The organism is Streptomyces sp. NPDC059850, from assembly GCF_042731515.1.
Lineage (GTDB): Bacteria > Actinomycetota > Actinomycetes > Streptomycetales > Streptomycetaceae > Streptomyces.
The window spans coordinates 1-56531 of sequence record NZ_JBHWJI010000021.1; the positions used below are offsets into that span (position 1 = coordinate 1).

A 56531-nucleotide genomic window follows, 5' to 3' on the forward strand; every position below is an offset into this window, starting at 1 on the left:
GTGCCGGACCGCTTGTCCATCGGTCCGGCACCCCCCTTCGTCGGAACAGGCCCCATGCGATCAGGAGGACCGCGTGCTCATACCACGATGGCGAGGGGCCGCGGTCGCCGCGGTAGCCATATCGGCATCCCTCGCCGCCATCGCCACCGGGCCCGCCGCGGCCCGCCCCTCCGCCACGCCCTCGGTCACCGTGTCCGATGGCCGTACCCAGCCGGTGTTCTCCTACCAGGACGCCGTCCGGGAACACGTCATGGTCCAGACCCCCGTCGACAGCGACGGCGACGGCGCCAAGGACCGTGTGGCCGTGGACATCATCCGGCCCCGGGAGACGGAGCAGGGTCTCAAGGTCCCGGCCATCATGCTGGCCAGCCCGTACAACGACACCGTCGGCCGGGGCTTCGAGGCGGAGAAGAAGGCCTACGACGACGCTGGCGACCCGACCCCGATCAAGTTTCCCCTCTTCTACGACAACTACTTCGTGCCCCGCGGCTACGCCGTCGTCGACGTCGACGTGACCGGCACCGGGAGATCCGACGGCTGCCCGACCATCGGCGGCAAGGCCGATGTCGCCGCCGCCACCTCGGCGATCGACTGGCTGAACGGCCGGGCCACCGCCTACCGGGCCGATGGCAGCGAGGCGAAGGCCACGTGGGCGAGCGGCAAGACCGGAATGATCGGCCACTCCTATGAGGGGACGATGGCGAACGCCGTGGCGGGCACCGGGGTGAAGGGGCTGGAGACGATCGTCCCGATCTCCGGCATCAGCTCCTGGTACGAGTTCGCCCGGACGAACGGCGCCAAGCACTGGAACGGGTTCGGCCCCTGGCTGGCCGGTTCGCTGGACTCCGACCCGCCCGCCACATGCCAGGCGGTGCGCGACGGCCTGGGCGCGGGCGAGGACGACGCCACCGGCAACTACAACGCCCACTGGAAGGAGCGCGACTACCTCGCGCCACCGGCTCCCCAGGTGAACAAGGTGCGGGCGAGCGTCTTCGCCGTCCACGACCTCAGCGACCCCAACGTGCGGATCGACCAGTTCGCCGACTGGTGGGCCCCGCTGGCCGAGCGCGACGTACCGCGCAAGCTGTGGCTCGGACGCTACGGCCACACCGACCCGTTCGACTGGCCCGGGCGGCGCGCCCGCTGGGTCGACACCGTGCACCGCTGGTTCGACCACTGGCTGCACGGCATCCGCAACGGCATCATGACCGAGCCCCGGGTCGACCTGCAGACCGGTCCGGACACCTGGACCACCCAGGCCGACTGGCCCGCCCGCACCTCCGCGGCGTCCCTGCACCCGGTGGCCGACGGCTCGCTGACGCTCCGTCCCGCCGCCGGCACCGGCACCTTCACCGATCTCAAGCTGAGCGAGGCGGACCTCACCGCCGACCCGGCCACCGCCCGGCCCGGCCGGCTCGCGTTCCTCACCGAGCCGCTGCGCCCCGGCGTACGGATCTCGGGCACCCCCACCGTGGATCTGAAGGTCACGCTCGACAAGCCGACGTCGAACCTCACCGCGCTGCTGGTCGACTACGGCGAGGACGAACGCATCGACTGGGCGCGCAACGATCCCCTGAACGGTATCCACGACGGACTGCGCGGGCTCACCGAGGAGTCCTGCCACGGCGAGAGCACCGACGCGGACGACGCGTGCTACAAGAAGACGGCCAATGTGACGGTGCGCGCCCCCTCCGAGGTGATCGCCCGTGGCTGGATGGACGCGCAGAACCGCCACTCGCTGACCACACCAGAACCGCTGACCCCGGGTACGTCCTACCGCGTCACCTGGCAGACGCTGCCAGGCGACTACCAGGTCAAGCCCGGCCACCGGCTCGGCCTCGTCCTCGCGGGCACCGACGCCGACTTCCTCTACTTCGAGGACCCCACCGGGGCGAAGGTGACCGTCGATCTGGCCGCCAGCCGGGTCACCGTGCCGATGGCCGCACTGCGTGGATGAGATGCGCGCCCACCCCCGCTGACGGATCCCCCGCGCCACCCCCGTACCGGGCGGCCAGCTCGCCGTAGCGGATGTCCTCCGCGACGGTCAGCCCCAGGCCGCCCGCCAGGGTGGCGATCTCACCGGGCGTGAAGTGGCTGAGAAAGGGCTCGCCCGCCTCGGCGGCCCAGGCGGCGCGGGCCTCGTGGATGGCGCGCTGCTCCGGTGGCAGCGCGCTCGGCGGCTCCCCGTAGTCGAACACCACTCCGGAGCCGCCGGGCAGGGAAGCGACGAAGCCGAGGGTGTCGAGCACCGCCGCCCGGGTCAGATACGGGACGACACCGAGCCAGCTGACGAACGCCGGGCGGCCCGGGTCGAACCCCGCCGCCGCCAGGCCGTCGGCCAGGCCCTGGCGTTCGAAGTCGACCGGGGCGAAGGTCAGCGAGGGCGGTACGGCGATCCCGGCGGCGGCCAGCCGGTCGCGCTTCCACTCCTGGGTGGCGGGGTGGTCCACCTCGAACACCCGTAATCCTGCGGCCCGTTGGGGTGCGCGGCAGCCGTAGGTGTCCAGCCCGGCTCCCAGCATCACCACCTGTCGTACGCCGCGTCCGACCGCGGCCGCCACCGCGTCCTCGGCGAAGCGCGCCCGGGCGGCCACGCCCAGCCGGATCGCCTCCCGCCCGGGGTCGAACGCCGCCGCGAGGACCGGATGGTCGGCGTCCGGGCCGAGGATGCGCAGGGCCAGCGGATCTCTGAACACTCTGCCGCCCTCCAGCCGCTGGTGTGCCGCGCGGAACGCGGCGGCGGCGCGGGCGGTGATACTGGGCTCGCCGACCTGCATGGAGCGTCCCTCCCCAGGATTCCGCCGCGGCGCGCACGGGACGCGCTCCGCCGCACGGGGACCCATCGTCCCACCGCGGACGCCTCCGGGACGAGTGCGCCCGCCCCGCGATGTCACGTCGATCTCATGTCCGTACCGCAAGGGTTCGAGAGGGCTCATCGGGTACTTCCGGTCTGCCGTTCCGGTGAAGCTCGGCACCGCTCCGCTGGGTGATCTTTTGTCGTGCATATAAATACGACAATCCACCCATTTGCCCCTCGTGAGTGCGGAGTGCAACGTGTTCCCTCCCCGACGTCACCGAACGGCGATATTCGCGGCCATCCTGCTCGCCACCGCCGCCGCAACCGCATGCGGCAGTGGTGACGGCCCCGCCACCACCGGCCACGCCGAGCAGAAGCCCTCCGAGACAGCGGGTGCGGCCCGCGCCGAGCCGCAGAAGAAGTTCACCCTGGTGGCCACCGGTGATCTCCTCGCCCACGCCTCCGTCATCCGCCAGGCCCGCGCGGACTCGGGCGGTGAGGGCTACGACTTCCATCGCATGCTGGTCGGTGCGGCGCCCGTGGTCGCCCGGGCCGATCTGGCGATCTGCCACATGGAGACCGTGTACGGCGCGTCCGGCGGACCGTTCACCGGGTACCCGACGTTCAAGACCCCGCCCCAGATCGCCGACGCGATCAGGAAGCTCGGTTACGACTCCTGCTCCACGGCCTCCAACCACACGCTGGACGCCGGGACGGACGGCGTGACCCGCACCCTCGACGCCCTGGACAAGGCCGGTGTCCAGCACACCGGATCGGGCCGGTCCGCCCGGGAGAGCGCCACCCCGGCCCTCATGGACGCCGGTGGCGCCAAGGTGGCCCAGCTCGCCTACGCGTACGGCACCAATGGCATCCCGGTCCCCGAGGGGAAGCCCTGGCTCGTCAACCTCATCGACGCCGAGCGCATCATCAAGGACGCCCGGGCCGCCCGCCGTGCCGGGGCAGATGTGGTCGTGGTGTCCACGCACTGGGGCACCGAGTGGCAGCAGGCGCCGGACAAGCTCCAGCTGTCCCTGGCCAAGAAGCTCACCGCGTCCCGGAGCCACGGCCGCCGCGACATCGACCTCATCATCGGCACCCACGCCCATGTGCCCCAGGCGTACGAGAAGGTCAACGGCACCTGGGTGGTCTACGGCATGGGTGACCAGGTCGCGGGCATCATGCCGGACGAGCGCGGGCAGATGGGCTCGGCGGCCCGCTTCACGTTCACCCCGCCCACAGCCGAGGGCAAGCCGTGGGAGGTGGCGAAGGCGGAGTTCGTTCCGCACGCCGTGGACAATGATCCGATCTCCGTGGTCAATCTCCCCCGGGCGCTGGAGAAGAGCCCCGGAAACAGCCACTACACCCACGCCCTGTCCACCATCCGGGAAGCGGTCCTCAGCCGGGGCGCGCGGAAGGACGGCCTGACCATGGGGCGCTGACCCTCAGGACCACCTGACGGTCACGTGGCCGCGGGCTCCTGCTCGATGTGGAACGCCAACGCGTCGTTCTCCACGTCGACTTCGACCGGGCTGTGCGGCCGCAGTTCGCCGCCGAGCAGCATCCGGGAGAGCGGGTTGTCGACCTCACGCTGGATCGTACGGCGCAACGGGCGGGCGCCGTACTCCGGCTGATGCCCGTGGCGGGCCAGCCAGTCGACCGCGGCGGGGGTGAAGTCGAGGGGGATGTCCTGGGCGCGCATCCGGCGGCGGGTCTCCTCCAGCAGCACATCGGTGATCTGGCGCAGCTGTTCGTCGGCGAGCCTGCGGAAGATCACGATCTCGTCGATGCGGTTCAAGAACTCGGGCCGGAAGTGTTCCCGCAGCGGGCGCAGCACCCGCTCGCGGCGGGCGGCCTCGTCGGTCTCGGCGTCGCCACCGCCGAAGCCGAGGACGGCGCCGCGCCCGGTGATGGCCTCGGAGCCGAGGTTGCTGGTCATGACGATGACGGTGTTCTTGAAGTCGATGGTGCGGCCCTGGGCGTCGGTCAGCCTGCCGTCGTCGAGCACCTGGAGCAGGATGTTGAACACGTCCGCGTGGGCCTTTTCCACCTCGTCCATGAGCAGCAGCGCGTACGGCTGTCTGCGCACCGCCTCGGTCAGCTGTCCGGCCTCCTCGTGGCCGACGTATCCGGGTGGCGCGCCGACGAGGCGGCTGACGGTGTGCTTCTCCTGGTATTCGCTCATGTCGAGCCGGACCATCCGGTCCTCGCTGCCGAAGAGCGCTTCGGCCAGGGCGCGGGCGAGTTCGGTCTTGCCGACGCCGGTGGGGCCGAGGAAGAGGAAGCTGCCGCTGGGGCGGTGGGGGTCGGACAGTCCGGCCCGGGAGCGCAGTACGGCGTCGGAGACGGCGGCGACGGCCTCCTCCTGGCCGATGACCCGCTTGTGGAGGTGTTCTTCGAGACCGAGCAGCCGCTCGCGCTCCTCCTGGGTGAGGCTGCTGACGGGGATGCCGGTCTGCCGGGAGACGATGTCGGCGATGTCCTCGACGGTGACCTCGGAGACCCGGGAGCCGTGGAACTGGGCGCCGGAGCCCTCGGTGATACGGGCGCCGAGTTCGGCGATGCGGTCGCGCAGCGAGGTGGCGCGCTCGTACTGCTCGGCGGCGACGGCCTGGTCCTTGTCGCGGGTCAGCTGTTCGACCTCGCGCTCCAGGGCGCGCAGATCGGTGCCACGGGCGCTGGAGCGCAGCCGTACCCGGGCCCCGGCCTGGTCCATCAGGTCGATGGCCTTGTCCGGGAGGAAGCGGTCGGTGAGGTAGCGGTCGGCGAGTTCGACGGCCGCGAACAGCGCCTCGTCGGTGTAGCGGACCTGGTGGTGTGCCTCGTGGCGGTCGCGGAGCCCGTGCAGGATGGAGACGGCGGCCGCGGGGGTGGGTTCGGGGACCATGATGGGCTGGAAGCGGCGGGCGAGGGCCGCGTCCTTCTCGATGTACTGGCGGTACTCCTGGAGTGTGCTGGCGCCGATGACATGCAGCTCACCACGGGCGAGGGCGGGCTTGAGCAGGTTTCCGGCGTCCATGGTGCCGCCCTCGGAGCCGCCGCCCGCGCCGACGACGGTGTGCAGTTCGTCGATGAAGACGATGAGTTCGTCGGAGTGGGCGCGGATCTCGTCGATGATGGCGGTGAGGCGCTGTTCGAAGTCGCCTCGGTAGCGGGTCCCGGCCACGACGCCCGCGAAGTCGAGCTGGATGACGCGGCGGCCGAGGAGGATGTCCGGCACGTCGGCGTCGGCGATGCGCTGGGCCAGCCCCTCGACGACGGCGGTCTTGCCGACGCCCGCCTCGCCGATCAGGACGGGGTTGTTCTTGCCGCGCCGGGCCAGGATCTCGATGCTCTGCTCGATCTCCTCGTCGCGCCCGATCACCGGGTCGACGCGGCCCTCCCGGGCCAGGTCGGTCAGATCGCGGCCGTACCGGTCGAGGGTCGGGGTGCCACGGCGGTCCGCCACCGGCCGCTGGTCGGCGCCGGGGACCGGGGCGGGACGGCCCGCCGGGGGCCCGCTGCGGGGTTCGAAGTGGGCGGCGTGGAGGATCTGCCCGGCGGTGGAGTCCCGGTTGGCGGCGAGGGCGATCAGTACGTGTTCGGGGCCGATGTACGAGGAGCCGCGGGCCCGGGCGATCTCGTGGGCGTCGAGCAGCGCCCGCTTGACGGCGGGAGTGACGGCGACCGAGCCGCGTGGCGGGCCGTCCCCCGCCTGCCGGTCGATCTCGGCGGCGAGCCGGTCGGGGTCGGCCCCGGCGCGGGAGACCATGGTGCGGGTCGGTTCGGCGCTGAGCGCCGCCCGCAGCAGGTGTTCGGTGTCGAGGTCGGTGCTGCCGTGTTCAGCGGCGTACGACGCGGCGGAGGAGACGAGGTGGCGTGCGGTCTCGCTCATGAGCCGGCCGAAGTCGACATGGCGGTCGGACCGCTGCCCGCCGGGCCCGGTTCCGAGGAAACGTGCGAGGAAGTCGCCGAGTGGGTCTGGCCCGAAGTCGTCAGGGCCATCGTTCCCGCTGCCCATATCACTACTTTAGCGGTGGTTCGCGCGATGCTCAGCTTTCCGGGTGGCGGCGTTCGAGGACGACCAGGGCCGCGTCGTCGCCCTGGTGGCCTCCGATGTGGGCGAGCAGGTCGCGCCGCAGGTGGTCCACGAACCCCCGGGGGCCGTCTCCGTCCCAGGTCTGGAGCCGTTCGGTGAGCGGGTAGAAGGTGCCGTCGACGTCGCGTGCCTCGATCACACCGTCGGTGTACAGGAGCAGCAGATCGCCCGGTTCGAACGGGTAGTCCTCGACCCGGTAGCGGCCGGCCGCCAGGTGGCCGAGGCCAAGCGGGAGGGCGGGGGCGCGGCCTTCGAGGGCCTTGACGGTGGCGTCGCGCAGCAGGAACGGCGGCGGGTGTCCGCAGTTGACCATCCGTACCACCGGCTGGTCGTCGGGGATCTCCAGGACGGCGGCGGTGACGAACGACTCCCCCGCCCCGGGCGCCCGGTCGGCGGGTTCGGTGCGCTCCGCGGACAGGGCGGCGTCCAGGTGGGAGACGAGTTCGGGCAGCGGCACGGGCCAGTGTGCGATGGCGCGGAAGGCGCCGAGCACCAGGGAGGCGTCCGCGACGGCGGTGAGCCCGCTGCCGCGCACATCGCCGATGATCAGGCGGGTGCCGTACGAGGTGCGCGCCGCCGCGTACAGGTCGCCGCCTATCTCCGCGCCCGGCTCCGCGGCCAGGTACACGGAGGCGATGCGCAACGGTCCGACGCGGTCGGGCAGCGGGCGCAGCAGGACCTTCTGCGCCACGTCGGCCACCGCCCGGACCCGGCTCAGCTCGCGGGCGTGGCGGTCGAGGACGGTGCGGAAGAGCACGATGAGGGCGGAGACGAGGATCAGGGTGAAGAGTTCGGCCATCCGGTTGGGCGCGGTGAGCCGGTCCTGCCCGGCGTTGATGCCGATCTGGGCGCCCACCGCCACCAGGCCGATACTGCCGGTGAGCAGCGGTCCGGCGAAGGACGCGGTCATGGCGGGGGCGGCGATCAGCAGCGGGCTGAGCCGGACGCTCGCGGGGCCGAACACGTCGCCCAGCACGATCAGGACGATGAGTGCCAGGGGGATCGCGACCAGGGCACGTCTGCCCGTCTGCCCTGGCCGGCCGAGTTCCGGGGGACCCTGCCGAATATCCACATCTACTACTTACGCCTCTCCCGGCCTCCCGCGCCACCCCCGTTTCGTCACACGTCCCTCGGTCACCGGATGCCGAGGCGGCGGCGGGCGATGGCCACGGCGGCCAGGCTGAGGGCTGCGAGAGCGGTCAAATACCAGGTGACGGCGAGCTTGTCGCCGGTGACATCGACGAGCCAGACGATCACTACGGGGGTGGTTCCGCCGAAGAGCATCACACCGAGGTTGTAGCTGATCGACATCCCGGTGGCGCGGCTGGAGCGGGGAAACAGGTCGGACAGCAGCGCGGGCAGCGCCCCGAAGTATCCGGCTTTCAGCAGGCCGATCAGGAACATCACGGTGAGCATCACGCCGAATCCGGGGTGTGCCACCAGGAAGGCGAACACGGGACGGATCAGCAGCAGGATCAGCACGGCGGAGGTGGCCATGACGCGGATCCGGCCGGTCTTGTCGGAGAGGTGGCCGACCAGGGGAGTCACGACGGTGAGGACGGCGCCGGTGACCATGGTGGCGGCGAACCCGGTGGAGGCGGGCAGGTCGAGTTCCTTGACGGCGAAGACCGGCATGTAGGTGATCAGGTAGGTGATCGCGGTGGACACGGCGAGGGCGGCGACGGCCAGCAGGACCCGCCCCTTGTGGTGGCGCAGCACCTCCGTCACCGGGCCGTGTCCGGTCCCGGTGTCCTCGGCGTCCTCGGCGAGAACGGGGGCTTCGTCCACGTAGCGCCGGATGAAGTAGCCGACGGGCCCGATGAGCAGGCCGAAGAAGAACGGCACCCGCCAGCCCCAGGACTCCAGCTGCCCTGTGGTGAGGGTGCTGGAGAGCACGGTGCCGAAGGTGGCGGCGAGCAGGGTGCTGACGCCCTGGCTGGCGAACTGCCAGCTGGACATGAAGCCGCGCATCCGGGGCGCGTGCTCGACCAGGAACGCGGTGGCGCTGCCGAATTCGCCACCCGCCGAGAAGCCCTGGATGAGCCTGGCGAGCAGGATGCCGAGCGGTGCGGTCAGGCCGATGGTCGCGTACGTGGGCATGACCGCGATGAGCAGGGTGCCGAGCATCATCAGCTTGATCGACAGCATCAGCGCGGCCTTGCGGCCGACCCGGTCCGCGTACCGGCCGAGGACGACGGCGCCGAGCGGGCGTACCAGGTACGAGATGCCGAAGGTGCCGAAGGCCAGCAGCAGCGAGACGGTGTCGTCCGTGGACGGGAAGAACAGCTTGGCGATGGTGGCGGCGAAGAATCCGTAGATCGCGACGTCGAACCATTCGAGGGCGTTGCCGACCGACGCGGCGATGATGACGCGATGCGGCTTGACCGGGGTGTCGGGACCGGCGGGGCCAGCGGGAGGTGTCGCCTCGGAGGCTGCGGTGGTGCCGGGGTTCGTCGCGTCCAAGGCGGGCTCCAGGGGTGTGCGCGGTGTCGGGTCCGGGTGGTGTCGGGTCCGGGTGGTGTCGGGTCCGGGTGGTGTCAGGCTCGGTCCGTGTCCCCGAGGTCCCAGAACAGGCCTGCCATGATCTGGAGCGCTTCGCGGGCGAGTGGCGCGAGCAGATGCTCGTCGGGCGCGTGCTGGGCGCAGGCGGGATAGGAGTGCGGCACCCATACGGTGCACAGGCCCAGCTCGTCGGCGAACGCGTCGTTCGGGATGGTGCCGCCGAGGTTGGGCAGGATCGCGGGCGGGGCCCCGGTGGTGCGCTCCACCGAGCCCGCGGCCCAGCGCACCCAGGGGTGGTCGGGGTCGGTGCGGGTGGCGGCCATGGTGCGGCCCACCTCGACGTCGACCATGGGGTAGCCGTGCTGGTCGAGGTGGTCCCGCAGGACCTTGCCGAGGTCCGCCACGTCGGTGCCGACCACGAACCGCAGCTGGCAGTGGGCGACGGCGGCCCCGGGGATGGCGCCCACGGGGGCGTCCGGGTTTCCGGCGCCGAGCGAGAGCACCTCGAAGGTGTTCCAGCCGACGAGCCGCTCGGCCGGGGTCAGCCCGGGCTCGCCCCAGCCCTCGTCGATGGCCGGGTCCTCGGCGCCACCGCCGACCGGGATGTCGGCCAGCGCCCGCCGCACGGCGTCCGGGATGGCGGGCGGCAGCAGCGCGGGGACCAGGATGCGGCCGCGGCCGTCCACGATGGTGGCCAGCGCGCCCGCGAGGACGGTGGCGGGGTTGCGCAGCAGCCCGCCCCAGTTGCCGGAGTGGTGGGCGCCCTCGCGCAGGTTCACCCGCAGGGTGATGCCCGCGCCGCCGCGTGAGCCGAGGAACAGCGTCGGGCGCTCCGCATGGACCCGGGGGCCGTCGGAGGCGATCAGCAGATCGGCGGCGAGGTCGTCGCGCAGATCGGCGCAGAGGGCGCGCAGCCCCGGGGAGCCGACTTCCTCGCCGGTTTCGATGAGCACCTTGAGGTTGAAGCCCAGGTGGCCGCCGCGGGCGCGCAGGACGTGTTCCAGGGCCGCCAGGTTGACGGTGTGCTGGCCCTTGTTGTCGGCTGCGCCGCGGCCGTACCAGCGCTCGCCCTCCACCACCAGGCGCCACGGGTGGAGGCCGGTGCGCCACCGGTCCGGCTCGGCGGGGACGACGTCGGCGTGTCCGTAGGTGAGGACGGTCGGCAGGCCCTCGCCCTCGTGGCGTTCGGCCACCAGGAAGGGGCCGTGGCCGGGGGCCGGGTTGTCGACGATGCGGGCGGTGGCGCCCAGTCGTTCGACGGCCGGGACGATTTCCTCTTCGAGATACGTCCGCAAAGGGCGGAGTGACGCCGGATCGCCGCTTTCGGTGGGGAGGGCGACCCGTCGTGACACATCCGCGAGAAACGTACCGGAGTCGAAGTAGTCGCAGGCGTGCTGAATTGCCGCTGAACGCGTCACCGAGGGCCTTCCTGTCGCGGGGTTCACTTGGCGGGGTTCACCTGACGGGGAAATGAATTCCGGCAGGACACCGGTATGCCGACAGAAGGCTAGTGAGGTCGCTTTGGAGGCACAATTGTCGGTCCGAGAAGGCAGCGTTGCCCGCGCGGCAATGCGGCCCCTGACCTCGCCGGTGCGCGGCCGGGCGGGTAGGGTCACCCGGCATGCACCTGTCCGGGACCTCGCTGCGCTGTTTCCTGGAGGTCGCGCACACCGGTTCCATCAGCCAGGCGTCGGCGCGGCTGCATGTGGCGGCCTCTGCCATCAGCCGCCGGATCGCCCGGCTGGAGCACGACATCGGGGTCCCGCTGTTCGAGCGGCAGCCGCGCGGCATGGTGCTCAGCGAAGCCGGTGAACTGCTCGCCGCGTACGCCCGGCGCAGTCGTCTGGAGTCCGAGCAGATCGTCGCCGACCTGCGCGGACTCGGCGGTCCTTACCGCAGCACCATCCGACTGGCCGGGTCCGAGGGCTTCGGCCGGGACGTCCTGCCGGAGGCGGTCGTCACGTTCCGCGAAAGCCATCCCGGGGTGCGGTTCCGGCTCCGGGTCACCTCGCCGTCGGGCGCCACCCAGGAGGTCCGGGACGGGACCGCCGATCTCGCCCTCACGTATTCGCTGGGCCCCGAGGAGGGCATCAGGGTGGAATACGCGCAAACGCATCCGATCCACGCCCTGATGCCCGCCGGTCATCCGCTTGCGAAACGGGACGAGATCGCGCTCGCCGATCTGCTGCCCTACCCGCTGGCGCTCATGGAACAGGGCACGACGGTCCGGCAGCTCTTCGATATCTGCGTCGCCGCGGAAGGCCTGGAATTCGAGCCCACCTTCATCAGCAATTACTCCGGGGCGCTGGACGGATTCGTCCGCAAAAACGGCGGTGTGACGCTCGCCGGATATCTGACCTACCGGGGCAGGCTGGAGGCCGACGGGCTGGCCGCGGTGCCCCTGTCCAACCCCGAGCTGTCACGGCGCAGCGTGCAGATCCAGTCCATGGCCCGCCGCACCCTGCCCGCCGCCGTCTCCGCCTTCCTCGACCATCTGATCGGGCGACTGGAGACGGCGTGACCGACAAGCGCGCCTAGAACGGGTAGTGGGCGTGCTGGGTGGCCAGGGTGATCCAGCGGGTGTCGGAGAACGCCTCGATGCCCCAGCGGCCGCCGAAGCGCCCGTACCCGGACTGCTTGATGCCGCCGAACGGAACCTGCGGCTCGTCCGCCACCGACTGGTCGTTGATGTGCACGATGCCGGTACGGATACGGCGCGCCACCCGCAGCCCGTGCGTGCCGTTCTCGGTGATGATGCCGCAGGTCAGCCCGTGGTCGGTGGCGTTGGCCAAGGCGATGGCCTCATCGTCGTCCGCGAAGGTGGCGACCACGCACACCGGGCCGAACGCCTCGGCGTGGTAGAGGTCCATGTCCTCGGTGACCCCGCTCAGCACGGTGGCCGGGTGGACGGAGCCCTCGGGGGCTGTGCCGCCCGTGAGCACGGCCGCGCCCTTGGCCACCGCGTCCTGGACGAGCGCCGCCACCCGCTGCGCCGCCTCGGGGCGGACCAGCGGGCCGACCACGGTGGTCGGATCGGCGGGGTCGCCGCAGGGCAGCGCGGCGACCTTGGCGGTGAACTTCGCGGTGAACTCCTCGGCGAGGCTCTCGTGGACGAGGATGCGGTCGCCGGACATGCAGATCTGGCCGGAGTTCATGAACACGCCGAAGGCGGCGGCGTCCACCGCGTAGTCGACGTCGGCGTCGTCCAGCACGATGATGGCGTTCTTGCCGCCCAACTCCAGGATGGCGGGCTTGAGATGGCGGGCTGCGTGGGCGCCGATGACGCGGCCGACGCCGGTGGATCCGGTGAAGTTCACCATCCGTACCCGCTCGTCGGCGATCAGGGCCTCGGCCACCTCGGCGGCGTCCTCGGGGGCGTTGGTGACCACGTTGAGCACCCCGTCGGGCAGCCCGGCGTCGCGCAGGACGTCGGCGACGAAGAGCCCGCAGGCGAGCGGCGCGTCCTCGCTCGGCTTCATGACCACGGTGTTGCCCGCCGCGAGCGGGGCCGCCACCGAGCGGACACCGAGGATGACCGGCGCGTTCCACGGGGCGAAGGCGGCGACGACACCCATCGGTTCCCGCACGGCGAGGCCCAGCGCCCCGGCCTCCTGGGCGCTGAGCACATCGCCGCGCGGCGCGGTGATGGCGGCGGCGGCCTCGCGCAGGATGTTGGCGGCCAGCGCCACGTTGAAGTGGGCCCAGGGCGCGGTGCCGCCCGCCTCGTGGCGCATGAACTCCGCGGCCTGCGCGGCGCGGGACTCCAGCAGGTCCGCCGCGGTGAGGAAGATCTTCCGGCGCGCGAACGGGGCCATCGCGGCCCAGTCCGGGAAGGCCGCGTCGGCCGCGGCCACCGCGCGCGCCACGTCCTCGGGTCCGCCGGCCGCCACGGTGGCGTACACCTCGCCGGTGTAGGGGTTGAGGTCGTCGGCGGTGCGGCCCGAGGCGGCCGGAGTGTCCTTGCCGCCGATCAGCAGGTCGCGCGTGATGGTCATTCCGGTGTCCTTCGTGGTCGCGTGCCGAACAGCCTGTGCGCGCAGTGAACTTGGGTTCATCGCGGGTGTGCGCGCCAGTCTCCGCCGCCGTTTCGAGCTATGTCAATCTATGTCAATCGAGCGCGGCCGACCGCCGTTTCCGCCGTCCCGGCCACCGCACTCCCCCGGCCGAGGTGACCGCCACCACCCCGAGCAGGGCGAGCGCGGCGGCCGGGTAGAGCACGGCCCAGGGCGCGCGTTCGGCGTAGGGGTGGTTCTCGGCGAGGAGGCGGCCCCACTCGGGGGACGGCGGCTGGGCGCCGAGGCCCAGGAAGCCGAGGGAGGCGAGTGCCAGCGCCACGGCGGGCAGCCGCAGCAGCGCGTGGCGCGCGACCGGTGGCAGCACGGCGGGCAGCAGATGGCGGCGGAGCAGGTGGCGGCGGCCCGCGCCGAGCGCGCGGGTGGCGGCGAGGTGGGTGGCGGCGCGCTCCTGGCCCAGCAGGGCCGCGGTGTGCGCGGCCAGTGGCGCCCAGGCGACGGCGGCGACCGCGAGCGCGGGCGTGTACGGACCGGCCCCGGCCGTGCCCGCGACCAGCAGCCCGGCGAGCACGGGCGGGACCGCGTTGGCGGTCTCGACGAGCCCGCCGGACAGCCGGGGCACCATGCCGAGCAGCAGCCCCACGGCCAGCGCGCAGGTGCTCACCGCGGCGGCGAGGGCCAGGGTGGTGAGCGCGCCGTGGCCCACCCGGGCCAGCAGATCGCGGCCGAGCGCGTCCGTACCGAACGGGTGCTGCCACGACGGGGCGTCGAGGCGGGCCATGGGGTCCAGCGCCATCGGGTCGCGGAGCGCGCCGATGGCGACGACGGCCAGCAGGACGGCCCCGTACAGCAGCGGGAGCGCGCGGGCGGGGCGCCCGAACGGCCGGTGGAGGGAGGGCAGTTCACCGTCGCGCAGCGCCGGGCCGAGCAGCAGCCGGGCCATGAGCCGGGCCACTCCGCCGACTGCGGTGGCGAACAGGATGAGCACGAGGGTTCCGGTCTGGAGGACCGGCAGGTCCTGGGCGAGGGCTGCCTGGAGGGTGAGCCGCCCGAGCCCGGGGATGTCGAAGACCTGCTCGACAGCGACCGCGCCGCCCGTGAAGCCGACCACGAACAGGCCCAGGTTGGGCAGGACTCCGGGGACGGCCCGGCGCAGCGTCTGCCGGGCGATGCGCCCGGCGGGCATGCCGCGCGCGGCGGCTGCCCGCACCCACGGCTCCGCGAAGGCGCCGGGCAGGACGTCGTCCAGGATGCGGCCGAGCGCGGCGCCGACGGGCACACCCATCGCGAGCGCGGGCAGCGGCAGCCAGGGCCATCCGTACCAGCCGACGGCGGGCAGCCAGCCGAGCCGCACCCCGATGACGGCGGCCAGGACGGAGGCGGTCAGGAACTCGGGCAGCGCGGCGAGGAACGCGCCACCACTTCCCACGCCGCGCGGCAGCGGCAGCCGCCGCGAGCCGAGCCACAGGGTGCGCGCGCACACCGCGCCGGCCGTGGCCAGCGCGACCACCAGGGCCCCCGCCATCAGCAGCAGGGAACAGCCGAGTGCCTGGGCGACCATCGGGGCCACATCCGTACCGGAGAGCCAGGACGTCCCCGCGTCGCCGTGGGTCAGGCCGCCGAGCCACCGGCCGAGGAGGTTGAGCGGCCCGGCGTCCAGGCCGATGTCGCGGCGGATGGCGTCCAGCAGCTCGGGGGTGGGGTCACGTTCGGCGCCGCGCGCCTTGAGCACCGTGAGGGCGGGGTCTGTCCGGGACAGCCAGGGCAGCAGGCCGATGCCGCACAGCAGCAGCAGGGCGAGGGCGGCGCGCCACACCGCGCTGAGCGCGGTGGACCGTCCGTCCGGGGTGGTGGCCGCGGTGCGGCGTATGCCGGTCACCGGTGCGTACCGGGGCCGATGAGGGTGCGCTCGTACGGGTCGAGTTCCACTCCCCGTACCGAGGTGCCGACGCCGTGGATGATCCGCTGGTGGACCAGGGGTACGACGGCGTCGGTGCGCATGATGGCGGTCTGGGCGGCGAGCGAGGCGGTGTGCCGCTCGGCGATGTCGGCCTGGGAGTCGGCCTTGGCGACCGCCCGGTCGACGGCCTTGTCGCACAGCCCGGCCAGGTTGTAGCTGCCCTCGCAGGTGAAGTCGCTGGCGAGGTACGAGACGGGGTCGCCGGTGTCGAGCATGGTGTTGCGCGCGGCGACGATGGCGTCGAACTTGCCCGCGAGGGCGTCGGCCTCCAGCCGGGAGTACTCCCGGACCTGCAGCTTCACCGTGAATCCGGCCTTCTTCAGCTGCTGTTGCACCACCTGGGCGGCCTCGGGCAGTTCGGGCCGGTTGTCGTACGTCCCGAGGGTGATCGAGGTGTCCTTGACGCGCGCGGCCGAGGCGCGGCCCGCGGGCGCGGGGTGGTCGCCGGTGGCCCAGGAGAGGGCGGGGCCGAACACGCCCTGCCCGGGGTCGGCGTGGCCCTCGTACACGCCCCGCGCGAACACGCCCGGCTGGGTGGCCTCGCGGACGGCGGCGCGGACCTTCGGGTCGGCGAAGGGGCCGGAGCGGGTGTTGAGGAAGAGGCCGGTGGTGCGGGCGGTGGGGACTTCCCGGACGGCGGGCTTGTCGAGGGTGGCCGCCTGGGAGACCGGAACGGCCTCGGCGATGTCCGCCTCGCCGGTGCGCAGCGCGTTGGTGCGGGCGGTGCCGTCGGCGATGAAGCGGACGTCGAGCCCTGAGGCGTGGGCGAGGCCGCCCCAGTAGTCGTCGAAGCGTTTCAGGGTGGCCCGGGCGGTGCCGGTGGACCGGGCGAGGGTGAAGGGTCCGGTGGCGGTGCCCGCCGGGTCGGGGTTGCCCTTCTTCCCGTACGCCTTCGGGGAGAGGATGGCCAGGCTCGGGCTGGAGAGCGTGAGCGGCAGCGCGGGGTAGTCCGTCGAGGTGGTGAACCGGACCCGCCGCTTCCCCGCCGCCTCGGCCGTGAGCTTGACCCCGGAGAGCGCGGCGGGCACCGGGTCGGCGTGCGCCGCGCGGTTCAGGGCGTTCGCGACGGCCTTGGGGGTGACGTCGGCGCCGTCCTGGAACTGGGCCTCGCGCAGGGTGAACACCCAGTCGCGGGGGCCCTCCTGGGTCCAGGACTCGGCGAGCGCGGGGGACGCGGAGCCGTTGCCGTCCAGGCGGGTCAGGCCCTCGGTGACGCCGAGCCTGCTGAGCAGGGTGGCGTCGGCGCCGTACGGGGAGAAGCGCTCGGCGGGCGGGAAGGCCATCGCGACCCGCAGCCGTCCGCCGCCTCCGACACCGGAGCCGCCCGTCGCGTCGTAGGCCGTGCCGCCCGGGGAGGCGAAGCAGCCGGTGAGCAGCGGGACGAGCAGCAGGGCGGCGGCCATCCGGCGACGGACAGGGGGCATGGGTCAGCTCCAGGTACTGCGCTGGGAGGACAAAGAGATTACACGATAATCATTTCCAGTAGCCCGATGATCCCGCACCCTGGAGGCCGGGGCACGAGATCAGGTCATGAGGTCAAGCCATGGGGCCAGGCCATGAAGTCAGGCCATGGGGTGGTCAAGCCATGGGGACCTCGAAGTGCAGGACCCGGCTGCCCCCGGGCTCCTCCCGCTCGTCGCACACGGCCTTCCCCAGCGACCGCCAGAACGGCTCGGCACCGGGCACGCCCGGATCGGTGTGCAGATAGACGGCGCGGTATCCGCCCTCGGCCGCCGCGAAGTCGAGCAGCGCGCGCACCATCCGGCGGGCCAGCCCCTGGCGGCGGTACTCGGGCCGCACGTACACCCGGCGCAGCTGGGCGGTCTCCCCCGAGGGATACCGCTCCGCCAGCCACGCGGGGTTGGGAGGATGGGCCGGACCCCGGGAGTCGAGGGCCGCGGTCCCGGCCACCGTCCCGTCCTTCTCGTCCACCGCGACCAGCAGCGTGTGCCGAGGCGAGCGCAGATAGGCGGCGTCGGGGTCGATGATGTCGGCGTGCCAGCGCGGCACGTACCCCGTCCCGAAGTCGCGGTAGACGGTATCGAGCATCACGCCACGGGCGGCGTCGAGGTCGTCGGCTGTCGCGGTCCTGATGCTTATTTCATGCACCTGCAGATCGTACGCAATAACCCCGGGGTGCCATCAACCGGCCGGGCCGCAGCGCCATGTCGACGTCAGGTCCCGGCGCCCCGACCAGTGGCCAGGGCGCCGGGACCTGCGGGGACCGCGTCCGTCAGCGGCAGATCCCCCACACACTGCGCCACGCCATGCGCAGGGCCTCCAGGAACCCGGTGCGGCGCCGCACCGGGCCGGGCGCGGCCGTACGGGACGACAGCGCGGCGCCGGGCGGCGCGGGGTCGTGGGGTGTGGCCACGGGGGCGGCCTCGGGCGGCTCGACCGGGGGCGTGGTGGCGTCGGACTGGGCGGGGACGGCGGACGGGCGCGCGGCTTCGGCGCGGACCAGTGCGCCCATGGCGGCATAGACGTCGATAGGCATGCGGGGGCTCCTGCGGTGTCGGACGGCGACTGGCTGATCCGGGGCAGGCCGTACCGCACCCGCGCTCCGCCCGTGCGGCGGCACATACGGGAGATGCGGGGGATGCGGGAGGGTTCGGGGGACGCGATACGGCCCGGTCCCCGCTCAGCAGCGCAGGACGACGTCCCGTGCGGGGAGCCGACGGGGCGTGGCCTCGACGGCGGAGCCGGGTACCACGGGGCCCGTCGTACGGTCCGCGGGGCGGGCGCGGACGACGGCGACGGCGAAGTGCAGGGGCGCCGTGGGCAGGGAGCGGTGGGAGCCGACCGAGGTGGCGCAGGCGCTCCCGGGATGACCGGCCGGGTGGCGGCCCAGCTCGTGGGCGGCGCGGGCGGCCGGACGCGGGTCGGACGGATCGCCCTCCTCCGGCGACGCGGCCGGTGACAGGACACCGGGTCCGCAGTGGTTCACGGAGGGCGGCGGCGGATGGACGGCGCCGAGGGAGAGCAGACCGTGCAGCAGGGTGATCGCCAGCAGCGCGACCATCAGGACGGTGCACGGCCGACCGGGAGTAGCGCGGCGGTTCGTATCGCGGCCGTGCACCATGCGGCCTCCCTCGGTGGTCTCCTTCCAGAGAACCGCGAAGAGCGGAAGGCAGCACTCCGATAGCCCGAAAGAGTCCGGCATTTCACCCGTGTCGGTTACCTCCTCGAACGCACATACCAGCACATTCCGGTGAGGTGTGCCGAGGGAGGCGCGCTCCGGGGAGGCCTCAGTCCGTGGTCGCCGCGCCGGGCTCCGGGAGCGCGTCGAGCAGCGCGTTCGGCGCGGCCTGCCGCCAGGAGTCGACGAGGATGTCCCGCAGCTCGTCGAGGTCTTCCAGGGCGGCGAGCCGCACCCGCACCCAAGCGAAACTCGCCTCGTGGTCGGCGATCCAGAACTTCTCCGGCTCGGCGAGCGCGAGTTCGTCCCGCTCCACCCGGGGACAGCGCACGGCCATCGAGGTCTCGTCCTCGGGGAGCGTGGCGAACATCTTCCCGGCGACCCGGAAGGTGGGCATGGACCAGGCGATCTTCTCGGTCGTCTGCGGCAGCGACAGCGCGACCCGGCGGACATCGTCAGACGTGATCATGGCAATGACGGTAGAGCACCCCACCGACAACGCCACCGGGGCGAGCGGAAGACTAGCTTCCGTACACGTACGGCGTGGTGGCGGTCAGCGTCGCGAAGCCGAGCCGCGCCAGGATCGGGCGGCTCTGGTCGGACGCGTCGACCTGGAGATAGCGGTAGCCGCGCTCGGCGGCGATCCGGGCGCGGAACGCGATCAGCGCCCGGTAGAGGCCCCGGCCGCGCCACTCCGCCACGGTGCCGCCGCCCCACAGCCCGGCGAAGTCCGTTCCCGGGGTCAGTTCCATCCGCGCGGCGCTCACCGGCCGGTCACCGGCCAGGGCGACGACCGGGACGACCGTGTCCGGTGCCTCGCGCAGCCGGGTGAGCAGCCGGTGCCTGAGGTGATCGCTGTCGGTGCCGAACGCCCGCGCGTGGACGTCCACCATGAGGTCCACCCCCGAGGCGTCGGTGACCTGGAGCAGCCGGACGCCCTCGGGGAGATCGTCGGTGGTGGGCAGCCCCCGCACCGGCGCGACCATCACCGTCTCCTCGGGCTCGGCGGCGAAACCGGCCGCCGTGAGCCGCCCGCCGAGGTCGCCGGGGCGGTCATGGGCGTACAGCTTCCACTCGAAGGCGCGGTCCCGGGCGGTGAAGTGCCGGATCTGCGCCGCTATGGCCGCGTCCGCCGTGGACACGTCCAGGTCCGACCAGCGGACACCGTTCCAGTCGTCGGCGGCGCCGGTCTGCCGTACCACCCCGTCCACGCGCTCGAGCAGGGTCCCGGGTCCGTCGGGCCCTGCCCCCTGTCTCAGCTGCCGGTCGAACAGTTCTCGTATCGCCTCAAGGTCCATCCGGTCACCCAACACCGGCGGTCCAGACCCGGCAACTGGATTACTGGCTGAACCACTTGCCCGCCGAATGGCCTGGTGGCTGGCGTCAGGAGAGCAGGCCGCCCAGCCGTTCCACGACGGCCGGGGCTTCCCGGCGCAGCGCGGCCAGGTCCAGGCCCTCGTCACCGAGGATCACCAGCAGGGCCTGTTCGCCGACGGCCAGGACGACGCTGTAGCCGCCGTTGCACCGGGTGACCACCTCGCGCAGGCTGCCAAGACCCACTTCGGCGGCGGAGCGCTTGCCCAGCGCGAGCGAGGCAGCGGACAGGGCGGCCAGGGACTCCGGCTGCACATCGGCGGTGTCGGCGGCCACCAGCAGCCCGTCGGCGGTGGCGATGATGCTCTCGGAGATGCCCAGGACCTGCCCGCGCAGACCGGTCAGTTCCTTGACGAGGTCGCCGGACTGCGCACCGGCGGCGGGTGGGGGGTTGGTCATGGGAGGGTCCTCCTAGGACTCCGGTGGAACTCCTGAAACCCGCGGTGTTCCCACGGGGAATGGGCCCCACGGACGCCCGCGTCCGTGGAAGTTGGTGTCCGTCGCGGGATCAGCCTGCGCTCTGCGGCCGCCGGTCGGCCGGGGTGCGTCTGGGCAGTCCGCCGCCGGTGGGGGCCGCCGGGGCGCGCGGCGGTTCCGCGGTGGGGTCGCGGGGCGCGACGCGGGGCGCCGTGGCCGGGGGCCGCGGCGATTCCAGCTGGATGAGCTGGAGCGCCTGCATACGGGAGAGGTCGAGCATCACCGCGTAGACGCCGCGGCCCAGCGCGAACGCGATGTCCCGGGGCGTACGGCGTCCGTCGGCGCTGAGCAGGATGTCGCGGTAGCGGGTGGAGAGCCGCCCGGTCCCGGCGGCGGCGCGGGCGGACGGCCGGACCCGCTGCTGGCCGAACTCCCGTGCCGAGCCGAGGGACTTGGCCAGCATCCGCACCCGGCGGCTGGTCTCCTCGGTGAGCCGCCGGGGGTCGGTGCCCTCCCGGTGGCTGAGCCGGGGGCCCGGGGTGTCCGGGTCCACCTGCCAGCTGTCAGGGGTGCTGAGCGCCATCGCGAAGGCGGCGTCGTAGAGGGCGCCCACGCAGAGGATTTCGAGTTCGGCGGCGCCGATGTGGCCCTGTTCGACGAGCGTCGCGTCGAGGTGTCCGCCGGGACCGGCCGCGGTGCAGGCGGCGTCCCACTCCGGTTCGCCGATCCGCCGGGACTTCAGCAGCAGCGCCTCCGCGGTGGGCGCTCCGGGGGTCTCGATCGCGCGGATGGCGCCGTGGTGCAGATGAATCGTTCCGCCGATCGAGCCGGAGATGGTCACGGCTCCGCTGAAACGATCCTGCTGGAGCGAAAGCAGCAGGCCGGGGACGTTGCGCGGCGAATTGCGGTGGCTGGCGGTGTCGTCGTTCATGTCAGTACGGCCTTCGCCTGGTCGGCCATGTGCCGCATGGCGAGGGCGAGATTGGTGCGGTCGCGGTCGGCCGACGCGCACAGCAGCAGGGGGTCCTGGCCGCGCGGCACGACCTGGGTGATGTGGTGGAAGCGCGTACTGGTGACGACCACGCTCTCCAATTCGCCCGCCGCACCGGCCTGGTTCAGCCGGTCGCTGATCAGACTGACCGCCTCGGCGAGTTCCTCGCCCTGGCCGACGGCATCGGCGTCCCCCACCGTGGCGTAGTGGAGCCCGGTGACCGCGTCCACCAGACGGGCGCCCACCACTCCCGGAGACGCGAGCGCTCCGGAGAGCGCGGCTTCGGCTGCGTTCACCTGTGACCTTTCGCTGCGTACCATCAGGCACGTTAGTTTAAGCATCATCTTGCACAACTTGGACCACTCAGCTACTAGTTATGGTTCCCGCGCTATCGTCTGGCGACAGCTTTGGTAACAACCGGGACCGGGCCAGCAGCCACGCGAAGGAAGCACATGAACATCGAGAGCGCCCTCAAAGAAGCGATGGCCATCGACGGGGCCCTGGGGGCCGCGCTCGTGGACTACGAGAGCGGAATGTCGCTCGGGTCGATCGGCGGGGGCCAGGAAATCGACCTCGAGATCGCCGCGGCGGGCAACACCGAGGTCGTCCGCGCCAAGGTCCGCACCCTCGCCACGCTCGGCATCACGGACGCCATCGAGGACATCCTGATCACGCTGGGCTCGCAGTACCACCTCATCCGGCTGATCTCCGTCAGCCACGGGTCGCTCTTCCTCTACCTGGCCCTGGACCGGTCCCGGGCCAACCTGGCGCTCGCCCGGCACGGGCTGAAGCGCATCGAGCACGAGCTGAACGTCTGACGTCGCGGCCATGACGGATCTCGACGTACTCAGAGTTTTCTGCGGCCCCAGCGGCCACGGCGGCAACGCACTCGGCGTGGTGCGCGACGGCGGCGCCGTGCCCGGTGAGCGGGCGCGGCAGGAGCTGGCCGCCCGGCTGGGCTTCAGTGAGACCGTCTTCGTCGACGATCCGGAACGCGGCGTCGTCGACATCTACACCCCGAGTGTCCGGCTGCCCTTCGCGGGCCATCCGCTGGTGGGCGCCGCCTGGCTGCTGGACCTCCCCGAGCTGCTTCCGCCGGTCGGCGAGGTCCCGGCCCGCCAGGACGGCGAGTTCACGTGGATCGGCGGCCACCCCGCGTGGGCGTCCGGGCGGCGCACCCAGCAGTACGCCTCCCCCGCCGAGGTCGACGCCCTGCCCGCCCCTCCGGAGGGCGAGGGCTGGTTGTACGCGTGGGCCTGGCAGGACGAACCGGCGGGCCGGGTACGCGCCCGCGCCTTCCCGCGCCGCGGCGACGGGATCGTGGAGGACGAGGCCACCGGTGCCGCCGCGCTGGTCCTCTCCGGCGAACTGGGGCGCGCGCTCAACATCACGCAGGGCGAGGGCTCCCAGATCCTGACCAGCCCCCAGCCGGACGGCTCCATCGAGATCGGCGGCCGGGTCGCCCTCGCCGAGGTCCGCCCGCTGTGACGTAAGGGGCTCCCGGGGCCCGCCGCTCCCCGGGCCCGCGACTCCCCGGGCCCGCCTCAGCGCACCGCGCGCAGCGCGTCGCCGAGCAGGGCCACGCCTTCGGCGATCTCCGTGGCCGTGCGGGCGGCGTAGCCCAGCACCAGGCCGGGCCGGTGCGGGCGGCGCTGGCTGTGCCAGGACAGCGGCTGTGCCTTCACCCCGAGGGCGAGCGCGGCGGCGGCGAGGTCGGTGTCGGCGAACCCGGCGTCGAAGGTGACCATCAGATGCAGTCCCGCCGCGGCGCCGTGCACCACCGCGCCGGGCAGCCGGGCGCCGATCGCGTCGATCATCGCGTCCCGGCGGCGGCGGTGGCGGGTGCGCAGCAGCCGTAGCTGACGTTCCATCGCCCCCGACTCCATCAGCTGGGCCAGCACCAGCTGGGGCAGCGCGGCGTTGCCGAGGTCGGCGTAGCGCTTGGCCTCGACGAGGGCGTCGCGGTACGCGGGCGGCGGGATCAGCCAGCCGGTGCGCAGCGCGGGGGCCAGCAGTTTGGACACGCTTCCGACGTACGCGACCCGTTCCGGCAGCATCGAGCGCAGGGCCGGGACCGGGGGCCGGTCGTAGCGGTGCTCGGCGTCGTAGTCGTCCTCGATGACGAGCCCGCCCGCCTCCGCCCACCGCGTCAGCTCACGGCGCCGCCGACCGCCGAGCACCACGCCGGTGGGGAACTGGTGGGCCGGGGTGACCAGGACGGCGGGGGCGCCCCGGGCGCGCAGCGCGTCGACCCTGATGCCCTCGGCGTCGACCGGGACCGGTGGGGTGTCCAGCCGCGTGTGGCGCAGATGCTGCCGGACCCCGAGCGATCCGGGGTCCTCCACGGCGATCTCGCGGATTCCGTCGTCGCCGAGCACCCGGCCGAGCAGCGCGAGCGCCTGGGTGGTGCCCGAGACGACCACGATCTCGTCGGGCTCGGCCCTGATCCCCCGGTTGCGGGCCAGCCAGTGGGCGATGGCGAGGCGGAGCGCCGGGGTGCCGCGCGGGTCGCCGTATCCGAAGTCGGAGGCGGTGAGGGCGGCGAGGACGGTGCGTTCGGCGCGCAGCCACGCGGTGCGCGGGAACGCGGTGAGGTCGGGGACACCGGGCGACAGATCGATCCGGGCCGGGACCGCGCGCAGCGCGTCGAACACGTCCGCCCCGGGCTCGGTGGTGAACACGCCACCCGCCGTCGCGGGGGCGGGCGGCGGCGTCCGTATGGGCGGACGTACCGAAACGGGAGCGGCGACGACGACGGTGCCGCCGCGCCCGCGCCCGGCGACGTGTCCGTCCTCGGTGAGCCGCCGGTACGCCTCGGTCACCACGCCCCGGGAGACCCGCAGTTCGGCGGCCAGCACCCGGGTGGCCGGAAGCCTGCACCCGATCGGCAGCCGTCCGTCGGCGATGGCGCGCCGGAGCCGCCGGGCGAGCCAGTCGGCGAGCCCGCCGGGTGGCGCGTCGCCGAGGTCCAGCTGCAGGAAGTCGGCGCCGGGCGCTATGGACCTGTTGACAGCACCTTCATTGGACCTGTCCATCGGTCCATTGTGCGGCCACGATCGCCCTATGAGCATGGGTGAAGGGCACGGGATGACAGCGGTCGGTTATGTCCACGGCTATTCGGATCAGGAGGCCCGGCGGCTGGGCGATCAGGCCGATGTCCTGGCGGAGTCGCTGCACACCGGCACGGCGTATCCGCCGGGGAGCCGGGTGCTGGAGGTGGGGTGCGGGGTCGGCGCGCAGACGGTGCGGCTGGCGGCGAACAGCCCGGGGGCGCGGCTGGTGGCGGTCGACGTGTCCGAGACGTCGCTCGCGCAGGCCCGCGCCCGGGTGGCGGCCGAGGTGCCCGGGGCCGACGTGGCGTGGCATCGGGCCGATCTGTTCGATCTGCCGTTCCCCGACGCCGCCTTCGACCATCTCTTCGTGTGCTTCGTGCTGGAGCATCTGCCGGACCCGCGCAAGGCGCTGATCGCGCTGCGGCGGGTGCTGCGGCCGGGAGGCACCGTCACGGTCATCGAGGGGGACCATGGCTCGGCGTTCTTCCACCCGCACAGCGCCTACGCCCACGCGGCGATCGGCGTCCTGAACCGGCTGCAGGCCGACGCGGGCGGAAACGCCCTGATCGGGCGGGAGTTGCAGCCGCTGCTGACCCATGCCGGGTTCCACGACGTCACGGTACGGCCGCGAACCGTCTACGCCGACGGGACCCGGCCCGACCTGGTCGAGGCGTTCACCCGCAACACCTTCATCGCCATGGTGGCGTCCGTCCGGGAGGACGCGCTGGCCGCCGGAGTGTCCACGGCCGCCGACTGGGACCGGGGCATCGCCGATCTGCACCGCACGGCGGCCACGGACGGCACCTTCCACTACACCTTCTTCAAGGCGGTCGCGGTCAATCCGCCATCTCCGCAGCTCAGTTGAGCGCCGCGTAGCTGATCGCGATCCGCGCGCCGAGCCGGGCGTTGTTCTTCACGAGCGCGATGTTCGTGCGCAGGCTCTCGCCCTTCGTCAGCTCCACGATGCGGCCCAGCAGATAGGGCGTGGCGTCCTTGCCACCGATGCCCGCCTCCGTCATCTCCGCGAGGGCCTGGTCGATTATGCCGTCGATCCGTTCGGCGGGGATCTCGTCCGCCTCCGGGACCGGGTTGGCGATGCTCAGCCCGGCCGTCAGCCCCAGGTCCCACTGGGCGCGCATCACGGCGGCGATCTCCTCCGGGGAGTCGGCCCGCAGCGGGGAGGTGAAGCCGCTCACCCGGGAGTAGAACGCGGGGAAGTCATCGGTGCCGAGGGTGAGCACCGGCACGCCCAGGGTTTCCAGGGTCTCCAGGGTGAGACCGATGTCGAGGATGCTCTTCACTCCGGCGCTGATGACCGCCACCGGGGTGGTGGACAGCTCGGTGAGGTCCGCGCTGATGTCGAAGGACTGCTGCGCCCCGCGGTGCACCCCGCCGATGCCACCGGTGACGAAGGTCCGGATCCCGGCGAGCGCGGCGAGCCGCATCGTGCTCGCCACGGTGGTCGCGCCATGGCCGCCGCGCGCCATGACATGGGCGAGGTCGCGCACGCTGACCTTGCCCACGGACCTGTCGGTGGCGAGCAGTTCCAGGTCGGCGCGGTCCAGTCCGATGCGCGGGGTGCCGTGGAGGACGGCGATGGTGGCCGGGACCGCGCCCTCGGCGCGGATGATGGCCTCGACCTCGGTGGCCATCTCGACGTTCTGCGGGTACGGCATGCCGTGGCTGATGATCGTGGACTCCAGCGCGACCACGGGCCGTCCGTCGCGCAGCGCCTCCCGGACTTCCTGGGTGAGGGTCAGCCGGGGGTGGGGGGTGGTCATGTCGTCCTCCGCGGTGGGGCGTGTCGCGCGTCGTCGGCGAGACGCGGGGTGAGCGCGTCCTCGACGAGGCGCGGGGTCAGATCGGGCCGTACGGTGGCGGTGGTCGCCACCGTCAGCGCGGCGGCGGCGTGGCCGTAGCGGGCGGCGGCCACCGGGTCCTCGCCGGTGAGCAGGGCGTGAACGAACGCGCCGAGCATCGCGTCACCGGCGCCGGTCACGTCCTGGACCTCCGCCGGGGGCGCGTCCAGCTGGGTGACGCCCTCCTCGGCGCCACTGAGCAGCGAACCGCGCTCGCCGAGCCGCACCCATACGTACTGGACGCCGCGCTCGTGCAGCGCGGCCGCCGCCTCGGTCAACTCCCCGTCGCCGCTGGTGTCATGGCCGGTGAGGGCGCCCAGCTCCGCCACGTTCGGGGTGACGGCGAAGACCGGGCGCCCGGCGGCGAGCAGCGGGGCGAGCAGCGCCGCCTTGGGCACGCTCACCGGGTCGATGACCGTCTGGACCCCGGCGGCGCTCGCGATGTCCAGCGCGTAGGCCAGCGCCGCAGCGGAAAGATTTCCGTCGAGGACCAGCATGCTCGCGTTGCCGATGAGTTCGCGCGCGGGCTGCAGATGCTCGGGGCCGAGCCCGTCGGTGGCGGCCATGTCGGCGATGGCCACGGCCAGTTCGCCGTCGGCGTCGAGCACCGCCGTATAGGTGCCGGTGGGGTGCGTACCACGGTGGACGTGGTCGATCCGTACCCCGGTGGCCTGGGTCTCGGTCAGCAGCCGCTCCCCCGCCGGGTCCTGCCCGACGGCGGCGATGAGATGGGTCGGGGTGCCCAGCCGGGCCAAGTTCTCCGCCACGTTGCGGGCCACGCCGCCGGGGCTGGTGTGGGCGTGGCCCGGATTGCTGGTGCGGTACGCGAGCGGCGCCAGGCCGCGCACCTTGACGTCGACGTTGGCGCCGCCGACGACCACCACCGCGTGCTCCTGGCGGAGGATGTAGCCGCGCCCGAGGATGGCGCCCTTCTTGCCCAGGTTGGAGAGGTGGACATTGACCGCCGCCCGGGTGGTGCCGAGGGCGTCGGCGATGGCCTGGGCCCCGCACAGGGGGTCCCGGCGCAGCAGCGCGAGAACTTCCCGCTCCCGTCGCGTCAGCATCATGTTCAGGACAATAAAGGAAACTTAGCGCGATAAACAGAGGATGGCCGAGGACCAACCGGGTGGGGCAGGAAATGACGGGAGAACAGGTGATGACATCCTGTGGGTCCACGGCTTGCCGGACCCGCTCGGCGGCAGCCCGGGGGATGTGTCCGGTAATGAGGAAGAAGGCCGATGAGACTCTGCTTTCTGGTGGAGGAGCGGTATCGCCGCGACGGCATGCCGCAAGAGGTGATCCATCGGCTCACCGCCTGGGGCCACCAGGTGGACGTCCTGCGGCCCGGCAGCTCCCTGATGCGCATATCCGACGCCGTACAGGCCGGAAGCCATGACGCCTGGGTGCTCAAGACCGTGTCCGGCGGGCCCGGTCTGACGCTGCTGGAGGCCGCGGCCTCGGTCGGGCTCACCACCGTCAACGACGCGCGGTCCATCCGCGGGGTGCGGGACAAGGCCCTCGCGGCGGCGATCGGCCGCAGCCGTGGCCTGCCGGTGCCGGACACCTGGGCGGCGGCCCGGCCCGAAGCGCTGGCGGAGATCCCGGACGCGGAGTACCCGCTGGTGGTCAAGCCCGCCGACGGCAGCTCGGGGCGGGCGGTGCGGCTGGTGCCGTCGCCGGACCGGCTGACGGCGCTCGGCCCCGAACTGGCCCAGGAGGGCATGCTGATCGCCCAGCCCTATGTGCCGAACTCGGGCATCGACCTCAAGGTGTACTGCGTCGGGGGCGAGTTGTACGCGACCGAGCGCGGCTCGCCGCTCGGCCCGGATCCGGAGGTACGGGGCCGCCGGGTCGCGCTGTCCCCCGAAGTGGCCGCGATCGCCGCCGAGGTCGGCACGGTGTACGGGCTCGATCTGTACGGGGTCGACATCCTGCTCGGGCCGGACGGCCCGGTGGTCGTCGATGTGAACGACTTCCCCAGCTTCAAGGAGGTGCCGGACGCGGCCTCCCGGGTGGGGCGCGCCGTCCTGGAGCTGGCCCGGCGCGGCGGAACCGGCCCCTGCGCGGTGCTCGGCGCCCTTCCCGGGCCGGTGCGGATGCCGGTGCAGCTGCCCGCGACGGTCGGGGGCACCGGATGAGGGTCGGTCTCCTCACCGCCGACCCGGACCATCAGCTCCTGGCCGACGCGGCGGCCCTGCTGACGCCGCGCCATGAGCTGTTCGCGGTGAGCCCGGAGGCCGTGTCCGTGCCCGGTGCGCTCGCCGACGTCTATCTGCTGAAGGCGCGTACGCCGAGGGCGCTGGCGCTGGCCCGGTCCCTGGAGGAGCGCGGCGCGCCGGTGGTGAACTCCGCCGCGGCCACGGAACTGTGCCAGGACCGGACGGCGATGGCGTCGCTCGCGCGGCAGGCGGGCCTGCCGTTCGCGGAGACCCGTACGGTGTCCGCGCTCGCACGGCTCGACGCGGCGCGGCTCGCGTACCCCGTGGTGGTCAAGAGCCGCCACAGCCGCCGCCACGATCTGGTGGCCCGGGTCGACGGCCCCGAACGGCTGGCGGAGCTGGCCGCCGCATGGCCCGACGAGCCGGTGGTGGTCCAGGACTTCACACCCAACGACGGCTGGGACCACAAGCTGTGGGCCGTCGGGGACACGGTGTTCGCCGCGCTGCGGACCTCCGAGCTGACCGTCGGCAAGGAGGGCCGTCTCACCCTGCCGCTCCCCCTGGACGAACTGCCGCCCGGGTGGCTGGAGCTGGTGCGGCGGGTCGGCTCGGTGTTCGCGCTGGAGGTGTACGGGGTGGATGTGCTGCGCGGGCCGGACGGCCCGGTGATCGTGGACATCAACGCGTTCCCGGGGATACGGGGGCAGGCGGGCGCACCGGAGGCGCTGGCGGCCCTGACGGTGCGCGCGGCCGCCAGCGGGCCCGTACGAGTGCCGCTCCAGAAGCTCTAGGGGGCTCCAGAGGCGCTAGGGGCCCCAGGGACCCTAGGGGCAACCCGTCCGGAAAATAGGGGTTGTAGACGTTCGGGCCGAGGCGGCAGGGTTGAATCCGTGTGCGTGCGCGCGAGCGCACGTCGTTTTGGACCAGCGGCACGAAAGGACGTCAGGTGACCGCAAACCCCACCGGCACCAGTCTGTGGATCAGGCAGTTCCATCCCGCGCCGGACGCGACGACGCGACTCGTCTGCCTGCCGCACGCCGGCGGATCGGCCTCCTACTACTTCCCCGTGTCGAAGGCGCTCGCGCCGGGCGTGGACGTACTCGCCATCCAGTACCCGGGCCGCCAGGACCGCCGTAACGAGGAGTGTGTCGGCACCATCGGCGAGTTGGCCGACGCGCTGGTGCCCGAGCTGCTGCCGTACACGGACAAGCCGCTCGCGCTCTTCGGGCACAGCATGGGCGCGACGCTCGGCTTCGAGGTGGCGCTGCGCCTGGAGCAGAAGGGCGTGAACCCCGTGGCGCTGTTCGCCTCGGGGCGGCGCGCGCCGTCCGCGCACCGCGACGAGTCGGTGCATCTGCGCGACGACGACGGCCTGATCGCCGAGATGCAGGCGCTCAGCGGCACCGATTCGCAGGTCCTCGGGGACGAGGAGCTGCTGCGGATGGTGCTTCCGGCGATCCGCAGCGACTACAAGGCCGCGGAGACCTACCGGTACACGCCGGGCCCCCCGCTCGCCGCTCCCATCCACGTCCACGTGGGCGACAACGACCCCAAGGCGACGGTCGACGAGGCCCGCAAGTGGAGCGAGCACACCAGCGGCGGGTTCGAGATGCACACGTACTCCGGTGGCCACTTCTACCTCAACAACGAGGCACCTCGGGTCATCGCGTCCATCTCGCAGACGCTGTCCGCGCTGCGGCCCTGACCCGGTACGGCCCTGACGCGTATCCGCCCGCCGGTCACCCCGGCGGGCGGTTGCCGAGGACGTTGCGGGTGTAGTCCTCGGCGGCGGCTTTCAGACCCACGTCGCCCTGGCACCGTTCGGCCAGCAGCCAGCGGTGCTCCAGCACCTCGTAGTAGATCTGCGCGATGTCGGCGGAGCCGCGCAGCTCCAGGGGTACGGCGCGCACCGTCGGCCGGAACTTGTCGCGCACCCAGCGGTGGGCCAGCACCTCCGGGCGGGCGCCGAGCGGATCGCCGGGGGCGTAGTCGTCCTGGGTGGCCATCCACCCCTCCAGGTCGTTCAGCAGGCTGCGGGCCTGGTTCTCCTCCGCGTCGAGGCCGGTCAGCCGCAGCAGCTGGCGCTGGTGGTGGCCCGCGTCCACGACCTTGGGCAGGAAGGTGACGGTGTCCCCGTCGGGTGAGCGCTCGATCTGCATCTCGGCCACGTCGAAGCCCAGCTCGTTCAGCCGCCGCACCCGCCGGTCGATGTAGCGGCGCTTGGCCACCGGATAGACGGACTGCCGGGTCAGCTCGTGCCACAGTGCGGTGTACCGCTCCTCGATGGCCTGGCCGAACAGCACCGGGTCGACCGAGGGGTGCAGCGAGCCGCTGGCCTCCAGGTCCATCAGCTCCCCGGCGATGTTCACCCGGGCCACCTCCACGTCGTACTCCCGCTGCCCGGTGGTGAGCTTCGGCTGGATCTGCCCGGTCTCGGCGTCCACCAGATACGCGGCGTACGCGCCCGCGTCGCGCCGGAAGAGGGTGTTCGACAGCGAGCAGTCGCCCCAGGCGAAACCGGCCAGATGCAGCCGCACCAGCAGCACGGCCAGCGCGTCGAGCAGCCGCTTGATGGTGCTGGGCCGCATGGTCGTCTCGAACATCGACCGGTACGGCAGCGACCCCACCAGATGGCGGGTGACCAGCACCGGCTCCAGTGGTTCCCCGTCGCTGTCGGTCCGCCCGGTGACCACCGCGAGCGCGTCCACGGCCGGGATGGCGAGCCGGTCCAGGTCGCGCAGCAGCCCGTACTCGCGCACCGCCGCCCACTCCCCGACCTCCTTGACGGCGACCACTTCGGCGCCCGCCTGCGCGAACCGCACGACGTGGCGGGAGATACCGCGCGGCAGGGCGACCAGATGTTCCTCCGGCCACTTCTCCAGCGGCGTGTTCCACGGCAGATCGAGCAGGGACGCGGGCTGCTCGGGCGAGGTCGCGGTGATCTGGAGCTCCATGGGACAACAGTGTGCGGTACAGGTGTGCGACCTCCTCAGGGCGAGGGAGCGTCGTGTCCGATTTCCGCCAGCGCAGCGGGTCGGGATGGCGCACAGTAGGGGTGTGATGAGCGAAGACACGATGTACGAAGCGGTGTGCAGCCGTGACGCGCGCTTCGACGGCGAGTTCTTCTTCGCCGTCGCCACCACCGGGATCTACTGCCGTCCGAGCTGCCCGGCGACCACGCCCCACCGCAAGAACGTGCGCTTCTTCCCGACCGCGGCCGCGGCGCAGGGCGGGGGTTTCCGGGCCTGCCGCCGCTGCCGTCCCGACGCGGTGCCCGGCTCCGCCGAGTGGAACGCCCGGGCGGACGCCGTCGGGCGGGCCATGCGGATGATCGGGGACGGGGTGGTCGACCGGGAGGGCGTGGCCGGGCTGGCCGCGCGGCTGGGCTACAGCGCCCGTCAGGTGCAGCGGCAGCTGGGCGCTGAGCTGGGGGCCGGGCCGGTCGCGCTGGCCCGCGCGCAGCGCGCCCACACCGCGCGGATCCTGCTGCAGACGACCGGCCTGCAGGCCGCCGAGATCGCCTTCGCGGCGGGGTTCGCCAGTGTGCGGCAGTTCAACGACACCATCCGGGAGATCTACGCCGCCACCCCGACCGAGCTGCGCGCCGCCGGACCGGGCAGGGCCGCCCGGTTCGGGGCAGTGGGACGGCGGGGGCCGGGGGCCGCCTCGGCCGGGGTGCCGCTGCGGCTCGCGTACCGCGGTCCGTACGCCACCGCCGAGGTGTTCGGCTATCTCGCCCGCCGCGCCCTCACCGGCGTGGAGGAGGTCGTGGGTGAGCCCGGCGACCGCACCTACCGCCGCACCCTGCGGCTGCCGCACGGCTGCGGTGTCGTGGAGGTCGACGAGCGCCCCGGCGACGGGTGGCTGGAGTGCCGGTTGCACCTGACCGAGCTGCGCGATCTGACCACCGCGAGCCAGCGGATCCGCCGCCTGTTCGACCTGGACGCCGATCCGTACGCGGTCGCCGAGCGGCTGGGTGCCGACCCCGCGCTGGCGCCCCTGGTGACGGCGCGGCCCGGGCTGCGCTCACCGGGCGCCGCCGACGCGCATGAGCTGGCCGTCCGCGCCGTGCTCGGCCAGCAGGTGTCGGTCGCCGCGGGGCAGCGGCTGGGCAGCGCCCTGGTCGCCGCGTACGGCACGCCCCTCACCGAGCCCAGCGGCGGGCTCACCCATCTCTTCCCGGGCGCCGACGACCTCGCCGACAGCCCGCTCACCGACCTCGGCATGCCGGAGAGCAGGCGCGCGACCCTGCGCACGCTGGCCACCGCGCTCGCCACCGGGGCGGTACGGCTCGACACCGGCGCCGACCGCGACCGGACCGAGAAGGAGCTGCTGGCGCTGCGCGGCATCGGCCCGTGGACGGCCGGTTACATCCGGATGCGGGCGCTGGACGACCCGGACGTCCTGCTGGAGGGCGACGTGGCGGTACGGGCCGGGGCGCGCCGCGCGGGGGCGTTCCTGGAGGACTCCGAGCGCTGGCGGCCGTGGCGTTCGTACGCCATGCACCACCTCTGGAACGCCCCGAGGACCACCTCGTGACCACGCGGGCTTTCGCACACACGCGAGCTTGGTGAACACACGCAAGGAAAGGACAGGGCCATGGCCCTCAGCACGATGTACACGACGCTCGACAGTCCCCTGGGCGAACTGCTGCTGGTGGGCGCCCCGTCCGCCACCGCCCGTGGCGGCACCGCGCTGGCCTCCCTCTCGGTCCCCCAGCAGACCCGCGGGGCCACCGTGCGGGACGGCTGGCGGCGCGACGACGCGGCGTTCGCCGGGATCGTGGACCAGCTGCGGTCGTACTTCGCGGGCACGCTCACCCGCTTCGACCTGGAATTCGTCCCCGGCGGCACGGAGTTCCAGCAGCGCGTGTGGCAGGCCCTGGAGGCGATTCCGTACGGTACGACGGTCAGTTACGGCCACATCGCCGAGCAGGCCGGTGCCTCGCGCGCCGCCGTCCGCGCCGTGGGCACCGCCATCGGGCGCAACCCGCTGCTGGTCGTACGGCCCTGCCACCGCGTCATCGGCGCGAACGGCTCGCTGGCGGGGTACGCGGGCGGTCTGGAGCGCAAGGAGCGGCTGCTGCACCTGGAGGGCGCCACGGCCGGGAACCGATGGACGCGCTGATCCCCCGGCCCCGGCTGCGCGTGGCGCCCGGCGCGGTCCATGTCCCCGGCTGGCTCACCCTCGACGAGCAGCGCGAACTCGTGGTGGCGTGCCGCGCCTGGGCCACCGGCCCGGTGCCGATCCGGCACACCAGGCTGCCGAACGGCGGGGTGATGTCCGTGCGGACCGTGTGCGTCGGCTGGCACTGGCAGCCCTACCGCTACACCCGCACCGCGGACGATGTGAACGGCGCGCCCGTGGCCCCGTTCCCGGACTGGCTGGTGGCGCTGGGCCGCCGTGCGCTGGGCGACGCGTACGAGGACGAGGCGGCCGGGGGCGGCTACACCCCCGACACCGCGCTGATCAACTTCTATGACGGCCAGGCCAGGATGGGCATGCACCAGGACAAGGACGAGCGGTCCAGCGCGCCCGTCGTCTCGCTCACCATCGGCGACAGCTGCGTCTTCCGGTTCGGCAACACCGAGACCCGTACGAGGCCGTACACCGATGTCGAACTCGCCTCCGGCGATCTGTTCGTCTTCGGCGGCCCGTCCCGCTACGCGTACCACGGGGTGCCGAGGGTCCACCCGGGCACGGGCGACCCGTCGACGGGGCTCGCGACGGGACGGCTGAACATCACCCTGCGGGAGACCGGCCTGCCCGAGGGCAGTGCCTGATCAGGGAGAGTCCGCGTACTGGGCTTCCCCGTAGCCGAAAGACCAGTCGATCGAGGTGTTCTCGGTCAGGGTGATGAACACGTTGCGCGGCTCGGTCCCCGCGTACTCCTGGGCGAGTTCGGCGATCCGCCGGTACAGGGCCTGCTTCTGGGCGGGGCTGCGCCCGGAGCGCATGGTGAGCGCGATGTACACGATGCCCTCGTCACGGGGCACGCCGAGGTAGTCGTCGTAGCGCAGTGTGCTGCTGATGCCGTCGTGGCTGGTCAGGACCTGGAACCGGTCGTCGGGCGGGAAGCCGATCGTCTCGGTCAGGGCGTCGTGCACGGCGCGGCCGAGCGCGTCGAGCCGCTCGCGGTCGGCCCTCAGCGCGTCGATACGGACGAATGGCATGGCAGCGGCTCTCCTTCGGTGGGGTCCGGCGAGGTGTTTGTACATACTAGTAGGTACAGACGGGCGGTACCGAGAACCGGCGGCGCCACACGGGCCGGTGAAGGCCTAGTTCGAGGCCAGGCGGCGGGCCCTGCGCAGGCCCGCGGTGACGTCCGCGAGGGTGGCGCAGTCCGTCACCGCCGCCCCGGCGGGCAGGACCAGGTCCGTCGGGGGCCTGCGGGCGGCGACCGCGTCGGCGAGGTCGGACAGACCGGCGCGCAGCCGGGCGATCAGCTCCGCGTCGGGATACGGCGCGCCCTGGTCGAGCCGGACACCGCACGCGGTGGCGGCATCGACGATCTCCTCCAGCGCCGAGACCACCGGCGCCCAGGCGGCCAAGTCCCGGCCGAACGGCGGGTGTTCGGCGCTCGCCACCGTCACCGCGCGGCGTGCGTCGGCCAGTGCGCGGTAGGCCTCGCGGCGCAGCCGCAGCCGTTCCGCGTAGGGCGCTTCGGCGGTCAGCACCCGGTCCAGGTGGTCGCGGGTGGCGCGGACGGCGAGGGAGAGCCGGACGGACACCTGGGCGCGCGGGCCGCCGAGTCCTGGCAGGGCACCCGCGGCGAGCACGACCACGCAGGCGAGCAGGGTGTCCGTGAGCCGGGTGTAGCCGGGGTCGGTGTCGCCGCCGAGGTAGACGAGGGACAGCAGCAGCGGGGTGAGGACCGCAGTCTGGAGCGCGAAGTGGCGTACGGAGACGGGGATGAGCGCGGCGCACACCGCCGCCACCGCGACCGGCCACAGCCCGGCCACCCCGGTCGTGTGGCCGAGCAGCGTGGCGAGGACACCGAAGACGGCCACGCCCAGCGCCGTGCCGAAGGCGCGGGAGAGGGCGCGCGAGACCAGCGGGCCCATGTCGGGCTTGACCAGGAAGGTGGCGGTGGCGGGGAGCCAGTACCAGTGGTCGCCCGGCAGGGAGCGTGCGAGCAGGGTGGACACGCCGACGCAGAGGGCGACCCGGGCCGCGTACTCCCGTCCGGCGGCGCCGAGCATCCGGCGCAGCCGCTGCCGGGGGCCGGGGCCGACGGCGCCGACCGGGGGCGCGGGTTCGCCGTCGAAGACGCGGGCGGCGAGCACGATCGCGCGGTGGACGGCGACGCTGCCCGCGGTGCTGGGGACGGGGGCGGGGAGGCGGCCCGGGGGCAGTCCGGTGCGTACCGAGCGGGCGAGCTGGGCGGGGGTGCGGGCGACCCGGTCGGGCAGGGGTTCGTTCTCCCACAGCAGGGTCAGCGCGGCTTCGGTCAGCGCTCCGGCCACCGCGAGCCGGTCCCGCAGCCGCCGTTCCTCTTCGTCGGGGCGCTGCCACGGGAGGCGGTGGCCGTAGAGGGCTTCGTACGCGGCGTCGTACGCGGAGGTCAGGCGGCGCCGCGCGGACTGGGCGCCCTCGGTGCCGACGACCGTCATCAGGTCGCCGAGCGCGTCGTACACGGCGGCCACCGCGCCACGTTCGTCGGGCCCGGGAGCGGCCGCCGGGCGGAACCGGAGCGCCTTGGGCAGCAGTGAGGCCATCACGATGACCCAGGTGGCGCCGACGAGCAGCATGCCCGCGCGCACCGGCGGGGGCTCGGGCAGCGGCATCCCGGCGCCCACCACGGCGAGCACCATCAGCTGCACTCCGGCCGCCGAGCACACCGGCCCGATGGCGCTGAGGGCGCCGGAGACGAGTCCGACGGTGGCCAGCGCGAGGGCGATCCACGGGCCGAGCCCGAGCGTGCTGAACGAGGCCCCGGTGAAGAGGCCGAGGGCTCCCGCGAGGGCCGGGAGCCCGATGCGTACGGTGCGGGTGCGGCGGGTGGCCGGGCGGTCGTTGATGTGCGCGAACATGGCGCCGAGGCCCGCGGTCACCCCGGCGGGCGTGTTGCCGGTGGCCACTCCCGCCGCCACCACGGGGCCCACGCCGAGCGCTCCGCGCAGCACCGCCGGCCAGGGCACGGGGCCCCGCAGGGCCCGCACCCCGCGCAGGGGGTGCGTCAGCCAGTCGGGCAGGGCGGGAAGCGCGCGCAAGGATTCTCCGTATTCCGGTTCGGTGTGATCGGTACGGTCCTCGACGGTACGTGAGCCGAGCGGACGTTTCGTAACCTGTACGTTTCCGCCAGGTAAGCCGCTTTGACCGGGTTTATCGAAGCGCTTACCCGCTCGTGCACATGCCAGGCTCATATGTGACCCTCATTGGCCATCTTTCAACGCAGCGTGTTGTGCTGTGCACACAAGGCCAACTAGCCTCCGAGTCGCCGCTCTCCAGAACGATCGTCCCGAGCGACCGATACCCCAAGCGTGGAGAACTCCGTGCACGTGACGTCAGATCAGGTCCGCCCGGCGATCGCCCTGGCCGCGTCATGAGCACCCCTCGCAGCGTGGTCATCGTGGGCGCCTCGGTGGCCGGGCTCACCACCGCCGTCACGCTGCGCTCACTGGGCTACGGCGGACGGCTCACCCTGATCGGCGACGAGCCGCACACCCCCTACAACCGGCCGCCGCTGTCCAAGCAGATCCTCGCGGGCACCTGGGAACACGACCGGATCAAGCTCCGCACGGACGAGGAACTGGACGCGCTCGACGCGGAGCTGCTGTTCGGCAGGTCCGCCACCGGGCTCGACACCCTCGCGGAGCGGGTGCTGCTGGACGGCGGCGACAGCGTCCCGTACGACACCCTGGTCATCGCCACCGGGGTCACCTCGCGCGGCCTGCCCGACGCCCACCACCTGGCCGGGGTCCATCTGCTGCGCACCCTCGACGACGCGCTCGCCCTGCGCGCCGATCTCCAGCGCAGGCCCGTGGTGGCGGTGGTCGGGGCGGGGTTCCTGGGCGCCGAGGCCGCCGCGGCCGCCCGCCGGATGGGGCTGGACGTCACCATGATCGATCCGCGTCCGGTGCCGATGCGCCGCCAGTTCGGCGACCGGATCGCGGGGCTGGTCGGGCAGCTGCACCGGGACAACGGCGTGTCCATGCGCTGCGGCACCGGGGTGACCCGGTTCCTGTCGGCCGGTGGCCATGTCACCGGGCTCGAACTGACCGACGGGACGGCGCTCCGCGCCGATCTCGTCGTGGTCGCCATCGGCGCCGTCCCGGCGGTCGGCTGGCTGAACGGGTCCGGGCTGGCCCTGAACAACGGCGTGGAGTGCGACGCCGCCTGCCGGGCGGCGCCGGGCGTCTACGCGGCCGGTGACGTCGCCTCCTGGTACAACGAACACTTCGGCGCCCGCATGCGTCTTGAGCACCGGCTGAACGCGACCGAGCAGGCCCAGGCCGTCGCCCGTAACCTGCTCGGCGACGACGTGCCGTTCGCTCCCGTACCGCATTTCTGGACCGACCAGTACGACGCCCACATCGAGGCGTACGGCATCTTTCCGGCCGAAGCCGAACTCGCCGTGCTCCACGGCGCACTGGACGACCGCCACTTCGTGGTCGCCTACGGTCACCGGGGGCGGGTAGTCGGGGTGCTGGGCTGGAACAGCCCGTGTGAAGTGCTCGAACTCCGTCAGCTGGTGGCCGACAAGGCGCCCTGGTCGTCGATCGAGCGCAGCGCGCCCCCGGTGGGAGCGCTCGTGGGGGCCTTCGGCCCGGGCGGGTGACGCGCTTCGGGAGGGTGACGCGGCCCGAGCGGGTGCCCGGCTCGGGCGGGCGCCCCGGCCGACACCTCCCGGTCAGCCACCGGTGACCGCGACGTCACGTTTCGGCCATACGTCACGGCAAGTGTGGGGCGGGTGCTGGTCCGTCGTGTTCTCGTCCAAGGTGTCACCATCGCTCCGCACCACTGCCGGCTTCTCGGGTTCGCGGGCTCGGTCGCCCTCGCCGCGGGTGGCGCGACGGCCGGAGCGCTGCCCGTGGGGGATGTCCTCACGCCGGATTCCGGAAGAGCCGCGCTCGGCCTGGTCAGTACCTACTTCGGACTGGTGCTGCTGGTGGCGGCCTGGTGGTGGCTCGGGCGCGAGGTGCGCGGTCCGCGGCCGCCCGGCGTCCGCAGTCTGCTGCTGACGCTCGCCACCTGGGCGGCCCCGCTGCTGCCCACTCCCCCGCTGTTCAGCCGGGACGTGTACAGCTATCTCGCCCAGGGCGCGATGGTGCACGCGGACATCGACGTCTACACCCATGGCCCGGTACGGCTCGGCGGGCCGATCGCGGCCGAAGTGGCGCCGGTGTGGCAGCACACACCCACCCCGTACGGCCCGGTCTCGCTGGCCTTCGAGAGCGCGATCGCGCATGCCTCGCGCGCCGAACTGGTCCTGGGCGTCTTCGGGTTGCGGCTGATGGCACTGGTCGGGGTGGCGCTGATGGTGCTCGCCCTGCCCGTACTGGCCCGCCGCTGCGGCACCGACCCGGGCGCCGCGCTGTGGCTGGGCGGACTCAATCCGCTGTTGCTGCTGCATCTGGTGGGCGGGGCGCACAACGACGCGGTGATGCTGGGGCTGCTCGGCGCCGGGCTGGTGGCCGCGACCGGCCGGTGGCCCGCCTGCGGCGCCGTCCTGGTCACGCTCGCGGCCCTGGTCAAGGCGCCCGCGGCGCTCGGCCTGCTGGCGGTGGCCTCGCTGTGGGCGCGCCGGATGACGGTCCGGAGGCGACAAGTCGGCGTCTTCCTCGCCACGGCGGCGCTGGCGCTCGTCACCACGGGCGTGGCCACGGCGGTCACCGGCACCGGCTACGGCTGGATCGGGGCCCTTTCCACCCCTGCCTCCGCCGACAACTGGGCGCTGACCAGCGCACTCGGCCGGGCCACCGGCGCCCTGCTGCACGCGGGCGGCAGCGGCCTGGCGCCGCTGGCCACCCCGGTGTGGCACGCGCTGGGGCTGCTCGCGACCGCGGTGGCGGTGGTAGTCGTCTGGCTGCGGCCACCACGCCGCGGCCCCCTGTACGCACTGGGGCTGAGCCTGACGGCGGTGGCCGTGCTCGGCCCGGCGATCCGGCCCTGGTACCTGCTGTGGGGGCTGTTCCTGATCGCCGCGGCCGCGCCCAGCGGCTGGGTGCGGCGGGCGGTGGCCGGGGTGAGCGGGGTGCTCGCGCTGGCCGTACTGCCCAGCGGCTTCGCACCGGATTCCCGGCAGCTCACGTTCGCGGTGTGCGGTGGCGCGCTGGCCCTGTGCGTGCTGTGGTGTGCGCGCTGGGCGCCGGGGTTCCCCGCCGGGCCCGGGCTGGCCTCCGCGAAGGGCGCGCACTGGCCGGAGCGTTCGGCATGACGGGGCCCACCACGACCCGCGGACGGCTGCTGCTGGCGACCGGGCTCACCACGGCCGCGGCGCTCTTCCTGGCCTTCGTACCCCTGCACCGGGACTGGTTCGACCTGGGCGTCTACTACGGGGCGGTCGGCCAGTGGCTGCGTGACGGCCACATCTACGACTTCACCACGCCCGGCGCGGACGGGGCCGACTACGGCTTCACCTATCCGCCGTTCGCGGCCCTGTGCATGCTGCCGATGACGCTGCTGAGCTGGCCGGCGGCGGTCAGCGTCAGCATGCTGCTCAACGTGGCCGCCTCGGCGGTCATCCTGACCTGGCTGATCGGACCGGTCGTGCGCCGTCAGGGCTGGAACATGTGGTTCGCGTTCACCGTGGCGGGCGCGCTGTTCTCGCTGCTGGAGCCGGTCCGGGACACCTTCAGCTTCGGGCAGGTCAATCTGCTGCTGCTGGTCCTGGTGCTGCTGGACGCCCGGCTGCTGGCCACGGGGAACGGCCGCTTCGCCGGGTTCGGGACCGGTCTCGCCGCCGCCATCAAGCTCACCCCGGCGATCTTCATCGTCTATCTCGTGGTCACCCGGCGGTGGCGGGCCACCGCCGTCGCCACGGCCACCGCCATCGGCGCCACGCTGCTCGCCGCGGGGGCGGCGCCCGGCGCCTCCCGGGTCTACTGGACCGAGGCGCTGTGGGACACCGACCGCATCGGGGTGCTGTCGTACGTCTCGAACCAGTCCTGGGAGGGCGTGCTGGCGCGGCTCGTGGCCCCGGTGGAGCCCAGTGGCGCCATCTGGGCGGCCGGGGTGGTGGCGCTGCTGGCGGTGTGGGCGTACCGGGTGCGGCAGGCGGCCGCCGTGGGCGACGAACCGGCGGGCTACGCCCTCACCGGGATCGCCGCCTGCCTGGTCAGCCCGATCACCTGGGTGCACCATCTGGTGTGGCTGATCCCGGCGCTCATCGTGCTCGCCGAGTCGGGGATGCGGCCGAATACGCCACCGCAGCGGCGGCGGACGCTGCTGCGGGTGGCGGCGGTGGTCTATGTGATCCTCTGCAGCAGCCTGGTGTGGCTGTGGCGGTTCGACGCGACCGGCGTGACCGGCTTCCTCGGCAGCAACGCGTACGTGTGGATCTGTCTCGGGCTGCTGCTGGCGCTGCCGCTGCGGGAGGCGGCGCCCGGTACGGCCCCGGCGCCCGCCCCGGCACCGCGGTCGGCCTCGACCGGGCGCCCGGCGACGGGATAGGGGGGACGAACGATGCAGCCGACAGTGCCCGTCCAGCAGCCGCCACCCATCCGGCGCGCCGCGCCGCTCCCCCTGTACCGGCGGCTTCCGCTGCGCCAGGTGCTGTGCCTGCTGCCGCTGGTCGCGGTCGCCGTCTGGGTGGCCCAGCACCGGTCGCTGATCGGTTCCGGTGCCCGTCAGATGTTCACCGCCGACCCGTGGTGGCTGCTGACGGCGGTCGCGACGACGGGTCTCGGCTGGGTCGCGGTGTCGTTCGCCCGGCAGGGCACGGTGCTGGAACGGCTTCCGGCCCGGCGGCTGCTCGCCACCCAGTTCGCGGCGGGCGCCGCCAACCATCTGCTGCCCTCGGGCATCGGGGCGAGCGCGGTCAACATCCGCTTCATGACGGGCTGCGGCCTTCCGCCCGCCCGCTCCTCGGCCGCGCTCGCCCTGTACTTCCTGGCGGAGGCCGTCACCCGGATCCTGCTGCTGCTCATGCTGCTCGCCGCCTTCCCGGAGGCGCTGCGCATCGGTCCGGTGCTGCCCGAGCGGACCGCCGGGCTGGTGGTGTGGGCGGCGGTGGCGGGGGCGGTCGTCCTGGTGGCTGGGCTGCTGATGATCGGCCGGGTGCGCCGGGTGATCCGTGACTTCCTGCGCACCGCGCTGGCCGACGCCCGCTCCCTGCATCTGCGGCCGTCCCGGGTGCTGGCCCTGTGGGGCGGTTCGCTGGCGTTCCCGCTGCTGCAGGCGGCCGGTCTGGTGGCGGTGGCGCTCGCGCTGGAGCTGGACGTATGGCCGCCGCATGTGATGCTCGCTTATCTGGCCGCCTCGGCGGTGGCCGCCCTGGTGCCGTCCCCCGGTGGCATCGGCTCGGTCGACGCGGCGCTGGTGATCGCGCTGGTCGCGGCGGGCGCCCCGGTCGAGGCCGCCACCTCCACGGTGCTCGCCTACCGCTTCATCACCCTGTGGCTTCCGCTGGTCCCGGGCGCGCTGGTGCTGGGCGCCCTGGTCCGTTCCAAGGTCCTCTGACCGACCGGCGCTGGACGCCGTGCGCGGTGAGCACGTCGTCGCGGCCGAGGGCGATACGGGTGCCCAGGGCGGAGCCGGTACGGCCGAGGGTGCGGGCGAGCCATGCGGCGTCCTCGTGCGGGGCGCGGCGCAGCCGCATCCGCCGGGCCTGGAAGACCACCATCCGCAGCTCCAGGAGCGCGCCGGTGGCCGGCCGCAGCGTGGCGAAGTACAGCAGCCGCAGATCGTCCCGGTACCGCTCGTAGCCGCCGATGCCCTCGTAGTCGTCGATGAGGTCGCCGCAGCCGTAGAGGACCAGCTTGTCGCGGTAGATTTCCAGCGGGCGGGGGTGGTGGGAGGAGTGGCCGTGGACGAGGTCCACGCCGCCGTCGATCAGGGCGTGGGCGAAGCGGATCTGGTCCTCGGGGATGTCGTACCCCCAGTTGGTGCCCCAGTGGATCGAGACCACGGCGAGGTCACCGGGCCGCTTGAGCTGCCGTACCCGGCGGGCGAGCGCGGCGGCGTCATCGGCCGTGTGCTCGGACACCAGGTCGACGCCGGACCTCTCGCCGCGCGCCGCCCAGCCGGGCGGGATGCCGCTGGAGGCGGTCCCGCAGGCGAAGACCAGGACACGGTGGTGGCTACCTGCCGGGACGGCCGCGGGGCGGCGTGCCGACCTCATGTCCCGGCCCGCGCCCGCCACCTGGATCCCGGCGGCGGCCAGGGAGTCGAGGGTGTCGTCGAGGCCGGGCCGTCCTCGGTCCAGCACATGGTTGTTGGCGAGGACACAGACATCGGGCCGGGCCACGGCCAGGCCGGGGAGGTTGGCGGGGCTCATCCGGTAGTGGATCTCCTTGCCGGGTGCGAACGCGCCGCCACGGGTGACGCTCGTCTCCAGGTTCACCACCCGGACGTCGGGCGCGGCCTGGTCCAGCACCGGCAGCGCCTCTCCCCACGGCCAGGAGAAGCCGACCGGCCTCGGGATGGGGCCGTTCGCCGCCTCCGCCAGCCCGACATAGGCCCGGGAGTCACGGATGTACGGCTCCCGCAGCGCCGGATCGCCGGGGTGGGGCAGGATCTGGTCGACACCACGGCCGAGCATCACATCGCCGCAGAGGGACAGCGTCACCGCGTCGCCGCGCATACTTCCACGGTAATGCGCCGCCTGTCCTGAACGTCGCGGCGTCCTGGATGTCGCGGCCACAGTTCAACTAGGCTTTTCCGCCGTTTCTTCCAGGCGCCGTTGTACACGTCAGCCGGGCGGACGACACTGCCCCGGTTGCCCGCGCCACTTCGGACGCCACAGGAGACCGGATTCCCATGACATCGATGGACCGTCGAAGATTCATGCAACTGGCCGGTGCCACCACCGCCCTGCCCCTGCTGTCCGCGAGCATCGCGCGCGCCGCGGAGATACCGGCGAACCGCCGCACCGGCAGCCTGCGGGACGTGGAGCACATCGTCGTCCTGATGCAGGAGAACCGCTCCTTCGACCACTACTTCGGGACCCTGCGCGGGGTGCGGGGATTCGGCGATCCGCGGCCGGTGAGCCTGCCCAGCGGTAAGCCGGTGTGGCACCAGTCCGACGGCACGAAGGACATCCTGCCGTTCCGGCCCGACGCCGACGACCTGGGCCTGCAGTTCCTCCAGGACCTCCCGCACGGCTGGGGCGACACCCACGCCGCGCTCAACGACGGCGCGTACGACAAGTGGGTGCCCGCCAAGTCGGCGACGACGATGGCGTACCTCACCCGCGAGGACATCCCGTTCCACTACGCGCTGGCCGACGCGTTCACCATCTGCGACGCGTACCACTGCTCGTTCATGGGCTCCACCGACCCCAACCGCTACTACATGTGGACCGGTTACACCGGCAATGACGGGGCGGGCGGCGGCCCGGTGCTCGACAACGCGGAGGCCGGGTACGGCTGGACGACGTATCCCGAGCGGCTGGAGAAGGCCGGGGTCTCCTGGAAGATCTACCAGGATATCGGCGACGGGCTGGACGCCAAGGGCGGCTGGGGCTGGATCGACGACGCCTTCCGGGGCAACTACGGCGACAACTCGCTGCTGTACTTCAACCAGTACCGGAACGCCGCGCCCGGCAACCCGCTCTACGACAAGGCCCGCACCGGCACCGACGCCCGGAAGGGCGACGGCTACTTCGACCAGCTGAAGGCCGATGTGAAGGCCGGGACCCTGCCCCAGGTGTCCTGGATCGCGGCGCCCGAGGCGTTCACCGAGCACCCCAACTGGCCCGCGAACTTCGGCGCCTGGTACGTGGCCCAGGTGCTGGACGCGCTGACCTCGAACCCCGAGGTGTGGAGCCGCACGGCGCTGCTCATCACCTACGACGAGAACGACGGCTTCTTCGACCACATCGTGCCGCCGTACGCCCCCTCTCCCGGGCGCGGCGCCTCGACCGTGTCCACCTCCGGTGAGCTGTTCCCCGGCTCGTCCGCGCAGGTCGCCGGGGCGTACGGGCTGGGGCAGCGGGTCCCGATGCTCGTGGTGTCGCCGTGGAGCAAGGGCGGCTATGTGTGCTCGCAGACCCTGGACCACACCTCGATCCTGCGGTTCATCGAGCGGCGGTTCGGCGTCCGGGAGCCCCAGATCTCGCCATGGCGGCGCGCGGTGTGCGGCGATCTGACCTCGGCGTTCGACTTCGGCCGCACCGACCCGGGCATGCCGTCCATGCCGGACACCAGCGGCTACCTGCCGAAGGACCACAACCGGCACCCCGACTACGTGCCCACGGTCCCCGCCGAGCCCGTCCTGCCCCGGCAGGAGTCCGGGCGGCGCCCCACCCGGCCGCTGCCGTACGACCTGGCCGCCGACGCCACCTCGGCGGACGGCACCCTGCGGATCGACTTCGCCAGCCACGGCCGGGCGGGCGCCCACTTCCATGTCACCTCCCGCAGCCATCCGGGCGGCCCGTGGGGGTACACCGTGGAGGCGGGCAAGCGGCTGTCCGGTGAGTGGAGCGCGGCGCCGGGCAAGGACGGCTACGACATGGAGGTGCACGGTCCTGACGGCTTCCTGCGCCGGTTCGCGGGTGCGCTCGATGACGCGGGCCCGCAGGTGAGCGCGCGGCACGACGGCCGGACCGGGCAGCTCAGGGTGGCCCTCAGCAACCCGGGCCGCACCACGGTGCGGCTCACCGTCCGGGACGGCCATCGAGATGGCCAGGCGGACACCTACCGGCTGCGCCCGGGCGCGCGGGTGACGCACACCGCGGATCTGCGCCGCAGCCACCAGTGGTACGACCTGACGGTGGTGTCCGACCACGACCGCACCTTCGCATACCGCCTCGCGGGCCACGTCGAGACGGGACGCGCGGGGCTGAGCGACCCCGCCCTCACCACCGGCTGAACCATCCCCCGCTCCGGGCTGACGGCGGTGAGCCCGGAGCGCCGGGTCAGGGCAAGGTCCAGATCTGCGTCGTCACGACGTAGAACACCACGGCCCAGAACACGGTCACCGCGGCGACGATGCCGAGGCCGATGAGATTGGTCCTCGCCTTGGGCTGGTCAGGCGACGGTCGCAGCCACCGTTTGAGCAGCCGGTTCACGTAGTAGGGCATCGTGAGGAAGCTCATGATGAAGCTCGACAGCAGGTTCCCCACCAGCAGCCCGAGCCAGAGCGGCAAGTGGAACGGGGACAGGGCGAGGGTCAGCAGCACCACGGTCGGATACAGGCCCACCCACACGGCGATGGCGGTTTTGGTCTCGGAGGGCGGCGGCGCTTCCTTGCCGTTCTCCTCGAAGGCGAACCAGCTGCCGAACGAGTTGTCGATCGTGCGCAGTTCGAAGTCCTTGAACTTCTCGCCTTCCGCGAGGACTTCGCGCCGCCTGGCCGAGGTCAGCCAGGCATCGAGGTGCTCGGCGTTGTCGAACCGGTACAGCGTGATCCATTCGTCCTGAAGCCCCTCGATGGGGCGGAAGAGTTCGGTGCCGCGAAATCCCTCGAACTTGCTTTCCTCCTGGTTCAGATGGCGCTGCCATTCGAGAAAGCCGTCGACGTGGTCGGGGTGGACGCGGTGGGTGACCACCACGGTCACCAGCGGATCGGCGGGCTGGGTGCCGCCGCTGATGACCTGCTGGGTTCCGGGACCGTCGAAGTACTCGCGACCGGAATTGAGGAAGCGCTGCCTGGTCGCGCCGTTCATCCAGGCTTGCAGATGGGCGATCGAGTCGAAGCGGTAGACGACGACCCAGTCGGACTGCCGGGGCGTCGGCGGGGAGATCTCGGCACCGAGGTATCCGGCGTAGTCGGCGGCCGCGGCATTGACCTCGTGCTGCCACGCCTCGTACTCCCGCTCCCGGCCGGGCACGACTTTCTGACCGATGATGACCGTCGCCGCGGCGTCTTCGAGGTTCTGGGTGTTCATCGCTCACTCCCTCGGCACCGACGGGTTCTCGCCCAGCCGACGGTAGATGCGTTCCGGGGTCAGTGGCAGGGCGCGATAGCGCACGCCCGTGGCATCGTGGAGCGCGTTCGCCAGCGCGGGGGCCACCGGGTTGATACAGCATTCCGCCATCCCCTTCGACCGCAGGGGCCCGAAGGAATCCGCCGAGTCCACCAGGAGCACATCGGTGCGGGGAATGTCGGCGTAGGCGGGAATGCGATAGTTGCGGAGATTCGGGTTGACCATGGCGCCGTTCTCGTCAAGGTGGTGATTCTCGGTCAGCGCGAAGCCGATCCCCTGGGCGACCCCGCCCTCGACCTGACCCCGGACTTGGGCGGGATTGATGACGACGGCGGCGTCGGCCGCCTGGACGCTGCGGAGGATACGGATCTCGCCCGTCACCCGATGGACCGCGATACGGAACCCTTGCGCGTTGGAGGTGACACTGCGCGGTGAGCCGTAGGCTTTGCGGGCCGCGGTGAACCGGATTCCGCGCGCCCGGGCCAGCGCGACGAGTTCGTCCAGCGATATGCGCTGGTCGCCGCAGACGACACCGTCGTCATCCATCGAGCACGCCGTGAGATCGGCGCCCGTGTGCGCGGCGGCGAATTCCAGGACGCGGTCACGGACGGCTTCGGCCGCTCGCAGCACCGCGTTGCCCGCCACGAAGAGTCCCGCACTCGCGAAGGCGCCGGTGTCGAATCCGGTGCGGTCGGTATCGGATTGCACCAGACGGATCCGCGACGGCGTGGTACCGAGCTGGTTGGCGGCGAGCTGGACATGCGCGGTCGACGTGCCCTCGCCGAATTCGACGGTTCCGACGGCCACCTCGTACACGAGGTCGTCGCCCAAAGTGACCCAGGCCTCGGAGATGTGCTCGGTCGGCGGCGCGGTCTCGTGCAGGGACGCCGCGACGCCGCTCCCGAGGAGCCATCCGGGGCCGGGCGGCGGATCATCGGCGGTACGCGCCAGGCCCTCGCCCACCAGATCGAGGCATTTCACGAGTCCGTCCTCGGTGAACCGCACATCGTCGGGACCCTCGTGCAGGGCGAGGAGCGGATCGCCCGGCCGCACGACATTGCGCCGTCGCAGTTCAAGGGGATCGATGTGCAGCGCGCGGGCCAGTTCGTCCATCGCCGATTCCACGGCGAACGCGGGCTGCGTCATCCCGTATCCGCGCAGCGCCCCGCTCGGCACGGTGTTCGTATAGACGGAGAACGCGTCGTACTTCTTATGCGGGCAGCGGTAGATCATGACGGAGGCGCCGCCCGCGTACAGCGTTTCGCCGCCGTGATTGCCATAAGCGCCCGTATTCGACACATTGCGGACCTGGAGCGCCGTGAGGGTTCCGTCCGCCTTCGCGCCGAGCTTGACCGTCAGCGTCATCGGATGCCGGGGCGACGCCGTGGTGAACTCCTCCTCGCGGGTGTATTCGAGGCTGACGGGCCGTCCGGTGTCCAGCGTGGCGAGCGCGACCAGATCCTCCGAGATCACTTCCTGCTTACCGCCGAAGCCGCCGCCCACGCGTTCACAGAACACGCGGAGCTGGTCGGGGCGCAGCCCGTACAGATAGGCGATTTTGGACTTCGCGATCGATGGCGACTGCGAACTGGTACGGACGTTGAGGCGGCCGTGTTCCATCCAGGCGATCGCACCATGGGTCTCCAGGTGGGCGTGCTGCACTCGTGGCGAGGAGTAGGTGCCTTCGTGGATCACATCGGCTTCGGCGAACCCCGTATCGACGTTCCCGAGGTGCGCGTGAATCTCGAACAGGATATTGCGCACGGGGTCACGGATGAACGGATCGTGAGTGCCATGGAGTTGGGGCGACCCCATGGCCATCGCCTCTTCCGGGTCAAAGACCGCCGGGAGCGCCTCGTATGCGACGGCGACCTTCCGGCAGCCCTCTTCCGCCGCCCCGACCGTGTCGGCCAGCACCGCGACGACGCGCTGGCCGACGAAGCGCACGGTGTCGTCGAGGACGAAGGTGTCGTCCGGGTCGACGAGATGGTCGGTGTGGATCGCCGTGGTGAACCGCTTGCGCGGCACGTCTTCCCAGCTGTAGACGCGGTGCACACCGGGAACCGCGAGGGCCGCGGTCTTGTCGATCGAGACGATCCGGGCGTGCGCGTGCGGGGAGTGCAGCACCTTGAGGTGCAGCATGCCCTCGATATGGGTGTCCATCGTGAATTCGGCGCTTCCGGTCACCACGGCGTCGGCGGCCGGTGCGCTGACGCTCGTACCGACGGCTCTCCCCGGTGCGGCCCGCTCCACTCCGGCGACGCCCTTCACCGCGTCCTCGATTCCCCGATAGCCGGTACAGCGGCAGAGGTTGCCCTTCAACGCCCGGGGCAGGTCCTGTTTCTGTTCCTCGGTGAGCGCCGCCGAGGTCATAATCATCCCCGCGGTGCAGAAACCGCACTGGAATCCCGGTGCGTCGCGGAACTGCCGCTGCATCGGGTGCAGATCGCCGGGCGAGCCGAGCCCCTCGATCGTCGTCACCTCACAGCCGTCCGCGCGGAAGGCGGGAGTGATGCAGCTATGGACCGGATGGCCGTCCAGCCATACCGTGCACGCGCCGCAATCCCCCGCGTCGCAGCCCTTTTTGACCCCGTAGTGCCCGAGGGAGCGGAGAAAGGTGCGCAGGCACTGGCCGGGGTCCGGCTCGTCGTCGAAGGCCTTGCCGTTCACGATGAATGTCACACCGGGCCTCCCGCCATGAGTTCGCGGCGTATCTCTTCGGCGAAGTGCCGGGTCAGATGGTGACGGTGATCGGGGGTTCCATTGGGGTCGGCGAACCAGACACCGGCGGGAATGGCGTCGATGCTCTGTCCCAGAGTTCGCGCATCGGGCATGTCCTCGAAGGCGATGCGCACCGGCCGGGTCGTCCCGGCTGTCACCGTGAGCAACAGGTCGCTGGTTCCCGGCGTTCGCGTGCCGATGAGGAATACCGTCGAACGGCCGAGACGAGTCAGCGTGAAGCGGCGGTGCGCGGCGCGTTTCCGCAGGGCGCGTGCCGGAATGTGGACGCGCCGGAGGATTTCGCCGGGTGCGAGGATGTTCCGGTGGTCTCCGGTGACGAAGTCGAGCGCGTCGACGGTTCGTACGGATCCGTCGCAGGCCCACAGCTCGTACCGCGCTTCCAGGGCGACCGTCAGCGTGATCATTGGACCGGCGGGCAGGGACATGCAGATATTGCCGCCGACGGTCGCCGCGTTCCAGACTTTGAACGACGACAGGAACGCCTCGCAGCTCTTCGCGAAAAGACCGCCCGCGATCCAGGGATCGGGCGGCGTAAACGCATACAGGTCGCGGATGGTGCACGTGGCACCGATGTCGAGGCCCGCGTCGCTCGGGACGAGCGGGTCCCAGCGCAGCCCGGTCAGGTCGATCAGACGGCGCAGGCCCGGCTGCTCCACGGAAAACAGCCACGTTCCGCCCGCGAGCCAGGCGTCACCTTGTCGCCAGTCGGCGCCTGGCCGGGAGGACGGTCGCCGTATCACTTCGGAGACGGTGGTGAGGTCCATGGGAAGTGATCTCCCTTCTCATCGAGAAAGGACCCCCGGACGCGATTATTACCGTCAAGTATATCGCTGGGAGGTCTCCGCGCCTCCGGCTCCCGAGGCGCGGGCCCGGAAGCCCGCCGGGGTCTCGCCCGCCCGGCGGCGGAAGAACTTGGTGAAGACGGTGGCGTCCGGGAAGCCGAGCCGCTCCCCGATGGCGGTGGCGGACAGGGCGGTGTGCACCAGCAGCCGCTTCGCCTCCAGCAGCACCCGGTCGTCGATGAACCGCTTGGCGCCGCACCCGGCGGCCGCGCGGGTGGCCCGGGTCAGGGTGCGGACGCTGTAGCCGAGCTGCGCGGCGTAGTCCTCCACCCGGTGCGCATGGGTGAAGTCGCGCTCCACCGCGCGCCGGAACCGCCGGAACGCCTCGCTGCCCGCGTCGCCGCCGCCGTCCGCGCCCGGCAGATGGGCCAGCCGCAGCACGAGCACGGCCACCAGATGGCGCACCGCCTCGATATGCGCCTCCAGGGGCCCGGCCATCGCCCGGTACTCGCTCTCCAGCAGGTCCAGGACGCCGCGTACGGCGTGGGCGGCGGGGCCCTCGGGGACCAGCGGAAGCTGCCGGGTGTGCCGGTCGAGCCGGGCGGCCGTGGCGGTGGCGGCGTCCAGATAGCCGGGCGGGAAGAGCACGACGGCGCCCTCGGCGGCGGTGAGACCGGTGCGGAACTGGTGGATCTGCCCGGGCCGCACCCACATCCAGCTGCCCTCGGTCAGCTCGTGTTCGGTGAAGTCCACCGAACAGCGCAGCACTCCGGAGCGCACGGTGATCAGCTGGTGGAAGGTGAGCCGCATCGGCGCGGAGACATCGAGGTCATGGCTGCGGGCGCGGGCCAGCAGGCCGGGAAAGTCCAGCACCGCCGCTCCCGGCGGTGCGCCCACGGAGGGCCGGAACGGGACCTCGGTGACCTCGGTGTGTCCGTTTCTGTCCATAGCGCGTCCTCGCTGTACGGCTGGGGTGGCCTGCTCCGAATCTAGCGTGGAGTGCGGACGCGATGGCTCAGCGACGGCCGCTGACCGAAAGAGTCATCCGCCGATTTACCGCCACCGGACGAATCGAGGGAGCGTGCCACCGTGCGACTGATCGTGGGCATGACAGGGGCGACGGGCGCCGTGTTCGGCATCCGGCTGCTGGAGGCGCTGGCCGAACTGCCCGACGTGGAAACCCATCTGGTGCTCAGCCGCTGGGCCCGGACCACGATCGAGCTGGAAACCGGCCGGTCCGCCCGCGACGTGGCCGCGCTCGCCGACGAGACGCACGCCCCCGAGAACCAGGGCGCCACGATCTCCTCCGGCTCCTTCCGGACCGACGGCATGATCATCGCACCCTGCTCGATGAAGACACTCGCCGGGATCCGCGCGGGCTACGCCGAAGGGCTGGTCGCCCGGGCCGCCGATGTGGTCCTGAAGGAGCGGCGCAGGCTCGTCCTGCTGCCGCGCGAGACCCCGCTCAGCGACATCCATCTGGAGAACATGCTCGCGCTGTCCCGGATGGGGGTGCGGATGGTGCCGCCCATGCCCGCCTTCTACAACCACCCGCGGTCGGTGGACGACATCGTCGACCACATCACCGCCCGGCTGCTCGACCAGTTCGACCTGCCCGCGCCCGCCGCGAAGCGCTGGGCAGGCATGCGCGCCGGACGCGCCCACCACTCGTAAAGGAGTTCCCATGGCCTACGACGACCTCCGCGGCTTCCTGGCCGCCCTCGAAAAGGAGGGCCAGCTGCTGCGCGTCCCCGACGAGGTGATGCCGGAGCCGGACATCGCCGCCGCCGCCAACGCCGCCCCGCGCCTGGGCGACCACGCCCCCGCGCTGTACTTCGACAACGTCACCGGCTTCACCGACGCGCGCATCGCGCTCAATGTCCACGGCTCCTGGGCCAACCACGCGCTCGCCCTCGGCCTGCCCAAGGAAACCGGCACCAAGGAGCAGGTCGAGGAGTTCATCCGCCGCTGGGACACCTTCCCGGTCGCCCCGGAGTGGCGCGCGAACCCGCTGTGGGCCGAGAACACCCTGGAGGGCGAGGACGCCGACATCTTCCGGGTGCTGCCGCTGATCCGCCTCAACGACGGGGACGGCGGCTTCTACATCGACAAGGCCGCGGTCGTCTCCAAGGACCCCGCCGACCCCGAGCACAGCGGCAAGCAGAACGTGGGCATCTACCGCATCGAGGTCAAGGGCAGGCGGCGGCTCGCGATCCAGCCGGTGCCGATGCACGACATCGCGCAGCACCTCAACACCGCCGAGGAGCGGGGCGAAGACCTGCCGGTGGCCATCACACTCGGCAACGAACCGGTCATCTCCATCGTCGCCTCCACCCCCATGGAGTACGACCAGAACGAGTACGAGCTGGCCGGTGCCCTGCGCGGCACGCCCGCCCCGCTCGCGACAGCCCCGCTCACCGGGCTGCCCGTGCCGTGGGGCAGCGAGGTGGTCATCGAAGGGGTCATCGAGGGCCGCAAGCGGGAGATCGAGGGCCCGTTCGGCGAGTTCACCGGACACTACTCCGGCGGCCGTGGCATGCCGGTCATCCGCATCGACCGGATCTCGTACCGGACGAACCCGGTCTTCGAACACCTCTACCTCGGCATCCCGTGGACCGAGGTGGACTACCTGATCGCCGCCAACACCTGTGTGCCGCTGTACAAGCAGCTCACCCGGGACTTCCCGGAGGTCCGGGCGGTCAACGCTATGTACACCCACGGGCTCGTCGTCATCGTCTCCACCAAGAAGCGGTACGGCGGTTTCGCCAAGGCCGTCGGCATGCGGGTGCTGACCACCCCGCACGGACTCGGCTACGCCGCCACCGTGATCGTGGTGGACGAGGACGTCGACCCGTTCAACCTGCCGCAGGTGATGTGGGCGCTGTCCACCAAGATGAACCCGGACGGCGATCTGGTCCAGGTGCCGGGCCTCCCGGTCCTCGAACTGGCCCCGCAGGCCCGCACGCCCGGCATCACGGACAAGCTCGTCATCGACGCCACCACCCCCGTCGCCCCCGACAACCGCGGCAACTACGGCACCCAGGTGCGGGATCTGCCGGAGGCCGCCGAGTGGCTGACCCGGCTGCGGAAGCTCGCCGCCGCCCGCTGAACGCCCCAGAAAGCCCCCCGACCACACGGAAGGACCGAGATGTCCGACACCACTCCCCTGTGCCCGACTCCCCTGTGCCCGCGCTGCGCCCACGAGACGATCGAGCACATCTTCAGCTCGCCCGTACCCGGCGTCTGGGAGGTGCTCCAGTGCGGGCGGTGCCTCTACATGTGGCGCACCAGCGAACCCGCCCGGCGCACCCGGCGCGACGCCTACCCCGAGGCGTTCATGATGACGCCCGAGGACATCGGCGCCGCGCCGCAGGTACCGGCCGTGCCGCCACTGGTGGCGGACTACCAGGTGACCGGGAGCGCGTGAACCCCGTAGATCACCGCGTCGTACTTGAAGGGCACCTGCTCCAGGTCCGTCGCCAGGCGCAGCGTGGGGATGCGGCGCAGCAGGGCCGGGTAGACCACCTGGAGTTCCATGCGGGCCAGCGGCTGGCCGAGGCAGTGGTGGGTGCCCGACCCGAAGGCCTGGTGGCTTCGGGCGTCGCGGGCGATGTCCAGCCGGTCCGGGTCGGGGAAGACGGACGGGTCCCGGTTGGCGAGTTCGCCGAGCAGGATCACGCCCTCACCGGCCCGGATGGTCTTGCCCGCGATCTCGATGTCCTCCAGTGCCGTCCGGCGGCGTCCGAGGTGGACGACGCTGAGGTAGCGCAGCAGTTCCTCCACCGCGGCGGCGATCACCTTGGGGTCGTCGGTGTCACGGACCCGGGCGAGCTGATCGGGGTGTTCGAGCAGCAGCAGCGTTCCCATGGTGATCATGTTCGCGGTGGTCTCGTGTCCGCCGAGGAGCAGCAGCACGCCCATCGTGACCGCTTGGCGGCGGGTCAGCTCTCCGGCCTTGATCTGCTTGCCGAGGCTGGAGAGCAGATCGTCGCCGGGCTCGGCGAGCTTGGCGTCCACGAGCTGGTCCAGGTAGCCGCCCAGATTGCCGTGGGCGGCCTGCCGTTCCTGGGGCGTGGCCACGGCGGAGACGAGGACCTTGCTGTTGGTCTGGAAGAACTCGTGGTCGTCGTAGGGGACGCCGAGCAGTTCGGAGATGACCAGGGACGGGACCGGCAGGGCGAGGGCCTGGACCAGGTCGGCCGGTTTCGGCCCGGCCAGCATGCGGGTGATGAAGTCGTCCACCATCTCCTGCACGACCGGGCGCATCGCCTCGACCCGTTTGATGGTGAACGCGCCGCTGACCATGCGGCGCAGCCGGGCGTGCTCAGGATCGTCCATGCCGACGAAGCTCAGGTCGGTGGCGCCGTGGTCGCCGCCCGAGTGGTCGACGGGGCTCGGGAAGCCGGGGTGGGCGAAGTCCGCGCTCAGTCGGGGGTCGGCGAGCAGCGCCTTCTGCTCGGCGTGGCTGGTCACCACCCAGGGGGTGCTGTCGCCCCAGGACCGGACGCGGGTCAGCGGGCCCCACTGGGCGAGGCCGCGCAGCTCCGGGGACGGGTCGAAGGGGCAGGCGGCGGCCCGTGGCTGGGGAAACTGGGGGATCTCGGCCGACGCGTCGTCGGCCACGGGTGCGGTGGTCATGGTCTTCCTCCGGTGGGCGTTCAGGGGTGGCCGGATGGGGTGTTCAGGGCCGGGGCGTTCGCAGGGACCCGGTTACGCGCCGACGGCGAGCGCCACGGGCGGCTCGGCCAGCAGGGCCTGGCGGTGCAGTCGGGTCTGCTTGGGCATGTTCCAGCCGAGGACGCCGGTGACCCGGCCCCGGCGGTGGTACTGGGCGACGAACCGGCGGTCCTCCACCGCGCCCTCCACGACGGTCACCTCGGCGTCGGGCGACGGCCGCCCATGCACATGGATCTTGGCGTCGAACTGGTCGGTCCAGAAGTACGGGACGGGCGTGTACGGCTTCTCCTCGCCGAGGATGTTCCCGGCGACGGCGGCCGCCTGCTCCACGGCGTTGGTCCGGTTCTCCAGCCGCAACAGCGCTCCGAGGCCCGTGTGGTGCCAGCGCGCCACGTCGCCCACGGCGTAGATCCCGTTCGCGGCCCGGCAGTACGCGTCGCACACCACCCCGTTGTCCAGGGTCAGGCCGCTGCCGGTGAGCCAGCCGGTCTCGGGGACGGCGCCGACCGCGATCACGGCCACGTCGGCGGGCAGCACCTCGCCACCGGCCAGGCGTACGCCGCTGCCCCTGCCCCGGTGCTCCGTCAGGCCGTCGACGGGGGTGCCGAGCCGCAGTGCCACGCCGTGTTCGGTGTGGACCTCGGCGAGCAGTTCCGCGACGCGGGGGCCGAACTGGGCGGCCATCGGGGCGGGTTGGGGACCGGCCAGGGTGACGTCCACGCCCATGGTGCGCGCGGTGGCGGCGATCTCGGCGCCGAGTACTCCGTCGCCGACGACCACGGCCCGGGTAGCGGTCAGCAGGTCCGCCCGCAGCGCCGCCGCGTCGTCCAGCGACCGCAGCACATGGACTCCGGCCAGGCCGTCCTGTCCGGGCAGTGTCCGGGGCCGTACTCCGCTGGCGATGACCACGGCGTCCGCCGTCAGGACGCGCCCGGACGCGGTACGGACGGTGCGCGCCGGGGCGTCCAGGGCGACGGCCGGGTCGCCGAGGAGGAACTCGGCGTCCAGCGCGTCCAGGGCTTCCGGGGCCCGCAGCCGGGCCCGCTCGGGCGCCCAGTCCCCGGCGAGCACCTGCTTGGACAGCGGCGGCCGGTCGTAGGGCGCGTGCGGTTCGGCTCCCAGCACCGTGATCGTTCCCCGGTAGCCCTTGCGCCGGAGGGCTCGTTCATGAGGTGCCGCTCAGGTCTATCGCGAGCGTCGGGCAGACGCCCGCGGCCTCGCGGACGGCGGCGTGGTGCTCCTCGGCGGGCTCGGCGTCGAGCAGGACCACGATGCCGTCCTCGTCGCGCTGGTCGAACACCTCGGGCGCGATCAGCACGCACTGACCCGCCGCGCAGCACTTCGTTTCATCAACGGTGATCTTCATGTCTGGTTCTCCTTGGAGGTGGGACGAGGGGGCGTACGGGGTGTGACGGGGGCGAGCAGCAGCCCGGTGATGGCGTCGGTCAGCGCGGCGGCCGTGTCCTCCCAGGACCGCTGTCGCGTACTGGCCCCATCGGCGAGGGCGCGCTCGCGTTCGGCGCAGGTGTGGGTGATCAACTGGCGGGCCATGTCGCCGCGTTCGGCCCGGGTGTCGGCGGACAGGGAGCCGAGGCAGTCGCCCAGCCCCTGGAGGATTTCCCACAGCGGCTGCCGGGTGAGGGCCTCTTCGGTGACGATCGCGCGCAGCACGGGGTCGGTCATCACCTGCACGGCGAACCGGGCGTGCCAGGAGGGGACGCCCAGGGTGGCCAGGTGCTCGGGGGCGGGCCGCACCAGGCAGGCGACCCAGTCCCGGACCTCGCGGCTGCCACGGGTCTCGTCCAGCATCCGCTGCCGGATGGTGTCGATGGCCGCGGAGTGCTTGCGCATGATGGCGCGCACCAGGTCCGCGCGGGTGCCGAAGTGGTAGCCGACCGCGGCGACGTTGCCCTGCCCGGCCGCCTCGCTGATCTGCCGGTTGGACACCGCGACCAGCCCG

Annotated in this window: 50 protein-coding genes and 1 pseudogene (1 of these 51 running past the window's edge); 20 read left to right on the top strand and 31 right to left on the bottom strand. The window is 72.4% G+C overall.

Annotation, left to right across the window (positions count from 1 at the left end; all coding sequences use genetic code 11):
• Positions 1-73 precede the first annotated feature (73 nt).
• The gene (locus ACFV9T_RS19145) at positions 74-1957 is read left to right on the top strand and encodes a Xaa-Pro dipeptidyl-peptidase (RefSeq protein WP_385441729.1); all 1884 of its coding nucleotides are present in this window, start codon (positions 74-76) and stop codon (positions 1955-1957) included.
• On the opposite strand, the gene ACFV9T_RS19150 is transcribed toward ACFV9T_RS19145, so the two are convergent.
• Positions 1926-2777 carry a class I SAM-dependent methyltransferase gene (locus ACFV9T_RS19150; RefSeq protein ID WP_385441732.1) on the bottom strand — a complete coding sequence of 284 codons (852 nt, stop codon included), beginning with the start codon at positions 2775-2777 and terminating at the stop codon, positions 1926-1928. The two genes, ACFV9T_RS19145 and ACFV9T_RS19150, sit on opposite strands and share 32 nt — an antisense overlap.
• 277 nt (positions 2778-3054) lie before the next feature.
• Here ACFV9T_RS19150 and ACFV9T_RS19155 point away from each other — a divergent pair, with 277 nt between their 5' ends.
• Positions 3055-4236, top strand: coding sequence for a CapA family protein (locus tag ACFV9T_RS19155; RefSeq protein WP_385441734.1), 1182 nt, complete (start codon positions 3055-3057; stop codon positions 4234-4236).
• A gap of 20 nt (positions 4237-4256) precedes the next feature.
• Here ACFV9T_RS19155 and ACFV9T_RS19160 read toward each other — a convergent pair whose 3' ends face one another.
• The 4 genes from ACFV9T_RS19160 to ACFV9T_RS19175 form a co-directional block, all read right to left on the bottom strand.
• The gene (locus tag ACFV9T_RS19160; RefSeq protein WP_385441736.1) at positions 4257-6794 is read right to left on the bottom strand and encodes an ATP-dependent Clp protease ATP-binding subunit; all 2538 of its coding nucleotides are present in this window, start codon (positions 6792-6794) and stop codon (positions 4257-4259) included.
• A gap of 31 nt (positions 6795-6825) precedes the next feature.
• A complete protein-coding gene (locus ACFV9T_RS19165; protein ID WP_385441737.1) occupies positions 6826-7944 on the bottom strand; it encodes a PP2C family protein-serine/threonine phosphatase in 1119 nt (372 codons plus the stop codon).
• 62 nt (positions 7945-8006) lie between these two features.
• The gene (locus tag ACFV9T_RS19170) at positions 8007-9335 is read right to left on the bottom strand and encodes an MFS transporter (RefSeq protein ID WP_385441740.1); all 1329 of its coding nucleotides are present in this window, start codon (positions 9333-9335) and stop codon (positions 8007-8009) included.
• Positions 9336-9409: 74 nt separating this feature from the next.
• A complete protein-coding gene (locus tag ACFV9T_RS19175) occupies positions 9410-10792 on the bottom strand; it encodes a M20 family metallopeptidase (protein WP_385441742.1) in 1383 nt (460 codons plus the stop codon).
• 203 nt (positions 10793-10995) lie between these two features.
• Here ACFV9T_RS19175 and ACFV9T_RS19180 point away from each other — a divergent pair, with 203 nt between their 5' ends.
• Positions 10996-11895, top strand: coding sequence for a LysR family transcriptional regulator (locus ACFV9T_RS19180; protein ID WP_385441744.1), 900 nt, complete (start codon positions 10996-10998; stop codon positions 11893-11895).
• A 13-nt stretch (positions 11896-11908) separates the two neighbouring features.
• On the opposite strand, the gene ACFV9T_RS19185 is transcribed toward ACFV9T_RS19180, so the two are convergent.
• The 11 genes from ACFV9T_RS19185 to ACFV9T_RS19235 all read right to left on the bottom strand — a co-directional run bounded on the left by ACFV9T_RS19185 (position 11909) and on the right by ACFV9T_RS19235 (position 21564).
• Positions 11909-13369: an aldehyde dehydrogenase family protein gene (locus tag ACFV9T_RS19185; protein ID WP_385441746.1), complete on the bottom strand. Its 1461-nt coding sequence runs from the start codon at positions 13367-13369 to the stop codon at positions 11909-11911.
• Between the two features lie 112 nt (positions 13370-13481).
• Entirely contained in the window at positions 13482-15266 is a 1785-nt protein-coding gene (locus ACFV9T_RS19190) for an ABC transporter permease subunit (RefSeq protein WP_385441747.1), read from the bottom strand.
• Positions 15263-16771, bottom strand: a complete 1509-nt coding sequence (locus ACFV9T_RS19195; RefSeq protein WP_385441748.1) for an ABC transporter substrate-binding protein — start codon at positions 16769-16771, stop codon at positions 15263-15265. The genes ACFV9T_RS19190 and ACFV9T_RS19195 overlap by 4 nt, the downstream gene beginning before the upstream one ends.
• 154 nt (positions 16772-16925) lie before the next feature.
• Positions 16926-17456 (bottom strand): GNAT family N-acetyltransferase, encoded by a 531-nt coding sequence (locus tag ACFV9T_RS19200; protein WP_385441750.1) that lies wholly within the window; start codon positions 17454-17456, stop codon positions 16926-16928.
• A gap of 124 nt (positions 17457-17580) precedes the next feature.
• A complete protein-coding gene (locus tag ACFV9T_RS19205) occupies positions 17581-17844 on the bottom strand; it encodes a hypothetical protein (protein ID WP_385441752.1) in 264 nt (87 codons plus the stop codon).
• 144 nt (positions 17845-17988) lie between these two features.
• Positions 17989-18429, bottom strand: a complete 441-nt coding sequence (locus ACFV9T_RS19210; RefSeq protein ID WP_385441754.1) for a hypothetical protein — start codon at positions 18427-18429, stop codon at positions 17989-17991.
• Positions 18430-18595: 166 nt separating this feature from the next.
• Positions 18596-18955 carry an MmcQ/YjbR family DNA-binding protein gene (locus ACFV9T_RS19215; RefSeq protein WP_385441756.1) on the bottom strand — a complete coding sequence of 120 codons (360 nt, stop codon included), beginning with the start codon at positions 18953-18955 and terminating at the stop codon, positions 18596-18598.
• Between the two features lie 52 nt (positions 18956-19007).
• A complete protein-coding gene (locus ACFV9T_RS19220) occupies positions 19008-19784 on the bottom strand; it encodes a GNAT family N-acetyltransferase (RefSeq protein WP_385441757.1) in 777 nt (258 codons plus the stop codon).
• A gap of 85 nt (positions 19785-19869) precedes the next feature.
• Positions 19870-20259, bottom strand: a complete 390-nt coding sequence (locus ACFV9T_RS19225; protein ID WP_385441760.1) for a roadblock/LC7 domain-containing protein — start codon at positions 20257-20259, stop codon at positions 19870-19872.
• Between the two features lie 109 nt (positions 20260-20368).
• A complete protein-coding gene (locus tag ACFV9T_RS19230) occupies positions 20369-21208 on the bottom strand; it encodes a hypothetical protein (protein ID WP_385441763.1) in 840 nt (279 codons plus the stop codon).
• On the bottom strand, positions 21205-21564 hold the full coding sequence (locus ACFV9T_RS19235; RefSeq protein ID WP_385441765.1) for a hypothetical protein: 360 nt from the start codon (positions 21562-21564) through the stop codon (positions 21205-21207). The genes ACFV9T_RS19230 and ACFV9T_RS19235 overlap by 4 nt, the downstream gene beginning before the upstream one ends.
• 156 nt (positions 21565-21720) lie before the next feature.
• Here ACFV9T_RS19235 and ACFV9T_RS19240 point away from each other — a divergent pair, with 156 nt between their 5' ends.
• Together ACFV9T_RS19240 and ACFV9T_RS19245 are read left to right on the top strand one after the other, a co-directional pair.
• On the top strand, positions 21721-22086 hold the full coding sequence (locus tag ACFV9T_RS19240; RefSeq protein ID WP_385441768.1) for a hypothetical protein: 366 nt from the start codon (positions 21721-21723) through the stop codon (positions 22084-22086).
• Between the two features lie 10 nt (positions 22087-22096).
• Positions 22097-22756, top strand: a complete 660-nt coding sequence (locus ACFV9T_RS19245) for a PhzF family phenazine biosynthesis protein (RefSeq protein ID WP_385441769.1) — start codon at positions 22097-22099, stop codon at positions 22754-22756.
• Positions 22757-22812: 56 nt separating this feature from the next.
• Here the strand turns inward: ACFV9T_RS19245 and ACFV9T_RS19250 are convergent, their stop codons facing one another.
• Positions 22813-24303 (bottom strand): PLP-dependent aminotransferase family protein, encoded by a 1491-nt coding sequence (locus ACFV9T_RS19250; RefSeq protein WP_385441771.1) that lies wholly within the window; start codon positions 24301-24303, stop codon positions 22813-22815.
• 28 nt (positions 24304-24331) lie between these two features.
• On the opposite strand from ACFV9T_RS19250, the gene ACFV9T_RS19255 reads away from it, so the two are divergent.
• Positions 24332-25186, top strand: a complete 855-nt coding sequence (locus ACFV9T_RS19255) for a methyltransferase domain-containing protein (protein WP_385441774.1) — start codon at positions 24332-24334, stop codon at positions 25184-25186.
• Here ACFV9T_RS19255 and ACFV9T_RS19260 read toward each other — a convergent pair.
• Positions 25179-26102 carry a pseudouridine-5'-phosphate glycosidase gene (locus ACFV9T_RS19260; protein ID WP_385441775.1) on the bottom strand — a complete coding sequence of 308 codons (924 nt, stop codon included), beginning with the start codon at positions 26100-26102 and terminating at the stop codon, positions 25179-25181. The two genes, ACFV9T_RS19255 and ACFV9T_RS19260, sit on opposite strands and share 8 nt — an antisense overlap.
• Positions 26099-27247: a PfkB family carbohydrate kinase gene (locus ACFV9T_RS19265; RefSeq protein ID WP_385441776.1), complete on the bottom strand. Its 1149-nt coding sequence runs from the start codon at positions 27245-27247 to the stop codon at positions 26099-26101. Before ACFV9T_RS19265 ends, ACFV9T_RS19260 begins: the two co-directional genes overlap by 4 nt.
• 171 nt (positions 27248-27418) lie before the next feature.
• On the opposite strand from ACFV9T_RS19265, the gene ACFV9T_RS19270 reads away from it, so the two are divergent.
• The 3 genes from ACFV9T_RS19270 (at position 27419) to ACFV9T_RS19280 (ending at position 30044) form a co-directional block, all read left to right on the top strand.
• On the top strand, positions 27419-28318 hold the full coding sequence (locus ACFV9T_RS19270) for a RimK family alpha-L-glutamate ligase (protein WP_385441778.1): 900 nt from the start codon (positions 27419-27421) through the stop codon (positions 28316-28318).
• A complete protein-coding gene (locus ACFV9T_RS19275) occupies positions 28315-29130 on the top strand; it encodes a RimK family alpha-L-glutamate ligase (RefSeq protein WP_385441779.1) in 816 nt (271 codons plus the stop codon). Before ACFV9T_RS19270 ends, ACFV9T_RS19275 begins: the two co-directional genes overlap by 4 nt.
• 155 nt (positions 29131-29285) lie before the next feature.
• Complete coding sequence (locus ACFV9T_RS19280) at positions 29286-30044, top strand: thioesterase II family protein (protein WP_385441781.1); 759 nt, start codon at positions 29286-29288, stop codon at positions 30042-30044.
• Between the two features lie 34 nt (positions 30045-30078).
• Here ACFV9T_RS19280 and ACFV9T_RS19285 read toward each other — a convergent pair whose 3' ends face one another.
• Positions 30079-31293, bottom strand: coding sequence for a DUF4032 domain-containing protein (locus ACFV9T_RS19285; protein ID WP_385441782.1), 1215 nt, complete (start codon positions 31291-31293; stop codon positions 30079-30081).
• A 106-nt stretch (positions 31294-31399) separates the two neighbouring features.
• Between ACFV9T_RS19285 and ACFV9T_RS19290 the strand changes: the two genes are divergently transcribed.
• The 3 genes from ACFV9T_RS19290 to ACFV9T_RS19300 are packed head-to-tail and all read left to right on the top strand — an operon-like array spanning position 31400 to position 34122.
• Positions 31400-32878 carry an AlkA N-terminal domain-containing protein gene (locus ACFV9T_RS19290; RefSeq protein ID WP_385441783.1) on the top strand — a complete coding sequence of 493 codons (1479 nt, stop codon included), beginning with the start codon at positions 31400-31402 and terminating at the stop codon, positions 32876-32878.
• Between the two features lie 60 nt (positions 32879-32938).
• Positions 32939-33466 carry a methylated-DNA--[protein]-cysteine S-methyltransferase gene (locus ACFV9T_RS19295; protein ID WP_385441785.1) on the top strand — a complete coding sequence of 176 codons (528 nt, stop codon included), beginning with the start codon at positions 32939-32941 and terminating at the stop codon, positions 33464-33466.
• Entirely contained in the window at positions 33454-34122 is a 669-nt protein-coding gene (locus ACFV9T_RS19300; protein WP_385441787.1) for an alpha-ketoglutarate-dependent dioxygenase AlkB family protein, read from the top strand. The genes ACFV9T_RS19295 and ACFV9T_RS19300 overlap by 13 nt, the downstream gene beginning before the upstream one ends.
• Here ACFV9T_RS19300 and ACFV9T_RS19305 read toward each other — a convergent pair whose 3' ends face one another.
• A complete protein-coding gene (locus tag ACFV9T_RS19305) occupies positions 34123-34512 on the bottom strand; it encodes a tautomerase family protein (protein ID WP_385441788.1) in 390 nt (129 codons plus the stop codon). It lies immediately after the preceding gene.
• A 105-nt stretch (positions 34513-34617) separates the two neighbouring features.
• Positions 34618-36552, bottom strand: coding sequence for an FUSC family protein (locus tag ACFV9T_RS19310; protein WP_385441791.1), 1935 nt, complete (start codon positions 36550-36552; stop codon positions 34618-34620).
• Between the two features lie 332 nt (positions 36553-36884).
• Between ACFV9T_RS19310 and ACFV9T_RS19315 the strand changes: the two genes are divergently transcribed.
• The 4 genes from ACFV9T_RS19315 (at position 36885) to ACFV9T_RS19330 (ending at position 41962) form a co-directional block, all read left to right on the top strand.
• Positions 36885-38120: an NAD(P)/FAD-dependent oxidoreductase gene (locus ACFV9T_RS19315; RefSeq protein WP_385441793.1), complete on the top strand. Its 1236-nt coding sequence runs from the start codon at positions 36885-36887 to the stop codon at positions 38118-38120.
• 132 nt (positions 38121-38252) lie between these two features.
• Entirely contained in the window at positions 38253-39719 is a 1467-nt protein-coding gene (gene mptB / locus ACFV9T_RS19320; RefSeq protein WP_385441794.1) for a polyprenol phosphomannose-dependent alpha 1,6 mannosyltransferase MptB, read from the top strand.
• Positions 39716-40954, top strand: a complete 1239-nt coding sequence (locus ACFV9T_RS19325) for a glycosyltransferase 87 family protein (RefSeq protein WP_385441797.1) — start codon at positions 39716-39718, stop codon at positions 40952-40954. The genes mptB and ACFV9T_RS19325 overlap by 4 nt, the downstream gene beginning before the upstream one ends.
• Positions 40955-40966: 12 nt before the next feature.
• Positions 40967-41962 (top strand): YbhN family protein, encoded by a 996-nt coding sequence (locus tag ACFV9T_RS19330; RefSeq protein ID WP_385441799.1) that lies wholly within the window; start codon positions 40967-40969, stop codon positions 41960-41962.
• Here the strand turns inward: ACFV9T_RS19330 and ACFV9T_RS19335 are convergent.
• The gene (locus ACFV9T_RS19335) at positions 41892-43085 is read right to left on the bottom strand and encodes a CapA family protein (protein WP_385441800.1); all 1194 of its coding nucleotides are present in this window, start codon (positions 43083-43085) and stop codon (positions 41892-41894) included. The genes ACFV9T_RS19330 and ACFV9T_RS19335 overlap by 71 nt on opposite strands.
• 176 nt (positions 43086-43261) lie before the next feature.
• Here ACFV9T_RS19335 and ACFV9T_RS19340 point away from each other — a divergent pair, with 176 nt between their 5' ends.
• Positions 43262-45313, top strand: a complete 2052-nt coding sequence (locus tag ACFV9T_RS19340; protein WP_385441802.1) for a phosphocholine-specific phospholipase C — start codon at positions 43262-43264, stop codon at positions 45311-45313.
• A gap of 46 nt (positions 45314-45359) precedes the next feature.
• On the opposite strand, the gene ACFV9T_RS19345 is transcribed toward ACFV9T_RS19340, so the two are convergent.
• The 4 genes from ACFV9T_RS19345 to ACFV9T_RS19360 are packed head-to-tail and all read right to left on the bottom strand — an operon-like array spanning position 45360 to position 50842.
• Positions 45360-46331: an antibiotic biosynthesis monooxygenase gene (locus ACFV9T_RS19345; protein ID WP_385441804.1), complete on the bottom strand. Its 972-nt coding sequence runs from the start codon at positions 46329-46331 to the stop codon at positions 45360-45362.
• A gap of 3 nt (positions 46332-46334) precedes the next feature.
• On the bottom strand, positions 46335-49052 hold the full coding sequence (locus tag ACFV9T_RS19350) for a molybdopterin-dependent oxidoreductase (protein WP_385441806.1): 2718 nt from the start codon (positions 49050-49052) through the stop codon (positions 46335-46337).
• A complete protein-coding gene (locus ACFV9T_RS19355; protein WP_385441807.1) occupies positions 49049-49876 on the bottom strand; it encodes an FAD binding domain-containing protein in 828 nt (275 codons plus the stop codon). The genes ACFV9T_RS19350 and ACFV9T_RS19355 overlap by 4 nt, the downstream gene beginning before the upstream one ends.
• A gap of 54 nt (positions 49877-49930) precedes the next feature.
• Positions 49931-50842 (bottom strand): AraC family transcriptional regulator, encoded by a 912-nt coding sequence (locus tag ACFV9T_RS19360; RefSeq protein ID WP_385441808.1) that lies wholly within the window; start codon positions 50840-50842, stop codon positions 49931-49933.
• A gap of 141 nt (positions 50843-50983) precedes the next feature.
• Between ACFV9T_RS19360 and ACFV9T_RS19365 the strand changes: the two genes are divergently transcribed.
• The 3 genes from ACFV9T_RS19365 to ACFV9T_RS19375 are packed head-to-tail and all read left to right on the top strand — an operon-like array spanning position 50984 to position 53321.
• Positions 50984-51568: a non-oxidative hydroxyarylic acid decarboxylases subunit B gene (locus ACFV9T_RS19365; protein ID WP_385441809.1), complete on the top strand. Its 585-nt coding sequence runs from the start codon at positions 50984-50986 to the stop codon at positions 51566-51568.
• A 10-nt stretch (positions 51569-51578) separates the two neighbouring features.
• Positions 51579-53003: a non-oxidative hydroxyarylic acid decarboxylases subunit C gene (locus ACFV9T_RS19370; protein ID WP_385441811.1), complete on the top strand. Its 1425-nt coding sequence runs from the start codon at positions 51579-51581 to the stop codon at positions 53001-53003.
• A 39-nt stretch (positions 53004-53042) separates the two neighbouring features.
• Positions 53043-53321 (top strand): non-oxidative hydroxyarylic acid decarboxylases subunit D, encoded by a 279-nt coding sequence (locus ACFV9T_RS19375; protein WP_385441813.1) that lies wholly within the window; start codon positions 53043-53045, stop codon positions 53319-53321.
• Here the strand turns inward: ACFV9T_RS19375 and ACFV9T_RS19380 are convergent.
• The 4 genes and pseudogenes from ACFV9T_RS19380 to ACFV9T_RS19395 form a co-directional block, all read right to left on the bottom strand.
• On the bottom strand, positions 53297-54532 hold the full coding sequence (locus tag ACFV9T_RS19380) for a cytochrome P450 (RefSeq protein ID WP_385441815.1): 1236 nt from the start codon (positions 54530-54532) through the stop codon (positions 53297-53299). The two genes, ACFV9T_RS19375 and ACFV9T_RS19380, sit on opposite strands and share 25 nt — an antisense overlap.
• Positions 54533-54604: 72 nt before the next feature.
• Positions 54605-55732, bottom strand: a pseudogene (locus ACFV9T_RS19385) (NAD(P)/FAD-dependent oxidoreductase); the annotation flags it as partial.
• A gap of 4 nt (positions 55733-55736) precedes the next feature.
• Positions 55737-55937, bottom strand: a complete 201-nt coding sequence (locus tag ACFV9T_RS19390; protein WP_385441818.1) for a ferredoxin — start codon at positions 55935-55937, stop codon at positions 55737-55739.
• On the bottom strand, positions 55934-56531 hold the 3' portion of the coding sequence (locus tag ACFV9T_RS19395) for a TetR/AcrR family transcriptional regulator (protein WP_385441820.1). It continues 65 nt past the right edge of the window; the window shows 598 of its 663 coding nt (coding positions 66-663); its start codon lies beyond the right edge, outside the window; the stop codon is at positions 55934-55936. Before ACFV9T_RS19395 ends, ACFV9T_RS19390 begins: the two co-directional genes overlap by 4 nt.

Excerpts from the sequence above, each read along its gene's own strand:
- ACFV9T_RS19250 (WP_385441771.1), bottom strand. The coding sequence starts at position 24,303 with ATGGACAGGTCCAATGAAGGTGCTGTCAACAGGTCCATAGCGCCCGGC.
- ACFV9T_RS19390 (WP_385441818.1), bottom strand. The coding sequence starts at position 55,937 with ATGAAGATCACCGTTGATGAAACGAAGTGCTGCGCGGCGGGTCAGTGC.
- ACFV9T_RS19260 (WP_385441775.1), bottom strand. The coding sequence starts at position 26,102 with ATGACCACCCCCCACCCCCGGCTGACCCTCACCCAGGAAGTCCGGGAG.
- ACFV9T_RS19275 (WP_385441779.1), top strand. The coding sequence starts at position 28,315 with ATGAGGGTCGGTCTCCTCACCGCCGACCCGGACCATCAGCTCCTGGCC.
- ACFV9T_RS19290 (WP_385441783.1), top strand. The coding sequence starts at position 31,400 with ATGAGCGAAGACACGATGTACGAAGCGGTGTGCAGCCGTGACGCGCGC.
- ACFV9T_RS19180 (WP_385441744.1), top strand. The coding sequence starts at position 10,996 with ATGCACCTGTCCGGGACCTCGCTGCGCTGTTTCCTGGAGGTCGCGCAC.
- ACFV9T_RS19265 (WP_385441776.1), bottom strand. The coding sequence starts at position 27,247 with ATGATGCTGACGCGACGGGAGCGGGAAGTTCTCGCGCTGCTGCGCCGG.
- ACFV9T_RS19330 (WP_385441799.1), top strand. The coding sequence starts at position 40,967 with ATGCAGCCGACAGTGCCCGTCCAGCAGCCGCCACCCATCCGGCGCGCC.
- ACFV9T_RS19240 (WP_385441768.1), top strand. The coding sequence starts at position 21,721 with ATGAACATCGAGAGCGCCCTCAAAGAAGCGATGGCCATCGACGGGGCC.
- ACFV9T_RS19305 (WP_385441788.1), bottom strand. The coding sequence starts at position 34,512 with ATGCCATTCGTCCGTATCGACGCGCTGAGGGCCGACCGCGAGCGGCTC.
- ACFV9T_RS19230 (WP_385441763.1), bottom strand. The coding sequence starts at position 21,208 with ATGAACGACGACACCGCCAGCCACCGCAATTCGCCGCGCAACGTCCCC.
- ACFV9T_RS19355 (WP_385441807.1), bottom strand. The coding sequence starts at position 49,876 with ATGGACCTCACCACCGTCTCCGAAGTGATACGGCGACCGTCCTCCCGG.
- ACFV9T_RS19245 (WP_385441769.1), top strand. The coding sequence starts at position 22,097 with ATGACGGATCTCGACGTACTCAGAGTTTTCTGCGGCCCCAGCGGCCAC.
- ACFV9T_RS19335 (WP_385441800.1), bottom strand. The coding sequence starts at position 43,085 with ATGCGCGGCGACGCGGTGACGCTGTCCCTCTGCGGCGATGTGATGCTC.
- ACFV9T_RS19300 (WP_385441787.1), top strand. The coding sequence starts at position 33,454 with ATGGACGCGCTGATCCCCCGGCCCCGGCTGCGCGTGGCGCCCGGCGCG.
- ACFV9T_RS19315 (WP_385441793.1), top strand. The coding sequence starts at position 36,885 with ATGAGCACCCCTCGCAGCGTGGTCATCGTGGGCGCCTCGGTGGCCGGG.
- ACFV9T_RS19220 (WP_385441757.1), bottom strand. The coding sequence starts at position 19,784 with ATGGACCTTGAGGCGATACGAGAACTGTTCGACCGGCAGCTGAGACAG.
- ACFV9T_RS19215 (WP_385441756.1), bottom strand. The coding sequence starts at position 18,955 with ATGATCACGTCTGACGATGTCCGCCGGGTCGCGCTGTCGCTGCCGCAG.
- ACFV9T_RS19375 (WP_385441813.1), top strand. The coding sequence starts at position 53,043 with ATGTCCGACACCACTCCCCTGTGCCCGACTCCCCTGTGCCCGCGCTGC.
- ACFV9T_RS19195 (WP_385441748.1), bottom strand. The coding sequence starts at position 16,771 with ATGCCCCCTGTCCGTCGCCGGATGGCCGCCGCCCTGCTGCTCGTCCCG.
- ACFV9T_RS19205 (WP_385441752.1), bottom strand. The coding sequence starts at position 17,844 with ATGCCTATCGACGTCTATGCCGCCATGGGCGCACTGGTCCGCGCCGAA.
- ACFV9T_RS19185 (WP_385441746.1), bottom strand. The coding sequence starts at position 13,369 with ATGACCATCACGCGCGACCTGCTGATCGGCGGCAAGGACACTCCGGCC.
- ACFV9T_RS19370 (WP_385441811.1), top strand. The coding sequence starts at position 51,579 with ATGGCCTACGACGACCTCCGCGGCTTCCTGGCCGCCCTCGAAAAGGAG.
- ACFV9T_RS19285 (WP_385441782.1), bottom strand. The coding sequence starts at position 31,293 with ATGGAGCTCCAGATCACCGCGACCTCGCCCGAGCAGCCCGCGTCCCTG.
- ACFV9T_RS19210 (WP_385441754.1), bottom strand. The coding sequence starts at position 18,429 with ATGGTGCACGGCCGCGATACGAACCGCCGCGCTACTCCCGGTCGGCCG.
- ACFV9T_RS19360 (WP_385441808.1), bottom strand. The coding sequence starts at position 50,842 with ATGGACAGAAACGGACACACCGAGGTCACCGAGGTCCCGTTCCGGCCC.
- ACFV9T_RS19150 (WP_385441732.1), bottom strand. The coding sequence starts at position 2,777 with ATGCAGGTCGGCGAGCCCAGTATCACCGCCCGCGCCGCCGCCGCGTTC.
- ACFV9T_RS19255 (WP_385441774.1), top strand. The coding sequence starts at position 24,332 with ATGAGCATGGGTGAAGGGCACGGGATGACAGCGGTCGGTTATGTCCAC.
- ACFV9T_RS19325 (WP_385441797.1), top strand. The coding sequence starts at position 39,716 with ATGACGGGGCCCACCACGACCCGCGGACGGCTGCTGCTGGCGACCGGG.
- ACFV9T_RS19225 (WP_385441760.1), bottom strand. The coding sequence starts at position 20,259 with ATGACCAACCCCCCACCCGCCGCCGGTGCGCAGTCCGGCGACCTCGTC.
- ACFV9T_RS19345 (WP_385441804.1), bottom strand. The coding sequence starts at position 46,331 with ATGAACACCCAGAACCTCGAAGACGCCGCGGCGACGGTCATCATCGGT.
- ACFV9T_RS19295 (WP_385441785.1), top strand. The coding sequence starts at position 32,939 with ATGGCCCTCAGCACGATGTACACGACGCTCGACAGTCCCCTGGGCGAA.
- ACFV9T_RS19340 (WP_385441802.1), top strand. The coding sequence starts at position 43,262 with ATGACATCGATGGACCGTCGAAGATTCATGCAACTGGCCGGTGCCACC.
- ACFV9T_RS19270 (WP_385441778.1), top strand. The coding sequence starts at position 27,419 with ATGAGACTCTGCTTTCTGGTGGAGGAGCGGTATCGCCGCGACGGCATG.
- ACFV9T_RS19160 (WP_385441736.1), bottom strand. The coding sequence starts at position 6,794 with ATGGGCAGCGGGAACGATGGCCCTGACGACTTCGGGCCAGACCCACTC.
- ACFV9T_RS19380 (WP_385441815.1), bottom strand. The coding sequence starts at position 54,532 with ATGACCACCGCACCCGTGGCCGACGACGCGTCGGCCGAGATCCCCCAG.